This window comes from Cytobacillus sp. NCCP-133 (assembly GCF_026011715.1).
GTDB lineage: Bacteria > Bacillota > Bacilli > Bacillales > Cytobacillaceae > Cytobacillus.
This window is the reverse complement of sequence record NZ_BRVM01000001.1, coordinates 426543-484213: the sequence shown is the minus strand read 5'-3', so window position 1 is coordinate 484213 and position 57671 is coordinate 426543. Positions and strand designations below refer to the sequence as shown.

Annotated in this window: 55 protein-coding genes, 1 other RNA gene and 2 other annotated features (1 of these 58 only partly in view); of the genes, 47 read left to right on the top strand and 9 right to left on the bottom strand. The window is 42.1% G+C overall.

The window, feature by feature from the left end:
- The 13 genes from mreD to pheA form a co-directional block, all read left to right on the top strand.
- Window positions 1–206 carry the end of a rod shape-determining protein MreD gene (gene mreD, locus NCCP133_RS02525; RefSeq protein WP_264803382.1) on the top strand. It extends 310 nt beyond the left edge of the window, so only the last 206 of its 516 coding nucleotides appear in the window; its start codon lies off the left edge, out of view; the stop codon is at window positions 204–206.
- Between the two features lie 277 nt (window positions 207–483).
- Window positions 484–1161, top strand: a complete 678-nt coding sequence (minC, locus tag NCCP133_RS02520; protein WP_264803381.1) for a septum site-determining protein MinC — start codon at window positions 484–486, stop codon at window positions 1159–1161.
- A 1-nt stretch (window position 1162) separates the two neighbouring features.
- A complete protein-coding gene (gene minD, locus NCCP133_RS02515; RefSeq protein WP_264803380.1) occupies window positions 1163–1966 on the top strand; it encodes a septum site-determining protein MinD in 804 nt (267 codons plus the stop codon).
- 125 nt (window positions 1967–2091) lie between these two features.
- Window positions 2092–2868 carry a M23 family metallopeptidase gene (locus tag NCCP133_RS02510; RefSeq protein ID WP_264803379.1) on the top strand — a complete coding sequence of 259 codons (777 nt, stop codon included), beginning with the start codon at window positions 2092–2094 and terminating at the stop codon, window positions 2866–2868.
- The gene (locus NCCP133_RS02505) at window positions 2861–3727 is read left to right on the top strand and encodes a M50 family metallopeptidase (RefSeq protein ID WP_264803378.1); all 867 of its coding nucleotides are present in this window, start codon (window positions 2861–2863) and stop codon (window positions 3725–3727) included. Before NCCP133_RS02510 ends, NCCP133_RS02505 begins: the two co-directional genes overlap by 8 nt.
- A 58-nt stretch (window positions 3728–3785) precedes the next feature.
- Window positions 3786–5258 (top strand): Rne/Rng family ribonuclease, encoded by a 1473-nt coding sequence (locus tag NCCP133_RS02500; protein ID WP_264803377.1) that lies wholly within the window; start codon window positions 3786–3788, stop codon window positions 5256–5258.
- Window positions 5259–5434: 176 nt separating this feature from the next.
- Window positions 5435–5587, top strand: a sequence feature (ribosomal protein L21 leader region).
- A gap of 13 nt (window positions 5588–5600) precedes the next feature.
- Window positions 5601–5909 (top strand): 50S ribosomal protein L21, encoded by a 309-nt coding sequence (gene rplU, locus NCCP133_RS02495; RefSeq protein ID WP_264803376.1) that lies wholly within the window; start codon window positions 5601–5603, stop codon window positions 5907–5909.
- Window positions 5910–5922: 13 nt separating this feature from the next.
- Window positions 5923–6261 carry a ribosomal-processing cysteine protease Prp gene (locus NCCP133_RS02490; protein ID WP_264803375.1) on the top strand — a complete coding sequence of 113 codons (339 nt, stop codon included), beginning with the start codon at window positions 5923–5925 and terminating at the stop codon, window positions 6259–6261.
- Window positions 6262–6555, top strand: coding sequence for a 50S ribosomal protein L27 (rpmA, locus tag NCCP133_RS02485; protein ID WP_009333115.1), 294 nt, complete (start codon window positions 6262–6264; stop codon window positions 6553–6555). It begins immediately after the preceding gene.
- Between the two features lie 259 nt (window positions 6556–6814).
- Complete coding sequence (locus NCCP133_RS02480) at window positions 6815–7366, top strand: sporulation initiation phosphotransferase B (protein WP_264803374.1); 552 nt, start codon at window positions 6815–6817, stop codon at window positions 7364–7366.
- 143 nt (window positions 7367–7509) lie between these two features.
- The gene (obgE, locus tag NCCP133_RS02475) at window positions 7510–8805 is read left to right on the top strand and encodes a GTPase ObgE (protein WP_264803373.1); all 1296 of its coding nucleotides are present in this window, start codon (window positions 7510–7512) and stop codon (window positions 8803–8805) included.
- 25 nt (window positions 8806–8830) lie between these two features.
- A complete protein-coding gene (locus tag NCCP133_RS02470; RefSeq protein ID WP_264803372.1) occupies window positions 8831–9286 on the top strand; it encodes an ACT domain-containing protein in 456 nt (151 codons plus the stop codon).
- Between the two features lie 206 nt (window positions 9287–9492).
- Window positions 9493–10371 (top strand): prephenate dehydratase, encoded by an 879-nt coding sequence (gene pheA / locus NCCP133_RS02465; RefSeq protein ID WP_264803371.1) that lies wholly within the window; start codon window positions 9493–9495, stop codon window positions 10369–10371.
- A gap of 250 nt (window positions 10372–10621) precedes the next feature.
- Here pheA and NCCP133_RS02460 read toward each other — a convergent pair whose 3' ends face one another.
- Together NCCP133_RS02460 and NCCP133_RS02455 are read right to left on the bottom strand one after the other, a co-directional pair.
- On the bottom strand, window positions 10622–11167 hold the full coding sequence (locus tag NCCP133_RS02460; RefSeq protein WP_264803370.1) for a transcription repressor NadR: 546 nt from the start codon (window positions 11165–11167) through the stop codon (window positions 10622–10624).
- 65 nt (window positions 11168–11232) lie between these two features.
- On the bottom strand, window positions 11233–12450 hold the full coding sequence (locus NCCP133_RS02455; protein ID WP_264803369.1) for an IscS subfamily cysteine desulfurase: 1218 nt from the start codon (window positions 12448–12450) through the stop codon (window positions 11233–11235).
- A 61-nt stretch (window positions 12451–12511) separates the two neighbouring features.
- Here NCCP133_RS02455 and nadB point away from each other — a divergent pair, with 61 nt between their 5' ends.
- From nadB to NCCP133_RS02420, 7 genes are all read left to right on the top strand, one after another.
- A complete protein-coding gene (nadB, locus tag NCCP133_RS02450; RefSeq protein ID WP_264803368.1) occupies window positions 12512–14089 on the top strand; it encodes an L-aspartate oxidase in 1578 nt (525 codons plus the stop codon).
- Entirely contained in the window at window positions 14058–14894 is an 837-nt protein-coding gene (gene nadC, locus NCCP133_RS02445; protein ID WP_264803367.1) for a carboxylating nicotinate-nucleotide diphosphorylase, read from the top strand. The genes nadB and nadC overlap by 32 nt, the downstream gene beginning before the upstream one ends.
- Window positions 14895–14928: 34 nt before the next feature.
- Window positions 14929–16035, top strand: a complete 1107-nt coding sequence (gene nadA / locus NCCP133_RS02440) for a quinolinate synthase NadA (protein ID WP_264803366.1) — start codon at window positions 14929–14931, stop codon at window positions 16033–16035.
- Window positions 16036–16219: 184 nt separating this feature from the next.
- Window positions 16220–17914 carry a SafA/ExsA family spore coat assembly protein gene (safA, locus tag NCCP133_RS21850; protein WP_309298028.1) on the top strand — a complete coding sequence of 565 codons (1695 nt, stop codon included), beginning with the start codon at window positions 16220–16222 and terminating at the stop codon, window positions 17912–17914.
- Entirely contained in the window at window positions 17898–18884 is a 987-nt protein-coding gene (locus NCCP133_RS02430; protein ID WP_264803365.1) for a phosphotransferase, read from the top strand. Before safA ends, NCCP133_RS02430 begins: the two co-directional genes overlap by 17 nt.
- A gap of 109 nt (window positions 18885–18993) precedes the next feature.
- Complete coding sequence (locus NCCP133_RS02425) at window positions 18994–19743, top strand: YhcN/YlaJ family sporulation lipoprotein (RefSeq protein WP_264803364.1); 750 nt, start codon at window positions 18994–18996, stop codon at window positions 19741–19743.
- A gap of 179 nt (window positions 19744–19922) precedes the next feature.
- Window positions 19923–20483: a BofC C-terminal domain-containing protein gene (locus NCCP133_RS02420; RefSeq protein WP_442874228.1), complete on the top strand. Its 561-nt coding sequence runs from the start codon at window positions 19923–19925 to the stop codon at window positions 20481–20483.
- 79 nt (window positions 20484–20562) lie between these two features.
- On the opposite strand, the gene NCCP133_RS02415 is transcribed toward NCCP133_RS02420, so the two are convergent.
- A complete protein-coding gene (locus tag NCCP133_RS02415; RefSeq protein ID WP_264803363.1) occupies window positions 20563–21072 on the bottom strand; it encodes an endonuclease in 510 nt (169 codons plus the stop codon).
- 136 nt (window positions 21073–21208) lie between these two features.
- Between NCCP133_RS02415 and ruvA the strand changes: the two genes are divergently transcribed.
- The 5 genes from ruvA to yajC all read left to right on the top strand — a co-directional run bounded on the left by ruvA (window position 21209) and on the right by yajC (window position 25635).
- Window positions 21209–21823, top strand: coding sequence for a Holliday junction branch migration protein RuvA (gene ruvA, locus NCCP133_RS02410; RefSeq protein ID WP_264803362.1), 615 nt, complete (start codon window positions 21209–21211; stop codon window positions 21821–21823).
- Window positions 21824–21876: 53 nt separating this feature from the next.
- Window positions 21877–22878, top strand: a complete 1002-nt coding sequence (gene ruvB / locus NCCP133_RS02405) for a Holliday junction branch migration DNA helicase RuvB (RefSeq protein ID WP_264803361.1) — start codon at window positions 21877–21879, stop codon at window positions 22876–22878.
- Window positions 22879–22994: 116 nt separating this feature from the next.
- Window positions 22995–24023, top strand: coding sequence for a tRNA preQ1(34) S-adenosylmethionine ribosyltransferase-isomerase QueA (gene queA / locus NCCP133_RS02400; RefSeq protein ID WP_264803360.1), 1029 nt, complete (start codon window positions 22995–22997; stop codon window positions 24021–24023).
- A gap of 100 nt (window positions 24024–24123) precedes the next feature.
- On the top strand, window positions 24124–25263 hold the full coding sequence (gene tgt, locus NCCP133_RS02395; protein ID WP_264803359.1) for a tRNA guanosine(34) transglycosylase Tgt: 1140 nt from the start codon (window positions 24124–24126) through the stop codon (window positions 25261–25263).
- 87 nt (window positions 25264–25350) lie between these two features.
- Window positions 25351–25635 carry a preprotein translocase subunit YajC gene (yajC, locus tag NCCP133_RS02390; protein ID WP_264803358.1) on the top strand — a complete coding sequence of 95 codons (285 nt, stop codon included), beginning with the start codon at window positions 25351–25353 and terminating at the stop codon, window positions 25633–25635.
- Between the two features lie 204 nt (window positions 25636–25839).
- Here yajC and NCCP133_RS02385 read toward each other — a convergent pair whose 3' ends face one another.
- Complete coding sequence (locus NCCP133_RS02385) at window positions 25840–26196, bottom strand: TIGR04086 family membrane protein (protein ID WP_264803357.1); 357 nt, start codon at window positions 26194–26196, stop codon at window positions 25840–25842.
- 241 nt (window positions 26197–26437) lie between these two features.
- Here NCCP133_RS02385 and NCCP133_RS02380 point away from each other — a divergent pair, with 241 nt between their 5' ends.
- Window positions 26438–27088 carry a DUF421 domain-containing protein gene (locus NCCP133_RS02380; protein ID WP_264803356.1) on the top strand — a complete coding sequence of 217 codons (651 nt, stop codon included), beginning with the start codon at window positions 26438–26440 and terminating at the stop codon, window positions 27086–27088.
- 45 nt (window positions 27089–27133) lie between these two features.
- Here the strand turns inward: NCCP133_RS02380 and spoVB are convergent, their stop codons facing one another.
- Window positions 27134–28699, bottom strand: coding sequence for a stage V sporulation protein B (gene spoVB, locus NCCP133_RS02375; protein WP_264803355.1), 1566 nt, complete (start codon window positions 28697–28699; stop codon window positions 27134–27136).
- Window positions 28700–28835: 136 nt separating this feature from the next.
- Between spoVB and NCCP133_RS02370 the strand changes: the two genes are divergently transcribed.
- From NCCP133_RS02370 to dtd, 9 genes are all read left to right on the top strand, one after another.
- Window positions 28836–29132, top strand: coding sequence for a post-transcriptional regulator (locus tag NCCP133_RS02370; protein WP_264803354.1), 297 nt, complete (start codon window positions 28836–28838; stop codon window positions 29130–29132).
- 388 nt (window positions 29133–29520) lie between these two features.
- Window positions 29521–31785, top strand: coding sequence for a protein translocase subunit SecDF (gene secDF, locus NCCP133_RS02365; RefSeq protein ID WP_264803353.1), 2265 nt, complete (start codon window positions 29521–29523; stop codon window positions 31783–31785).
- A gap of 169 nt (window positions 31786–31954) precedes the next feature.
- The gene (locus NCCP133_RS02360) at window positions 31955–32857 is read left to right on the top strand and encodes a cation diffusion facilitator family transporter (protein WP_264803352.1); all 903 of its coding nucleotides are present in this window, start codon (window positions 31955–31957) and stop codon (window positions 32855–32857) included.
- A 23-nt stretch (window positions 32858–32880) separates the two neighbouring features.
- A complete protein-coding gene (locus NCCP133_RS02355; protein ID WP_264803351.1) occupies window positions 32881–33198 on the top strand; it encodes a LapA family protein in 318 nt (105 codons plus the stop codon).
- A gap of 192 nt (window positions 33199–33390) precedes the next feature.
- Window positions 33391–35760 carry a single-stranded-DNA-specific exonuclease RecJ gene (recJ, locus tag NCCP133_RS02350; protein ID WP_264803350.1) on the top strand — a complete coding sequence of 790 codons (2370 nt, stop codon included), beginning with the start codon at window positions 33391–33393 and terminating at the stop codon, window positions 35758–35760.
- Window positions 35751–36263: an adenine phosphoribosyltransferase gene (locus NCCP133_RS02345; protein ID WP_264803349.1), complete on the top strand. Its 513-nt coding sequence runs from the start codon at window positions 35751–35753 to the stop codon at window positions 36261–36263. The genes recJ and NCCP133_RS02345 overlap by 10 nt, the downstream gene beginning before the upstream one ends.
- A gap of 421 nt (window positions 36264–36684) precedes the next feature.
- Window positions 36685–36819, top strand: a complete 135-nt coding sequence (locus tag NCCP133_RS02340) for a hypothetical protein (protein ID WP_264803348.1) — start codon at window positions 36685–36687, stop codon at window positions 36817–36819.
- Between the two features lie 49 nt (window positions 36820–36868).
- Window positions 36869–39064 carry a RelA/SpoT family protein gene (locus NCCP133_RS02335; protein ID WP_264803347.1) on the top strand — a complete coding sequence of 732 codons (2196 nt, stop codon included), beginning with the start codon at window positions 36869–36871 and terminating at the stop codon, window positions 39062–39064.
- 14 nt (window positions 39065–39078) lie between these two features.
- Window positions 39079–39519 (top strand): D-aminoacyl-tRNA deacylase, encoded by a 441-nt coding sequence (dtd, locus tag NCCP133_RS02330; protein ID WP_264803346.1) that lies wholly within the window; start codon window positions 39079–39081, stop codon window positions 39517–39519.
- Between the two features lie 258 nt (window positions 39520–39777).
- Here dtd and NCCP133_RS02325 read toward each other — a convergent pair whose 3' ends face one another.
- Entirely contained in the window at window positions 39778–41517 is a 1740-nt protein-coding gene (locus NCCP133_RS02325; protein ID WP_264803345.1) for an SH3 domain-containing protein, read from the bottom strand.
- Between the two features lie 268 nt (window positions 41518–41785).
- Between NCCP133_RS02325 and NCCP133_RS02320 the strand changes: the two genes are divergently transcribed.
- The 4 genes from NCCP133_RS02320 (at window position 41786) to ssrS (ending at window position 46091) form a co-directional block, all read left to right on the top strand.
- Window positions 41786–41962 carry a hypothetical protein gene (locus NCCP133_RS02320; protein WP_264803344.1) on the top strand — a complete coding sequence of 59 codons (177 nt, stop codon included), beginning with the start codon at window positions 41786–41788 and terminating at the stop codon, window positions 41960–41962.
- Window positions 41963–42076: 114 nt separating this feature from the next.
- Window positions 42077–42313: a binding site (T-box leader), on the top strand.
- A gap of 314 nt (window positions 42314–42627) precedes the next feature.
- On the top strand, window positions 42628–43902 hold the full coding sequence (gene hisS, locus NCCP133_RS02315; RefSeq protein WP_264803343.1) for a histidine--tRNA ligase: 1275 nt from the start codon (window positions 42628–42630) through the stop codon (window positions 43900–43902).
- A gap of 35 nt (window positions 43903–43937) precedes the next feature.
- The gene (gene aspS, locus NCCP133_RS02310; protein ID WP_264803342.1) at window positions 43938–45731 is read left to right on the top strand and encodes an aspartate--tRNA ligase; all 1794 of its coding nucleotides are present in this window, start codon (window positions 43938–43940) and stop codon (window positions 45729–45731) included.
- Between the two features lie 173 nt (window positions 45732–45904).
- A non-coding RNA gene (ssrS, locus tag NCCP133_RS02305) (6S RNA) lies at window positions 45905–46091 on the top strand.
- An 85-nt stretch (window positions 46092–46176) separates the two neighbouring features.
- Here ssrS and NCCP133_RS02300 read toward each other — a convergent pair.
- The gene (locus tag NCCP133_RS02300; protein ID WP_264803341.1) at window positions 46177–47139 is read right to left on the bottom strand and encodes an NAD(P)H-dependent flavin oxidoreductase; all 963 of its coding nucleotides are present in this window, start codon (window positions 47137–47139) and stop codon (window positions 46177–46179) included.
- A 240-nt stretch (window positions 47140–47379) separates the two neighbouring features.
- Here NCCP133_RS02300 and NCCP133_RS02295 point away from each other — a divergent pair, with 240 nt between their 5' ends.
- Window positions 47380–48141, top strand: a complete 762-nt coding sequence (locus NCCP133_RS02295; protein WP_264803340.1) for a tRNA threonylcarbamoyladenosine dehydratase — start codon at window positions 47380–47382, stop codon at window positions 48139–48141.
- An 81-nt stretch (window positions 48142–48222) separates the two neighbouring features.
- Here the strand turns inward: NCCP133_RS02295 and NCCP133_RS02290 are convergent, their stop codons facing one another.
- Entirely contained in the window at window positions 48223–48747 is a 525-nt protein-coding gene (locus tag NCCP133_RS02290) for a hypothetical protein (protein WP_264803339.1), read from the bottom strand.
- Window positions 48748–48961: 214 nt separating this feature from the next.
- Window positions 48962–50230 (bottom strand): replication-associated recombination protein A, encoded by a 1269-nt coding sequence (locus NCCP133_RS02285; RefSeq protein WP_331490969.1) that lies wholly within the window; start codon window positions 50228–50230, stop codon window positions 48962–48964.
- A 262-nt stretch (window positions 50231–50492) separates the two neighbouring features.
- On the opposite strand from NCCP133_RS02285, the gene NCCP133_RS02280 reads away from it, so the two are divergent.
- The 7 genes from NCCP133_RS02280 (at window position 50493) to NCCP133_RS02250 (ending at window position 57494) form a co-directional block, all read left to right on the top strand.
- Window positions 50493–51182, top strand: a complete 690-nt coding sequence (locus NCCP133_RS02280) for a YczE/YyaS/YitT family protein (RefSeq protein WP_264803338.1) — start codon at window positions 50493–50495, stop codon at window positions 51180–51182.
- The gene (cymR, locus tag NCCP133_RS02275; RefSeq protein ID WP_264803337.1) at window positions 51182–51601 is read left to right on the top strand and encodes a cysteine metabolism transcriptional regulator CymR; all 420 of its coding nucleotides are present in this window, start codon (window positions 51182–51184) and stop codon (window positions 51599–51601) included. The genes NCCP133_RS02280 and cymR overlap by 1 nt, the downstream gene beginning before the upstream one ends.
- 97 nt (window positions 51602–51698) lie before the next feature.
- Window positions 51699–52841 (top strand): cysteine desulfurase family protein, encoded by a 1143-nt coding sequence (locus NCCP133_RS02270; RefSeq protein WP_264803336.1) that lies wholly within the window; start codon window positions 51699–51701, stop codon window positions 52839–52841.
- Between the two features lie 70 nt (window positions 52842–52911).
- Window positions 52912–54027 carry a tRNA 2-thiouridine(34) synthase MnmA gene (gene mnmA, locus NCCP133_RS02265; protein WP_264803335.1) on the top strand — a complete coding sequence of 372 codons (1116 nt, stop codon included), beginning with the start codon at window positions 52912–52914 and terminating at the stop codon, window positions 54025–54027.
- Window positions 54028–54162: 135 nt separating this feature from the next.
- On the top strand, window positions 54163–54828 hold the full coding sequence (locus NCCP133_RS02260; RefSeq protein WP_264803334.1) for a tetratricopeptide repeat protein: 666 nt from the start codon (window positions 54163–54165) through the stop codon (window positions 54826–54828).
- A gap of 28 nt (window positions 54829–54856) precedes the next feature.
- Entirely contained in the window at window positions 54857–57280 is a 2424-nt protein-coding gene (recD2, locus tag NCCP133_RS02255; protein WP_264803333.1) for an SF1B family DNA helicase RecD2, read from the top strand.
- 58 nt (window positions 57281–57338) lie between these two features.
- Window positions 57339–57494: a hypothetical protein gene (locus NCCP133_RS02250; RefSeq protein WP_264803332.1), complete on the top strand. Its 156-nt coding sequence runs from the start codon at window positions 57339–57341 to the stop codon at window positions 57492–57494.
- The last annotated feature ends 177 nt before the right edge of the window (window positions 57495–57671 follow it).

The window sequence follows — 57671 nt, the reverse complement described above, 5'->3', positions numbered from 1 at the left end:
CCATTATTGTGATTGTTGGTGTAGCGCTGCTGGAGGCTGGTGCGTACCAATTGAACTTTTTGATTCATCGGACTGATATGGATTTTGCTTCCTTTTTATCGGTCCGTCTGGCACCCACTCTTATCCTGAACCTGATTTTTATCATCCTGGCGGCCTTTCCATTCAAGAGGCTATTTGAAAAATATGCATTAAGCTTAAATGATTAGTGTTCTGGGTATAGAATCCAAAGTGCCTATTAAATATTTCACAAAAGAAACCGGATGATCCCGGTTTCTTTTAAATGATTATTTTTTGGGAAAAAGGAATTTGGAAGGTTTCTGTCGAATTCTATTAACCATGGGCAATTTAGAATAGGGATAATTGACATATTTTGTTTTTATCACAGTCTGAGCTGATCATCTGTTTGCCAGTTCTAAGGGCTGAATGTGAATTGAGTGCAAAAGGCACTTATGTGTTTCTTATCATTGAGGTGAACATCTTGAAATGAAAAAAAACCAAAACGTTACGATTAAAGGGACTAAAGACGGGCTGACATTACATCTCGATGATTCCTGCTCCTATAGTGAACTGAAGAAAGAACTTGACATAAAGCTTTCAGAGAGCTCGAGAGCCGGGGAGGATCGGCTTATATCGGTCAGGGTCCAAGTGGGGAATCGATATCTTACTTCAGTGCAGCAGGAAGAACTGAAGGAGCTGATTCGACAAAAGAAAAATCTGATTGTTGAGTCCATCAGTTCTAATGTGATAACGAAAGAAGAAGCTGCAAAACAAAGGGAAGAAAATGAAATTACTTCTGCTGCCAAAATGATTCGTTCCGGACAGGTTTTGGAAGTGCCTGGAGATTTGCTGCTTATCGGGGATGTAAACCCTGGTGGGACTGTATTGGCTGGCGGAAATATTTTTATCATGGGTGCCTTAAAAGGAATTGCACATGCAGGCTGCCGCGGAAATAAAAAAGCTGTTGTAGTCGCTTCCCTTATGAAGCCTTCTCAATTAAGGATCAGCGATTGCATAAACAGAGCTCCTGACAAGGATCAGCACGATGAAAAAAGAGAAATGGAATGTGCTTACATAGATGAAAATGAGCAAATTACAGTAGATAGATTGCAAGTGTTAATGCATCTGAGACCAAATATTACTAGATTGCAAGGGGGAAGCTAGGATGGGAGAAGCGATTGTCATTACGTCCGGAAAAGGCGGTGTCGGAAAAACGACTACCTCCGCAAATGTAGGCACTGCTCTTGCTCTGCATGGGAAAAGGGTTTGCCTTGTAGATACAGATATTGGCCTGCGCAACCTTGATGTTGTGATGGGGCTGGAGAACCGCATCATTTATGATCTTGTTGATGTAGTAGAAGGACGCTGCAAGATTCATCAGGCACTTGTTAAGGATAAGCGGTTTGATGACTTGCTTTACTTGCTGCCAGCCGCTCAGACAAGTGATAAATCAGCTGTAAAGCCTGATCAGATGAAAAAACTCGTCGATGAACTGAAACAGGACTATGATTATATTGTAATCGACTGTCCGGCAGGAATTGAGCAGGGCTATAAGAATGCGGTCGCTGGAGCCGATCAGGCACTTGTTGTTACGACTCCGGAGGTTTCGGCTGTCCGGGATGCTGACCGGATTATTGGTTTGCTGGAAAAAGAGGAAAATGTCGAGGCACCCAAACTGATCATTAACAGGATACGCAGCCATATGATGAAAAATGGCGATATGCTTGATGTGGATGAAATCACAGCCCATTTGTCGATAGATCTAATTGGGATAGTGGCAGATGATGATGAAGTCATCAAGGCTTCCAATCATGGTGAGCCGATTGCTTTGAATCCTAACAGCAAAGCGTCGGTGGCTTACCGGAATATTGCCCGACGTATTCTAGGCGAATCGGTGCCGCTACAGCCGCTAGAGGAAGAGAACAAAAGTGTCTTTTCAAAAATTAAAAAGTTTTTTGGTGTTAAATAAATTCGATATGAGAACCGGGGAGTTTCCCCGGTTTATTTTTTTTGACCGCCACATAGTGTCATACTCTATTTGGGCAACTCATAAACTTGTACAAATAGAGCTACTTAAGAATGGTGGGGATATTATTGAATTCAAGAGCGGATGAGATACGCAAGAGGATTGAACGGCGTAAAAAGGAAAAAGATAGAATGTCCAGGAACACGGAATCAAACATTCTATGGACGGAGGATGAGGAGCGTTATGGCTTCAATAAGCTCCCTTCCTACGAAAGTAAATTGAATGAAGGGAACTACCCTTTATTCCGCAAAGAATTATTCCTGTTCAAGATGCTTGCCTCTGCCTGCATTTTCTTGCTTGCAGCCATCCTTTTTAAAAATGAGGCGGTGAAACTAGACCCAGCAAGGGACTTTGTAAAAGCGACGATGGAAAAAGATTTTCAATTTGCTGCTGTTTCGGGCTGGTATGAAGAACAGTTTGGAAAGCCGCTGGCACTTCTTCCTTTCTCAGATGAAAAAAAAGAATCACAGAATCTATCAGAAAACAGTGATTATGCCCTTCCTGCTTCTGCTAAAATTCTTGAAGACTTTAACGATAATGGACAAAGAATTACAATTGAAACCGAAAAGGAATCAGCGGTTGAAGCAATGAGTGAAGGTCTTGTTCGCTTTGCTGGAAAGAAGGATGGGTTTGGCAATACAGTTATTATTCAGCATGGCGATAAAAGTGAATCCTGGTATGGCAATTTAGCTGATATTAATGTGAATCTATATCAATATATCGATAAAGGAACAGGGATTGGCACTGCAGGGAAAACAGAAGATGAAGAAAAAGGTTCGTTCTATTTTGCGATTAAAAAAGGCGATGACTTTATTGATCCGATTCAGGTGATGCCATTTGAGTAAACTGGCAGATTTGGTAAAAAATATATATATTCATCCCTTGCTGTGGGCTGTGATTGGGCTGGCAGTAATTACAGCCCATTTTATTGAGGTGTGCCTTTTGATGCTGATCATCTTTGTGCATGAGATGGGCCATGCAGCAGCCGCTGCTCTTTTTTCATGGAGAATTAAAAGAATCGCCCTTTTGCCTTTTGGCGGTGTTGCGGAAATGGATGAGCATGGAAACCGGCCGCTTAAGGAAGAAATTATGGTTATTATATCTGGACCGCTTCAGCATATTTGGATGATGGGAGCGGCATTCCTTTTTTTAGAATTGAACTGGTTGCCCGAACATATTTTTCAGTTATTTATACAATTCAATTTAATGATTCTGATTTTTAATCTGCTTCCTGTCTGGCCCTTGGATGGCGGTAAGCTGGTTTTTTTATGGACGTCCCTATCCCGGTCATTTCCTGAGGCACACCGGATTACTATTCTGATATCAGCTGCCGGCATTATTGGGATGATCCTTTTTACATTGCTGACTTCTCCTGTTAACCTGAATCTATGGGTGATTCTCGCTTTTTTGCTGTTTTCGCTATATCATGAATGGAAGCAGAGCAGATACGTTTTTATCCGCTTTCTCCTTGAAAGATATTATGGGAAAAACAGTGATTTTCGTACGCTAAAGCCCCTGGTTGTCAAAGAAGAAGAGTTGGTTATTCATGTTCTGGAAAGATTTCAGCGTGGATGCAAGCACCCCATCATTATCGAAAAAGATGGGAAAGAAAAAGGGATTTTGGATGAAAATGAGCTGCTGCACGCCTATTTTGCAGAGAAGGTGTTAACAGCAAAAATCGGGGATTTACTGTATGTTTATTAAAAGCAAGCACTCGAAATAGCCATAGCTTGCAATACTGCATTAAAGTGAGGAATATTATTTGGATAGGCTAGTTGTGAATTATGTATCAAGAGAACGGAGAGCTGCTTGCATAATTAATGGCAAAGTCGAGAAGCTATTCATCGATCAGCCAAAACAGCAGTCGACTGTTGGAAATATCTATTTAGGAACAGTTGCCAAAGTTATGCCTGGACTGAACGCAGCATTTGTGGAAATCGGAGAAGAACAAAGCGGGTTTCTTCATCGTGATAAATTGGCTTCATATGCAGGTTCCGGCGAAGAAAGGCAGTTTAAGGACAAACGGAGCATTTCTTCTTACGTGCACCAGGGAGAAAAGATTCTAGTTCAAGTCGAGAAGGAGGCGACGGGAACAAAGGGCCCAAGACTTTCTGGATTGATTGAGTTTCCGGGGGATTCCATTATTTATTTGCCTGAAGGCCGATATGTTGCAGTCTCAAAAAAAATTGATCATCCTGCTGCTAGAGAAAAATGGCGCCAGTTAGGCTACCTTATAAAAGAAGAGAGAGAAGGTCTGATTTTTAGAACTTCCTGTGAAAATAAGCAAGAACATGAAATAAGGGAAGAGCTCGACAAGTTAAGGCATGATTACAATAGTCTATTAAGGTCTGCTAAGGCTTTAAAAAAGCCAGGTAAGGTATTTGAAGCAGATTCCTTTGTGGAGGATATCCTGGAGGAAATGAAGAAAATGGCAGCAGGCGAAGTCATTGTAGACGATTTGAATGTAAAAAGAATGCTGCAGCAAAAAAGTTCTATTCCGATTCACTTGTATAATGGCAAGGAAAATATTTTTGCTGCCCATAAAATTGAAGCTGAAATTGAGAAAGCACTAAAGCGCATTGTCTGGATTGAAAACGGGGCTTATCTAATTTTTGATGAAGCAGAAGCTTTGACGGTTATTGATGTGAATACCGGAAAGTATACCGGCAAGCACGACCGCCGGGAGACTGTTTTGAAGACGAATGAATGGGCGGCTGAAGAAGCCGCCAGGCAAATTCGCCTAAGGGATATTGGCGGCATGATTTTAATAGACTTTATTGATATGAAAGAAGAAGGTGACCGAAAACAGATCCTTTCAAAAATGGAGTCAGCTTTGAAAAAAGATGAAAGGCGAACGAACCTGATTGGATTCACCCCTCTTGGAATTCTTCAGCTGACGCGAAAAAAAACGAAGCCTGCCATTACGGAGTCGCTTACCAAAAGATGCCAGGTATGTGAAGGTGCAGGATGGGTCTTAAGTGCTGAAACAATCGCATTCAGGATGGAAAGAGAGTTATGGGAGCTTAGGGGCCGGGAACATGAAGCCGTTTGGGTGGAGGCCAGTAAAGAGGTAGGAGAGGTCTTTTCTGGTGAAAATAGCATTCATAAAAAAAGAATAGAAGATAGCATCGGCATGAAAGTGATCTTCACTTTTAGAGAGGATTGCAAGCCGTTTTATGAAATCAGGCAGCTTGGCCAAGCAAAAGATTTAAAGGCAAAAGCAGGCAGGGGATGAACAATCTCCCGCCTCATTTGGGTGCTTGATTTTGCCACTTTGCAAAGAATGGCATTGGCTTTATAATTGTTTAAGCACGCTAATACTTTTAGGTGCCGAACAAGAGAATCATATAATTGTTTATTGACATGATGATTCATTATATGATAGTATTTTCATGTTATGTTTGTAGCGCACCCGTGCTACAACCGCACAGAACAGGTTTGAAAGCTCGAGCGGTTATGACTAGCTGCGAGTGCCATCGGCTCAAGGTCTTAAGCTTGTCGCCGATAAGCGGGCACTTTCCGCTTTTCGTTTCGGCGCCTGGGATGGCGAGTCTTAGTCTAAGAGGAGGTGCAGTTCATGTACGCGATTATTGAAACTGGCGGAAAGCAATTACGTGTAGAAGAGGGTCAAGCTATCTACATCGAAAAGCTTAACGCAGAAGCAGGCGAAACAGTTACTTTTGAAAAAGTTCTTTTCGTTGGCGGAGATAATGTAAAAGTAGGAAGCCCTGTAGTTGAAGGTGCTACTGTTACAGCTAAAGTTGAAAAACAAGGCCGTCAAAAGAAAATCACTGTATTCAAGTACAAAGCGAAGAAAAACTACCGCAAGAAGCAAGGTCATCGTCAGCCATACACTAAAGTTATGATTGAAAAAATCAACGCTTAATAAGGCGATATAGATGATTGAGGTAACGATTAATCGTAAGGACTCCGATGAAATTCATTCGTTTGAAATAAGCGGTCATGCATTTTTTGCAAATAGGGGCAAAGATATCGTCTGTGCAGGCGTATCTGCAGTAACCATCGGCGCAATCAATGCTGTTCATGCCTTAACAGGTGTGACACCAGAGATTGGCCATGATGATGGATTTCTCCGCTGTGTTCTTCCAGATCTTGAGGATGACATAAATGAGAAGGTGCAGCTTCTTCTTGAAGGCATGGTTGTTTCATTGCAGACGATTGAAGAAGACTACGGAAAGTATATAAAGATTACCTTCAAAAAACAGGAGGTGGAATAAATGCTATTAAAATTAGATCTTCAGTTGTTCGCTTCTAAAAAGGGAGTAGGTTCTACAAAGAACGGCCGTGATTCAATCTCTAAGCGTCTTGGCGCTAAGCGTGCAGACGGACAATTCGTAACTGGCGGCTCTATCCTGTACCGTCAGCGCGGTACTAAGATCTACCCAGGTGTAAACGTGGGTAAAGGCGGCGATGACACGCTATTCGCGAAAGTAGACGGTGTTGTTAAGTTCGAGCGTCTTGGACGTGACCGCAAACAAGTGAGCGTATATCCTGCAGCTCAAGAGGCGTAAGCCTACTAGAGAAAACCCTAGCCCATAAGGTTAGGGTTTTCTTTTTGACTAAAAACTTTAATAATGCACTTCTGATTTTTAAGCTGTGTTAAATCTCTTTTTTGATTGTTAATTCAATTGCTGGTTAATTTAACAGAGTCTATACAAAAAGCAATATTTTCTTATTTAGCATAAAATTGCTTACGGACATTTGTTTTTTTGATATACTTACAGCAAGCACAGTCTTCTGACACCTTAATAATCCTACAGGAGTGCATATATGGAAAAAGACTGGAATATGATTGAGGTGCTGCGTCATGCCCGGCATGACTGGCTAAATAAAATACAATTAATTAAAGGTAACCTTTCCCTTAACAAGGTTGACAGGGCAAAGGAAATTATAGACGAAATTGTGGTGGAAGCACAGCAGGAAGCAAAGCTTACGAATTTAAACCTTCCTGAGTTTGCCTCACTTTTATTCACATATAATTGGGAAAACCATTCCTTTCAACTTGAATATGAAGTGCTTGATGATGCAATGGCAGGACGATTGGATGATCGCATCCTTTCTAAGTGGACAGGCTCTTTTTTTGCCTGTTTGGATTCAGCGGCAAAGACTTACCATGAAAATCATTTATCCGTTTCAATTAGTCAGGAAAAAGAAGGGGCTCGTTTCTTTTTTGATTTTAGCGGAATAATAACAGATATGGACAGAATGGAAAAATTCTTAAACAAAGAATACGCTGACATATGCGTTGCTGTTCAGGAACTAGCTGAACAGGAGCTTGCGCTGGAGCTTTTTATGCCATTTTATTCAAATGGCAGAGAGTGATTCCGTCGTAAATAGTAATACTAATTGTGAAACTCTGCAGGTTTTGGGGTAATCCTTACATAAAGGAGTGGATCCAGTCAGTGCCGGCTGTTTGGCTGAAAGGCGGACAAAAGGGACATACTGCAGACGGGAGGAATAAAATAATGTTTGTCGATCAAGTCAAAGTTTATGTAAAAGGCGGCGACGGGGGCAATGGAATGGTTGCTTTCCGCCGTGAAAAATATGTGCCGAATGGCGGCCCTGCCGGCGGAGACGGCGGTAAAGGCGCCGATGTTGTTTTTGAAGTGAATGAGGGTTTGCGTACGTTAATGGATTTCCGTTATCAGCGCCATTTTAAAGCGCCACGCGGTGAACACGGCATGTCCAAAAACATGCATGGCAGAAATTCTAAAGATATGATTGTAAAAGTCCCGCCTGGCACAGTTGTAACGGATGCAGAAACAGGCGAAGTTATAGCAGACTTAACGGAACATGGCCAAAGAGCCGTTATTGCAAGAGGCGGACGGGGCGGCAGAGGAAACACCCGCTTTGCAACACCTGCGAATCCAGCGCCAGAATTGTCAGAGCATGGTGAGCCTGGGCAGGAAAGGGATGTCGTTCTTGAATTAAAGCTTCTTGCAGATGCAGGTTTGGTCGGTTTCCCAAGTGTAGGAAAATCTACGCTTTTATCTGTTGTATCCTCTGCAAGGCCAAAAATTGCCGAGTATCATTTTACAACCATTGTACCTAATTTGGGTATGGTCGAAACAGAAGACGGGCGTAGCTTTGTTATGGCAGATTTGCCGGGGTTAATCGAAGGTGCCCATTCAGGAGTAGGCCTTGGCCATCAATTTTTAAGGCATATTGAGCGGACAAGGGTCATAGTTCATGTTATTGATATGGCGGCAGTAGAGGGAAAAGATCCTTATGAAGATTATTTAACCATCAATAACGAACTGAAAGAATACAATCTGCGATTAACGGAAAGACCGCAAATTATTGTTGCTAATAAAATGGATATGCCCGAATCCGAAGAAAACTTTAAAAAGTTTAAAGAGCGATTAGAAGAGGATTACCCAATTTTCCCTATCTCAGCTGTTACGCGCCAGGGACTCAGGGACTTATTATTTGCAATCGCTGATAAAATCGAAGTAACACCTGAATTTCCTCTTGCACATGAAGAAGAGGGAGAAGAAACCGGAGTCCATCGCGTACTTTACAAACATGAAGCCGATCAGACAGAGTTTGTTATTACAAGGGATCCGGCTGGCGTGTTTGTCGTATCCGGAGATGCAATTGAGAAGCTCTTTAAGATGACGGATTTCTCAAGGGACGAATCTGTCCGCAGGTTTGCAAGGCAGCTGCGCGGCATGGGTGTGGATGATGCTCTTCGCGAAAAAGGAGCCAAAGACGGCGACATCGTTAAGCTTCTTGATTACGAATTCGAGTTTATTGACTAACCTTCTCGATTGACGGGGTGGAGAAATGAGAAAAGATAGATTCGATAAAAAATTTTATTTAGTTCGCGAAGATGTTTTGCCTGAAGCAATGAAAAAAACATTGGATGCGAAGGAAATGATCGAACGGGGAAAAGCGGAATCAGTTTGGGATGCTGTACAAAAAGTCGATTTAAGCCGCAGTGCTTTTTATAAATACAGGGACACTGTGTTTCCTTTTCACACCGTGGTAAAAGAACGGCTTATCACGCTATTCTTCCATTTGGAAGACAGATCGGGGACATTGTCACATCTGCTGGGTGTTGTAGCTTCTTCTGGATGCAATGTACTCACGATTCACCAGACGATTCCTCTTCAAGGGAGAGCAAATGTCACGCTCTCCTTGAATGTTACAGAAATGGGAATCGAAATGGATGAGCTTTTGGCCAGGCTCCGCAAACTGGAATTTGTAGAAAAAGTAGAGGTGCTGGGAACAGGTGCGTAAGAAATTGCGCTCCGGTATCCGGCGCTTTTTTTTGCCATTGTTTAGAAAATGGAGCAGTCTTTATTAAGGAAAAATAAAGTGTTCACACAGCGTTCCGGGGCATAATTATTTAAATATTTCCAATTGAGAATTTACATACATCTGTTAAAGTGATAAAGTATAAAGAAAAGTTTTCAAACAACTCTGAAGAAAGGAAGGAAGATACCGTGAAAATAGGATTCCTGGGCCCTAAGGCCACATTTACAGATATAGCGGCAAGGAGTTTATTTCCAAAAGAGTCAGCAGTTCCCTACCCGACAATACCTGACTGCTTTGATGCTTTAATTGATAATGAAATAGACCTGGCGGTAGTTCCTCTTGAAAATGCATTGGAAGGTTCAGTGAATATTACGCTTGATTATCTAATCCATGAGGTAGATTTGCCGATTGTCGGGGAATTAACAGCTCCTATACGCCAGCATTTCATGGTCCATCCGGATAACTTGGGAAAATGGGCTGAAACAGATGTAGTCTACAGTCATTCCCATGCTATCGCACAATGCCATAAATTTTTGCATAAAGAGCTCAAAGGAATTCCATGTGAAAGTACCACTTCTACGGCTGCAGCAGCCCAATATGTAAGAGAAAATCCTGGGAAAAGGGCAGGAGCCATCGCAAATGAATTAGCGGCGGAAGTTTATGGATTGGCCATTGCCAAACAGGATGTCCACGACTTTGATTTTAACCACACGAAATTCATTGTTCTTTCTCAAAAGAAAGTGTTAATCCATGAAGGCCGTGAAGAGTTTTCCGGGCATAAATCAACTGTAATGGTTACCTTGCCGGCTGACAGGGCAGGAGCTCTCCATCAAGTGCTTTCAGCGTTTGCCTGGAGAAAACTTAACTTGACTAAAATTGAGTCAAGGCCGATGAAGACTGGGCTGGGGAATTACTTTTTTATAATTGATGTAGACATGAAGTTGGATGATGTGCTGATTCCCGGGGCAGTAGCTGAATTGGAAGCACTTGGTTGCGGTGTTAAAATCCTGGGGAGTTATCCATATTTCCAGCTTAATCAAAAAGACAAAAAGGTACTTCAGGACTGATTGAAAAAAGGATCCGGTTCAGTTCACCGGATCCTTTTCTATGATATCAGTCCCTTTGAACTTAGAGAACTGTCTAGCTCCAGGAGTCATCGGCTATCGGGTCTAAGCCAATCCGTCCAAAAGCTTAAAAAACAACCTTTCAGCCGGTTCGTCTTATGCTTGAGTTCCCCAGGATGGAGGTCATGCAAACGGTGCCGCAGGACGTGGCATTCCTAGTCTGCATTCCGTAGGCGGACGCCTTGCGCTTTTATTACTTTTCAATATCAATCAGAAAGCCAGCTTGTCTTAATGAATCTTCGGCTTCATCCAATTTTTGTTCGGAGGGCGCCGAGATCGTATGAAGATGGATCCCATCTGTTAGTTCTGATAAGAATGCTGCATTTGTGTTTTTTATTTTCTCCATAAACTGCTTGACTTCTTTTCGTGTTGATACCATAACGGATGCAGTTAGGTCCCCATATACAGGATGCTCTATTTTAACATCCTTTATTGTAACGCCATGGTCGACAAGGAGGTACAATTCTTCTTCGGTCCTTTCAGGGGAGTGATGGCAGGCAATGGTTCGTTCCGCTGAAACCGAAGGAGACACCTGGTGAAGATACATATACCCCTGGCTAGTGGCAATAATTGGCTCGTTTTTCGCTTTAAGCAAAGTGACATCACCAACAATCACCTGCCGGCTTACATTAGTTTTGGCAGCAAGCTCACCGCCTGTAATAGGCTGGCCGCTTTCTTTCAGAAGCTGAAGCAAAAAGGACCTTCGTTCATCTCCAAGTACCTTTTTTTGTTCCTTCATGTTTGACTCTCCCTTACATACCGATAATGTTTCATTCTACCATACTACCCGAAGAACATAAAAAACTAGAGCTGCACTGGTTCGTGTGTCAATTCTGCAAGTGTTTTGCCCAAAGCTTTGGCATCCTCGGCTGATGTGTTCCACCCGAACGAAATACGGATAAACTCCTTGCCGCTTTTACCGTTGACGCCAAGCGCTTCCATTGTTTTAGAGATAGATTGCATGCCTGTACGGCAGGCGCTTCCAGTTGAAATGGCAAATCCATGCCTATTGCATTCAAGCATGATATATTGACCTTCTAGTCCTTTCATCCGCAATCCTAATGTCGAAGGGAGTTGATATTCGTGTTCAAAGTCGTAGGCATCAATAAGATCTTTTGCAGGCTCAAGTTCTTTTAAAAGGGCAGCGCGCAGCAGCAGGAAATGGCTGTGATGGACGTTCAGGTTCGCGTAGGCCTTTTGAGCAGCAACTGTCATTGCTGCAACGCCTGGAACATTGACGGTTCCTGGCCTGAATCCTTTTTCATGGGATCCTCCGGGCAGAAAAGGATCCCACCGGAGCCGTGGATGAATATAAACCGCTCCGATCCCTTTTGGACCATAAAATTTATGTCCTGAAATCGTTAAACTATCTGCACTTTGTGCTATTTTTACTAAATCTGCTTTGCCAAATGTATGGACACAATCGCTATGCAGCAAAATGCCTCTTTGTTTGCAAATGCTGCTGATTTCAAGAATGGGCTGCAATGTTCCGATTTCAGAATTGCCATGCTGAATGGAAATAAGTACGGTATCGTACCTTAAGGCTGCCTTTAATTTTTGTAAGTCTATGCGGCCATCTTCCCCAAATGGAATTTTGGTAATTTCATAACCTTTATCCTGGCTAAGCATATCTAAAACGCTATGAATAGAAGAATGTTCGGCTACCCCTGTGATGATATGTTTCCCATTTGGTTGAGAAGCTGAGAGCAATGAGTGAATCGCAAGAAAGTTTCCTTCCGTACCCCCGCTGGTAAAATAAATCCCTTCCCGCTCAGCCCCCAATATCCTTGCAATTTCTCCTCTGCAATTTTCGAGAAGCCCTTCTGCCTCGCTGCCTGTGTCATGGAGGCTTCTTGAATTTCCGAAGAATTCTGTGGAAGCTTTAATATAAGCATCTGCCGCTTCCTTATCTAGTGGACATGAAGCTGCATAGTCAAAGTATTTTATAGTCCCACCTGCTTTCAATATGAAAATGATATACCAGTAAGTAGTTTCTCTAATTCTATGAAAAACTCTTGTCATAATTCTAAATCTATGTAAATATAGGTGTCAAGACACCTGTAAAAACAGGAGGTAAATAAAAATGCATGCCGACGTTCTAATTATTGGAAGCGGAGTGGCAGCTTTGCAGTTGGCAAAGAAGCTGCGTCAAGACTTAAATGTGATAGTTCTCACAAAGTCAACTGTAAGGGACGGAAACTCATATTTGGCACAGGGCGGCATTGCTGCTGCCATTGGAGAAAATGATCATCCTTCAAAGCATTACATGGATACACTTGAAGCAGGAAGGTTCCATAATGATCTTGATGCAGTAATGGCTCTTACTAGTGAAGCGCCTTCCCTTATAAAAAGCCTCTTTGAGGATGGATGCATGTTTGATATGGATTCCAGAGGCAGTATGGCATTAGGCAGGGAAGGAGCCCATAGGGAAAATAGAATTGTCCATGGAGGCGGAGATGCAACAGGAAAAACGGTCATTGAGTTTATGCTATCAAAGACCAGCGGAAATATTAGAATCATAGAAAACATTCATGTCATTGATCTGCTGGTCAACGAGGAGGATGGCAGCTGCATAGGAGCAAAAGGAAAAGATGCTCATGGGAAAGTTCACCGATTCTATTCAGCACATGTCGTGCTGGCTAGCGGCGGCTGCGGTCAAATATATGAATATACATCCAATGCGGTAACCGCAACAGGAGATGGCATTGCTCTAGCTTACAGGGCAGGTGCGAAAATAGCAGATATGGAATTCATACAATTTCACCCTACACTACTTTACAAAGAAGGCAAAGCTTTAGGATTAATATCGGAAGCAGTAAGGGGAGAAGGCGGCCGCCTGATTACCGAAGACGGAGAACCAGTGATGGAAGGGATTCATCAGCAAGAAGATCTGGCACCAAGACATATCGTGTCACAGACAATATTTAATCTTTTAAATGAAGGAAAATCAGTCTTTTTAGATATCACGGCTATAGAAAATTTTAATTCAAGATTTCCAACTATAACAGCGATCTGCGAGCAAAGCGGAGTAGATATAAGCCTAGGCAGAATACCCGTTTCACCAGGCAGCCATTTTTTAATGGGAGGCATCCTAACGGATTTGGTTGGGAGAAGCAGCATTCCAGGATTATATGCCATAGGGGAGGCGGCATGCACAGGAATACATGGTGCAAACAGGCTTGCGAGCAACTCATTGCTTGAGGGATTATTTTTTGGCAAAAGGCTGGCGGAATGGATTAATGGACAGCCTTTACTTACGATGGCCAACCCCCTTCGAAGCCTGGAGCAAGGCGGAGAGGCACCAGTTTCCTTGCCAGCAATTGGAGAAATTAAAAGAAGAATGATGAAGAACGCCGGGATAATCAAAACAAAGGAAGGGCTGTTAAAGCAGCTTGCCTGGCTAAAAGAAATTCAAATAGAAAAATGGATTAAAGCAAGCTGGGATCATCTTTCACCAGATGAAGCAACAAGAGCTTGCATGCTTATTGCATCATATCTTGTGACTGTTTCTGCATTAAAAAGAACGGAGAGCAGAGGTGGACATTTCCGCGAGGATTTTCCCGCCGAAAAAAATGAATGGCTTCGAAAAAGAGTTATTCACTGCCTAATAACAGAAAAGGATGGTAAAAATGAACAAATTAAAGCTGAGGTTGCAACTTGAACAATTTCTTCTAGAAGATATCGGTGAACGGGATCTGACAAGCGATCTGGTTTTTGGGGAGAGCCAGACAGGAAAGGTTGTTTTCCTTGCAAAAGAAAAAGGTGTTTTTTGCGGTGAAAACATAATCAGGTTAGGATATCAGATACTGAATCAATCGGTGGATATAGATGTAAAAGTACAGGATGGTGAACCTATCGGGAAGGGCGAGGTCCTTGCTGAAGCATTCGGCCCTGTAGGCGTTCTTTTAAGAGGAGAAAGAGTTATATTGAACCTTATCCAAAGAATGAGCGGGATTGCAACAAAAACAAATGAAGCTGTCCGGGTTCTTAATAGTACTCATACAAAAATTTGCGATACGAGAAAAACAACTCCTGGACTTAGGATGCTGGAAAAATATGCAGTCCGGTGCGGGGGCGGATTTAACCACCGTTATGGTCTATATGATGCAGTTATGATTAAAGATAATCACATTTCTTTTGCAGGATCGATTTCAAAAGCTGTGGAAACTGTCCGGGCGAAAATTGGGCATATGGTCAAAACCGAAGTTGAAACAGAAACAAGAGAACAAGTAATTGAAGCAGCTGATGCAGGAGCGGATGTGATTATGTTCGATAACAGGAGTCCAGAAGAAATTAAAGAATGGATCAGCATCGTGCCTAAGGGGATTCTGACAGAAGCTTCCGGGGGAATCACACTGGAAAACCTGTCCAGATACAGTGATACCGGGGTTGATTTTATTTCACTCGGTTTTCTTACACATTCAGTAAAGGCGCTTGATATCAGTGTGAAAGTTACAGTTGAATAAAAACAAGCTTATATGGCAAAGGGGTAGGAAAGACATGAATATCTTTCAGACAGCAGAACAACAAGCCAATATACTTCCTGAAAAATACCGCAGGATGACAGTGAAAGAACTTGAGGACCGGGCAAAGGAGATAAAAGAAAAATTGGGGAATAAACTGTTTATTCCCGGACATCATTACCAAAAAGATGAAGTGATCCAGTTTGCGGATGCCACGGGTGATTCTTTAAAGCTTGCTCAGCTTTCCAAGGAGAACACAGAGGCTGAATATATTGTATTTTGCGGCGTACACTTTATGGCAGAAACGGCTGATATACTGACGGCTCCTGAACAAAAAGTTCTTCTGCCTGATATGCGTGCAGGCTGCTCCATGGCTGATATGGCAAATTTTCACCAAACCGAAAGAGCCTGGATAAAGCTGTTGGAGCTATTCGGCGAATCCATGATTCCCTTGACATATGTAAACTCTACTGCAGCCATAAAAGCTTTCGTTGGCACTTATGGGGGAGCTACCGTTACCTCTTCTAACGCCGAGAAGATGGTGACCTGGGCAATGACACAGAAACCCAGAATTTTATTCTTGCCAGATCAGCATTTAGGCAGAAATACGGCATATAAGTTAGGAATAGGGTTAGATGAGATGGCTGTTTGGAATCCTGTCACTGACCAGCTCGAATACGAAGGACTTATCGAAAATGTTAAAGTGATCCTTTGGAAAGGTCATTGTTCCGTCCATGAAAATTTTACGGTTGAGAATGTAATTGAAGTTCGTAAACAGTATCCCGAAATGAAAATCATTGTCCACCCTGAGTGCAGAAGAGAAGTTGTAGCACTTTCTGATATGGCAGGTTCAACAAATTATATAATAGAGGCAATCGAAAACTCAGATCCGGGATCTTTATGGGCAATCGGCACCGAAATGAATTTGGTCAAAAGGATCATAAATCAGCATCCGGATAAGCATATAATATCGCTAAATCCGCATATGTGCCCGTGCCTGACAATGAACCGGATCGATTTGCCGCACCTAGTTTGGTGCCTCGAAACCCTTGAACACGGAAGAAGTCATAATCGAATACAAGTAGAAGAACAAACTGCATATTTTGCGAAAATGGCATTAGATAGAATGCTCGAGCGGCCATAATGATAAAAAATCCTCCTAAGCAGGAGGGTTTTTTAATTCCTTGTTAGCCTCTGACGTAATTAGGGTTTGTAGAAATGATGAATCATATTTTTGGGGGGAAATGCATATCTTTTTGTGTAGATTGTTAGCAATTTGCCCATTTCTTCATACACTATATGGACTTACGCATAGGAGGGAATTCAGAGTGAAAATCCATATCGTACAGAAAGGGGACACTCTTTGGAAGATTGCCAAGAAGTACGGCGTGAATTTTGAAGAGCTGAAAAAGATGAATACACAGCTCAGCAACCCTGATATGATAATGCCCGGTATGAAAATTAAAGTCCCGGCAAATGGAGGCTCTATAAAAAAAGAAGCTCCAATAGGGACAAAACCGGAAGCTAAAATAAACATGGGTGCCAAAAAGGAAATGCCAAAAGCAGACCACCCTTTTGCCAAAGAGAAGCCTATTACAATGCCAGTTGTGGAAGCGCCAAAGGAGAAGCCAGTAAAAGAAGAACAAAAGCCGGCACCTCCAAAAAAGGAAATGCCAAAAGTAACAGCTCCAAAGGTTGAGATTCCAAAAGAAGTTCCTAAAGTTACTGCACCTAAAGCAGAGGCGCCGAAGGAAGTTCCCAAAAAGCCTTATACACCAAAAATGCCAAAGCCAGTTATACCTGAAATTGATATAAATAACTATTATATGATGAATATGTCCGTCCAGCAGCCAGCACCACAGCAAAAGCCACTCCCGGCTGCAGAAGTTAAACCGAAGCAAAAGCCACTGCCTATTTCTGAAACTAAACCACAGCCGCAGCTCCCGCCTAAACCAGTTAATGTTCTTCCGCAGGTAAAGCCAATCGCGGAAGAAGAAAGCCCAGAAACCCAGGATAGTGAATCACCTGTTTACACACAACAAGGAGGTCAATATCAGCCAATGTATTCTTATAATCCATGTCATCCTCAAATGCCGTTTCCGCAAGTACAGGGAGCAATGATGCCGCACCAGATGCCACATCAGATGCCACATCAGATGCCGCAAGTTCAAGGGGCCATGATGCCGCAAATGCCACATCAAATGCCAATGGCTCAAATACCGCATCAAATGCCGCAAGTTCAAGGAGCCATGATGCAAGATCATCAAATGCCGCATATGGGGATGATGGCAGGAGTTGAGAGCCCTGATTATGATGAATCCTCTCCGTTTATGCCAATGGCCCAGATGCCGCAAATGCCGACAGGAGTAATGGGAGCGGGAGATATGGGCTATCAGATGCCGCACCAAACGCCTGCAGGAGTAATGGGAGCGGAAGATATGGGTTATCAGATGCCGTATCAAATGCCGACAGGAGTAATGGGAGCACAGTATCCTGGCTATCAGATGCCGCACCAAATGCCGCAGGTACAAGGGGCTATGATGCCGCAAATGCCACATCAGATGCCGCACCAAATGCCGCAGGTGCAAGGGGCTATGATGCCGCAAATGCCACATCAGATGCCGCATCAAATGCCGCAGGTGCAAGGGGCTATGATGCCGCAAATGCCACATCAGATGCCGTACCAAATGCCGCAGGTGCAAGGGGCCATGATGCCGCAAATGCCACACCAAATGCCGCAGGTTCAGGGTGTAATGGATGAATCTCCGGGTATGGTTCAAAAGCCGCTTATGCTATCTCAGAGCCAAATGCCATTCATGCCAGGCTCAGTCATGGGTGCAGCGGATAATTGTGGATGTGGAGGGCCGCAGATGGGTCCTGGAGCTTATGGATCAGGCCTTGGATTCGGATACGGCCCAGGGCCGGAATTCGGATACGGTCCAGGATTTGGAGCTGGCCCAATGGGCGGGCAGCCATTTGGCATGCCGAGAAACTTAGAAGAAAGCAGTGAATACGACGGCTAAACACAGGGGAGACGATTTATTTAAAAATCGTCTCCTCACCTATTTGCAAGAACAGTTTTCTTTTGACATTGATGGAATAAAACCAATCCGAAAACAGGTTTATCAGGTCAGGACACACGACCGGACCTTTATTTTGAAGGGATTTTCATCTTATCACCGTTTAAAGCTTCAAGAAACTTTCACAGCTTCTTTATTAAATGAAGGCTTTGCAAACACGTATGCTTTTTATGAGTTTGCCAAAGAGCCGCCTTTGTTTTTTGACCGCACTTATTACGGCTGCCTGGAATATATACAGCCCTCTGAGGATTCTTTCTCCTATCATTTGAAAAAAGATCGTTTAGAGGGACTTGACCTGCTGAAAGCCTTTCACGATACCTCGGAAAAGCTTGTCAGCCGTTACCAAACAGTTATACCGATGTTTAAGCAAACAGAGAAATGGAGGGAAAGAGCATCTCTTTTTCTAAATAATCTTCCTGTTATAAGATATTTTGTCCAAAAGGAAATTATTAATGAATTATTGTCATGGGCGGACTGGTCCCTAAAAGGAATTGAGGAGGCTTCACATTTCCAAACTGAAAGGCAAGTTATTCTCCATGGTGATGTTGCCCATCATAACTTTTTAAGGGCGAAGAATCAGTCTTTATACCTTTTGGACTTTGACTTGATTGCTAAAGGTGCCCCCCACGCCGATTATCTCCAATATGCCAACCGTATTCTTCCTTTTATGAAATGGTCATTTGAAGATTTAGTGAAGTATCCATTAATGAAACAATATTTGGATGAAAAAGATTTCTTATATGCTCTTGCTTTTCCAACGGATATCTTTAGGGAGTGGAATAGAATCATTAGGGAAAGAACCTACCTGGATCCTGTAAAAATCCGCCCTGTTCTGGAATTAACAGCAGGACAATTTGCAGAAAGACAGCGGTTTATTCGTGCTTTGAAAAAAGCCGCAGACGAATATAAATAACTAATTGAAATTGGACGTAAATGACAGAATGAAACCCCCTCTCTGCTCACAAGCTATGAAGGAGCAAAATTGCTCAAGGCTTGTAATATTAGCGAGGGAGGTTTTTCGCTTGCACAAGAAGTTAATTGCAGTGCCGCTGGCTGCCATCATGTCGATGGGATTAACAGGCTGCGGAACAAACGATGAAACCGCAGTTCAGGATCGATACAATGAACAGGGGCAGCCGATGGGCTATTATTCAAATGAAAACCATGGAAACCGCGGAGGAAATGCTCGAGTTGAAGACGGAGCAGATAACGATGGACCGCTTACAGAAATAATGGACCATACTTTGGGCGTTGAAGGAAGGAATAATGGCTACAATCGCAACAATAACAGAAATGCACTTCGGGTCAGGAATGAAAATACCGGGAACCCTACTGTACCACTTGCTGACAGGGACCGTAATTTCTATCAAAAAGATAACCGTTTTAGCCATAGTGATGCAAATTACCATGGACATCTTGACGATAACACACGCAAAGCCAAAAGTTCGTATTACCAGGCTTACGAAGGTGAACTCGCTGAAAAAATTGGTGATGTAACTGCTTCTGTACCTAATGTAGAGGATGTCCGCTCAGTAACTTATGGCAGCAATGTGCTGATTGCTGTGGACCTTGCGGATTACAGCAAGGAAGAGAAGACAAAAGCAGCCATCCACGAAGCGGTTCAGCCCTACCTTCGCGGGAGATCAACGACAGTCGTTACGGATGAGGGTACATTCAGCAGGCTAAGAAACATTGACAATAACCTGCGGGACGGCGGGCCAAGAGAACAGATTGATTGGGATTTAAAAAATCTATTCCGTAAAGAAAGTTAATTTGGATTCTGGATAAGGGAGTAAAGCCATTGCGCTTTGCTCCTTTTCATTTAGTACCTTATTAAATTATGGCAGGATAAACAAGAAAATATTGGTCATACTAGGAATATAGAGCATATGGTGAAAATTGCGTAATGGATGCTTTTGCAGAAGTAACATTTTATTTGAGGTGATCGATTATGAGAACCATGCGGGGTTTGTTCATTATTCAAATGGCGGTCATTATGATTTTCTTTTATACAGAGGGAAGCCCCCTTGCCTGCATGGCAGGCTATTTTGCCAATGAGGGGCAACCGGAGAACAGCGATAAGCCCATTAAAGGTCCGCTTCAAATGAAGGTTATGTTGGAAAGAGTATACCTGGATGGAGAAGTGAGCCAGGAAACGATAGAGGAAACGGTTTGGACGATGGAAGATTTTTGGGCTAAATATGATCAATGGCAGCTTGTTGAAATGGATATAGATAATATGGTGTTTCGCAGGCAAATGGATGATATTTCTCCATTATTAAAAGCAAATGGCTATTTTGGAATTACAGATGACGGAACCTTAACCATATTTAATGGCCGCCCGCAAAGGACAAACATTATCCAGTCTTTTTTTCAAATTGATTTAGGAAAACTGGAAAGCACTAAATGCGAAGAACTGAAAAAAGGCATTCCAATTATGACAAAAGATCGGTATGTAGAAGTGCTTGAAACATTTAAAAGTTATTCTACAGAAGAAAAGCAGGCAAATTAATGGCAGACTGGCTTGCGCCGGCCTGCCATTAATTTGCAATAAAATGCCCGTCTTTCTTATAAAGGACGGGAAAAAAATTTTATTTTTCAATGTTTGTTATCAAGTAACCACTATCCAGCAGCTCTAGTTGATATGAGTATTTTCCTGCTTTTACGGTTGCTTCGTTAAGATCTCCGCTGACTTCAGCCTCTTCCATTGTTGTATCTAGTACGGAAGGAGAGAAGTAGGGTTCTTCATTTACGATCATTTCGCCATCTTCAGTCTTTTGATTGGTTGCGTAGTGTGTATATATTTCTTTAGCCACATCTTTGCTATAGTACTTGGCAAGGAAGGCAACTGCTGATTGCTCATCTGCAAAACTTGCATTGATCACGGGCGTTGTTTCATCTGCAGCCATTTCTTTATGAAATACTTCATTTACTTTAAGCTCACCAACACGGACAGAATTATAAAATTTTGATTTATCTTCATCTGTCATTCCAGCGTTTGCTTCAGTCTCAGGCTCTTCTGTTTTTTCTTCGGTGGATGTGCAACCCGCAACAGCGAAAAGCAAAAGGAAAAGGGTAAATAGTGCGAATAGTTTCTTCAATTCATGACCTCCAGTCAATTTATTTAAAACCTCCATCATTATATTTAAGATTTCATGAATACCGCAACTTTTTTCTTCGTGCCTTAATTATTGTATGGTACAATGAGATACAGCTATATCAGGGGAGCGAAAGGTATTGTTAGAATTTGTAAAAGGTAAATTAGAGTACATCGGACCGGAATATGTTGTTATTGAAAATAACGGGATTGGCTATCAAATATTAGCGCCTAATCCATTTAGTTATACTCCAGAGTTTGGGCAGGAAGTCAGAATTTATACATACCATTATGTAAGAGAAGATATCATGGCTTTGTACGGTTTTCATTCGAGAGAGGAAAAGACATTGTTTACAAAGCTGCTGAATGTCACAGGCATCGGACCTAAGGGAGCTCTTGCGATTTTGGCTTCAGGTGAACCCGAACAGGTGGTCCAGGCAATTGAGAAAGAGGATGAAGCATTTCTTGTTAAGTTTCCTGGCGTTGGAAAGAAAACGGCAAGGCAAATGATTCTTGACCTTAAAGGGAAACTGCCTGATATCGTACCTGACTTTTTCCCTGATTTATTCTCAGCAGATAAAATCGTTTTTGAAAAAAGTGGCGGTTCAGCTGATCTTGAAGAGGCGTTGCTTGCACTGAAAGCGCTGGGCTATTCAGATAAGGAATTGAAAAAGATCACTCCTGATCTAAAAAAGGAGAAGCTTACAACAGATCAGTACATAAAGAAGGCTCTTCAGAAGCTTTTAAATCTATAATTTCCCCTAGAACCGCCGCTGGCTAATGCTGATACGTGAAGAAGGTGATAAGTATGGAAGACCGGATCATTTCCGGTGAAGCAGATCTTCAAGATATGTCATTTGAACAAAGTCTCCGTCCGCAAACACTTAAACAGTATATCGGACAGGATAAAATAAAGGAAAACCTTGAGATTTTTATTAAAGCTGCAAGGATTCGCGAGGAAACTTTGGATCATGTCCTCCTTTATGGACCTCCAGGCTTAGGGAAAACGACGCTGGGTTCTATTATTGCAAATGAGATGGGTGTCAATATCAGAACAACTGCAGGTCCGGCTATTGAAAGACCAGGGGATTTGGCGGCCATTCTGACTGCCTTGGAACCAGGCGATGTGCTCTTTATAGATGAAATACACCGTCTGCCCCGTTCAATTGAAGAAGTTCTTTATCCGGCAATGGAGGATTTTTGCTTGGACATTGTTATAGGAAAGGGGTCTAGTGCGAGATCAGTTAGACTTGATTTGCCTCCATTTACCCTCGTCGGAGCAACTACCAGGGCAGGATCATTATCTGCTCCATTACGAGACCGCTTTGGCGTTCTCAGCAGGCTTGAATATTATTCAGAAGAGCAGTTGACAGATATTGTGGTCCGTACTGCCGAGGTTTTGGACACAAGGATTGATGGAAAAGCTGCAATCGAGGTAGCGAGACGATCAAGAGGCACACCGAGAATTGCAAACAGGCTTTTGCGCCGGGTCCGGGATTTTGCACAGGTTAAAGCAAATGGCAATGTGGATGAAGAACTTGCCAAGGAAGCCCTGGAGCTACTTCAGGTTGACCGTTTAGGGCTCGACCATATTGACCATAAATTATTAAGAGGGATTATTGAGAAGTTCCGCGGAGGACCAGTTGGCCTTGAAACAATTGCTGCAACGATTGGGGAAGAAGCACATACAATTGAAGACGTATACGAACCATATTTACTGCAGATTGGTTTTCTTCAGCGGACACCGAGAGGAAGAATCGTAACCGATTTGGTGTACCACCATTTCCAAATGGAGGTACCTGCCGATTGAGTGGGAATAGCTAAGTGGAAGCCTCTCGATCAAGAAATCTGGAAGCTGGACATAGTAAATGGCTCATGGTGATGGGCGCGAGTAGTTAAAGTATGAATAACAGATAGGGTGACATCATGAAAGTAGATTTATTTGATTTCCATTTGCCGGAGGAGTTAATTGCACAGACGCCTTTGGCTGAACGGACAAGCAGCAGGCTTATGGTCCTTGATAAAAAAAACGGCGAAATTCAGCATAGTGTTTTTAAGGATATAAAGGATCACTTGAAATCTGGGGATTGCCTTGTATTAAATGACACCCGAGTTCTTCCTGCCAGGCTGTTTGGAGAAAAATTAGGAACTGGTGCAAAAATTGAAGTGCTCCTTTTGAAACAGCTTGATGGCGATGCCTGGGAAACACTAATCAAGCCGGCAAAGAGGGTAAAAGAAGGAACAGAAATAACGTTTGGCAATGGCAGCCTGACTGCTGTATGCACGGGGACTTCTGAACATGGCGGCAGAGTTTTGGAGTTTAAATATGAAGGGATTTTTTATGAAGTTCTGGAGCAATTAGGCGAGATGCCTTTGCCTCCATATATTAAAGAACAGCTAGATGACCGGGAGCGTTACCAGACGGTTTTTGCCCGTGAAAGAGGTTCGGCGGCAGCTCCGACAGCGGGCCTTCATTTTACGGAGGAGCTCCTTGATGAAATCAAAGAAATGGGTGTGCATATTGCTTTTATTACTCTGCATGTCGGACTTGGAACATTCAGGCCAGTTAGTGTAGAAGACTTAAATGAGCATGAAATGCATGCAGAATTTTATCAGGTTACTGAAGGTACAGCTAGGCTCTTGAATGAAGTCCGGGAACAAGGAGGAAGAATTATCAGTGTAGGTACAACTTCCACCAGGACATTGGAAACAATCGCATCTGCCCATAATGGAAGGTTTGAGGAAGCCAGCGGCTGGACCGACATTTTTATTTATCCGGGCTACGAATTTAAAGCGATTGATGGTATGATTACAAACTTCCATTTGCCAAAATCGACACTGATTATGCTTGTTAGTGCTTTAGCGGGAAGGGAGAATGTATTGAATGCCTATAATAAGGCTGTAGAGGAGCGCTATCGCTTTTTCAGTTTTGGAGATGCCATGCTCATACTGTAATTAAGTAAGAAACTGCATAACGCTGAGTGCACTAGGATTGAGCTCCGCAGATGTGATCTGGTCCTCGGGGCTATGCACAAATGGAAGGAGAACACACAACTTGACTGCAATTCGCTATGAATTAATTAAGACATGCAAGCAGACTGGTGCGCGATTGGGACGTGTACATACACCCCATGGTTCTTTTGAGACACCAGTATTTATGCCTGTTGGAACTTTGGCTACGGTGAAAACAATGTCCCCTGAAGAATTGATTGAAATGGGAGCGGGCATTATTTTAAGCAATACCTATCACCTTTGGCTTCGGCCTGGCCAGGAAATTATTGAAGAAGCAGGCGGCCTGCATAAATTTATGAATTGGAATCGTGCTATCCTGACGGATTCGGGCGGATTTCAGGTATTCAGCCTAAGCGAATTCCGCAAAATTGAAGAGGAAGGCGTACACTTCCGAAATCATTTGAATGGTGACAAACTATTTTTGTCCCCCGAAAAAGCAATGGATATTCAAAATTCCCTTGGATCTGATATTATGATGGCCTTTGATGAGTGTCCCCCATATCCGGCTTCATATGAATATATGCAGAAGTCTGTTGAGAGAACTTCACGATGGGGAGAACGCTGCTTAAAAGCTCATAAGCGGCCGAATGAGCAGGGTCTTTTCGGTATTGTGCAGGGCGGAGAATATGAAGAACTTCGCAAACAAAGTGCGAAAGATTTAACTTCCCTTGATTTCCCTGGGTATGCTGTAGGAGGATTATCTGTAGGCGAACCTAAGGATGTTATGAACCGAGTGCTCGAATTTACGACGCCGCTGCTTCCATCAGATAAGCCAAGATACCTTATGGGGGTCGGCTCTCCTGACTCATTGATTGATGGTTCCATCAGAGGCATTGATATGTTTGACTGTGTTCTCCCTACCCGAATCGCGAGGAATGGAACTTTAATGACAAGCAATGGACGTTTAGTCGTGAAGAATGCGAAATATGCCAGAGACTTTGGTCCTATCGATGAGAATTGTGATTGCTACACTTGCCGGAATTACAGCCGTGCCTATATCAGGCATTTAATCCGCTGTGATGAAACGTTCGGAATCAGACTTACAACTTACCATAATCTATATTTTCTGTTAAAATTAATGGAGCAGGTCAGACAAGCGATCAGAGAAGATCGTCTCGGTGACTTTAGAGAAGAGTTCTTCGAGAGATATGGATTTAACAAGCCAAACGCGAGGAACTTTTAATAACTAAAAATGAGTGTTCAATTTTTTGGAAAAGCGCTTGATTGCTTTTTTCCTAAAGGTGGACAATGTTTGAAAGGGGGGAAAACAATGGAGCTATTAGGAACATTAGGACCATTATTGCTAATGTTTGTTTTATTCTATTTCCTATTAATTCGTCCGCAGCAAAAACGTCAAAAGTCAGTTCAGCGGATGCAAAGCGATTTGAAAAAGGGAGATAAGGTTGTAACAATCGGCGGCCTTCATGGGTTCGTGGATGCAATCGACGAAGATAAAGTAGTCATTAAATGCGGTGACGGCAGCCGTCTTACATATGATCGCGCAGCTATTCGCGAAGTAACGCAAGCAACTGGCGATGCTTTGGCTAAATCTTAATATTGAAAAAGAAGAAGGTCCATATTTGAGGCCTTCTTCTTTCTTTTAATATCAGAATTTATATCCTTTTGAACTTTGATAACTGTCTAGCTCCAGGCTCCACCCCCTCAAGGCCACAAGCCTGTCTAATTGCGGCTCCTAGGGACTCGGGGTCATAAGCCCATCCCTTTCAGAAGGAAAAAACGCCTCTTAGAGGGGCTTGTCTTATGCTGTCCTTTTTGAATTCAGGTTCACACCGAGTATACCGCCCATCATGGCAGTGAGCATGAAACATGTATGATAAATAATTTGTTCCATAGAAAATAAGCTGTCATGCCCCAAATATTGAAAAAGGAAAATGATTAACGTGTAGACTAGACCGGTCAATCCTCCAAGCAGCCAGCCCTTTTGCTTACCTTTTCCGCCGGAAACAAATCCCCCAGCAAATAGTGAAACAAATGAAACAGCTGTAATAATATACTGTAAGGATGACTCCTGAAGTGATGTGAAACGCAGCAGCAGCGAAAAAATAAGACTGCCTGCAATGGCGATGGCAAAAATCCCAATGATTCCATAGAGCACGGCACTCCCTAAATTCTTTGAATCTTCTATATTTCCCCTCTCCCTTCTGAAATATGAATTGGAATAGCCTGAAAGCCACGCAGCTTTTCAGCTTTTTCCCTAGTACAAGCATATTCAGGCAAAGGAAAATTAGAATATAAAAAATTGCGATGATTCTGCAATGGGATCTGAGAAAAATTTCATAAATAACACGCATTTGCGAAAGAATAATAAAGATTGCATCAAAAGGGGTGCTGTTTCAGTGGAAGAATATTTAATGATTATAATTAGAACTTTATTTCTATATGCAGTCATTCTTTTGATATTTAGATTGATGGGCAAAAGGGAGATTGGAGAACTTAGCATTCTGGATTTGGTGGTTTATATCATGATTGCGGAGCTTGCGGTGGTGGCAATTGAAAACCCAGATTCCCAAATCCTTAAGAACGTCTTGCCGATGCTTCTTTTAATGATCGTTCAAATTGTATTAGCTGTGTTTTCCCTTAAGAGCAAAACATTCCGGGATGTGGTGGATGGGAAACCGACTATCATTATTAACAAAGGGAAAATAGACGAAAATGCTATGCGAAAACAGCGGTATAACTTTGATGATCTTCTGCTGCAGCTGAGAGAAAAAGATATAGCCAAAATCTCTGATGTTGAATTTGCTATACTTGAATCATCCGGAACTTTATCGGTGTTTGAGAAAAAAGACAGTAAAGATGGCGGAATTACAATTCCTTTAATTATTGATGGTGCTATTCAAAAATCAAATCTTGAAAAAATCAGCAAAAGTGATTTTTGGCTTCGGCAGGAGCTTCGAAAACAAGGATATAAAGAGATACCCAAAATTTCTTTCTGCAGTTATGAAAATGGCCAGTTCTATGTAGACATGATGGATGAGAGGAAATAGAGTACAAACAAAAGGCTGCCTTGTCAAAACTAAGCAGCCTTTTTGTTATTTAAAAGCAAGTTTTGAAAGCAACCTTCCAACTACTGGAATCCGAATAAGCTCAGCCTTTTTTATTAACCCAAAGATTAATAACAGCAAGAAGTAAATCACAAAAATGGCAGCTGATATGATAATGACCCTTATGGATGTATTCATGCTTTGAGGAAGCATATGATTCAGCATCCAGAAGCCGATCCCCCCGGAAAACCCCATTGCTATAAACGTTTTAACATAATCCCACACATAAAAGGTAAAGGAAATGGTTTTTAAAACAGTTGCAAAGTGGAGCAGGGTTACAAGGACTGTGCCTACCAATATGCCCATTGCCACACCGTTTATGCCGAAAGCAGACTGGCTTGCCAGCAGAAAAATGACAGCTGTTTTAACGATTGCCCCAATCAAGCTATTGATCATCGCAGCCCTCGCTAGATTCAATGCCTGTAATGTTGCCTGAAGGGGACCTTGATAATAATAAAAAAGGAAAAATGGAGCCATTAATTTAATAAACTGTGAACCGCTTGATGATCCATACATTACTTCCATCAATTGATCGGAAAGGACATATAGGACCACTACTGCCAATCCTCCGGTAATAAAAGCAAATCGAAGTGCCTGCTGGAGCCTGTATTCAATTAGGCTCATATTGTTTTTGGAATTCGCTTCACTAATTGCAGGGACAAGGGAAGTTGACAAAGAGTAAGTAATAAAGGACGGCAGCATAAGTAGAGGCATGGCGAAACCAGTTAGTGCACCGTATTGTTTCGTCGCAGTAATCGCAGCTACACCAGCAAGAGCAAGGCTCTGAGCAACAACAATCGGCTCAAAAAACCAAGCCACCGAACCGATCATTCTGCTTCCAGTTGTCGGCAGTGCAACCGTCATTAGTTCATTGAACGTACTTTTGCCGGAATACACGTATTTAAAAAATTGTTTTCTAACTCTAAATTTCTTCTTTAATTTAAATGTAGTTAATAGATAAATGAGAGATGATAGCTCTCCAACAACAGCTGCCAGCATTGCTCCTGCAGCTGCATATTCAATCCCATACGGAAGAAAAGCTTTGGTCATAAGGGCAATCAGGCTGATTCTGACAACTTGTTCGATTACCTGGGAGTATGCAGCGGGCTTCATATTTTGTCTTCCTTGAAAATACCCCCTAATGACAGATGAAATGGCAATGATCGGAACGACAGGTGCTATGGCCATCAAGGGCCAAAGAGTACGTTTATCGGTAAATAACGTTTCTGATAGAAGTGGTGCAAGCAGTATTAAAGCAGGAGTAAAAATAACAGAAAGTGAAATAGTAGCTGCTAATGATACAACTAATATTTTCTTGATTTTTGCCGTATCTCCACGTGCTTCCGCTTCGGCAATGTTTTTAGAAATGGCTACCGGCAGGCCAAGCTGGGTAATGGTGACAACAAGAATCATGGTAGGAAAAGCCATCATATAAAGGCCGACGCCCTCTTCTCCGATAAATCGGGCAATGACAATCCGGTTGATAAACCCCAAGACCCTGGTCACCAGGCCTGCAGCCAAAAGGATCATGGTACCTTTCAGAAATTTGGACATTCAACTCCCTGCCTTCTCAAAATAGGTGATATCATATACAATTAACTATATGCAAGATACTGGACAAAGCATGACAAGCTATATGAATTTCCATTTGATTTAGCGAAAGAAATTTGGCGGGGGGGGGCGGCTGAGAATGAAGATCGGCCATGATTATGATTATTTTCGCACTAAAGTAGAACCAGCATTGGAGAGCAAACTGGATGAGTTTCGGCTGCTCGGCTATAAAAAGGTGACGGAGCAGGAGCTGTGGGGATTTCTTACAAAGAAAAAATGGAAAAAACCGAAAGAAAATGTCAGGCTATTCGAAATAGTGGAAGAGATAATGGCCGTTAAAGTCAGTGAGTACATCCATTTTGCAACCATTGAAGCATTTAAGGGCTCTGAATTCGCCTTTGATAATGAAAAAGAGAGAAGGGAACTTTTAAAATAAACGGTAAGTTTGTTGCTTTGGGCCATCAACGGGTTATTTATACCTCAAACAGCAATTTATGAAAAGAAAGGCTTTAATAAAGAACAAAGCTATGGTTATTTAATCCCATATTTTTCAAGTGTTAACAGGATCTAAGACAAATTGACAGGTTTTGCAATCTGTTTCATAATAAAACGTGGAGTTTAACGACTAGCACAGTCCAAACATATATCCATTTTTATGGAGCATTCTATGCCCTAGTGGAAAAGATGCTTTTAATTCCATAAAGTTGTAATGTGATTGTCTGTTTAAGCCCGTTTTGTAAAAAACATCATGGTTAAGTGCTGTGATAAAAAGCTTCAATTTATATGCCTGTTACGGGCGAGTGTTTAAGGAGGATTTTTACATAATGATAAAGCGCAGCCGTATCGTTGCTTTCTTCCTTATTGTTTTATTAATAGGGAGTTTGGCAGGGGCAACGACTAATAACATTTTGAAAAATATTAAGCTAGGCCTCGATTTGCAGGGCGGTTTTGAGGTGCTTTATGAAGTAAAACCGAAGGATGGCCAGAAAATTGACAAAGAAATTTTGGCCAGTACAGCAGAAGCGCTGGACAGACGTATCAACGTTTTGGGTGTGAGTGAACCAAACATTCAAATTGAAGGCGATAACCGCATCCGTGTTCAGCTTGCAGGTGTAACGGATCAGAATAAGGCACGTGAAATTCTTTCAACTGAAGCCAATCTATCTTTCAGGGATGTTAATGACCAAAAGATGATGGATGGATCGGACCTGGCAGAAGGCGGGGCAAAACAAACTTTTGACGAAAATGGGAAGCCCAGTGTTTCTCTAAAGCTTAAGAGCGCCAGTAAATTTAAAGATGTCACCCAGAAGATTGTTAATATGGGACCTCCAAATAACTTGCTTGTCATTTGGCTTGATTTTGAGGAGGGGCAAGATTCCTTCCAGGCTGAAGCCGGGAAGGAAGATCCAAAATATTTATCTGCTCCTCAAGTTAGCCAGGTATTTAACCAGGATACAGTTTCCATTGTCGGGAATTTTACACTCGAAGAAGCCCAAACATTGGCGGATTTATTAAATGCCGGATCTTTGCCGGTACAGCTTGATGAAGTTTATTCGACTTCGGTTGGGGCAAAATTCGGGGAGCAGGCAATGGACAAGACGATTCTTGCCGGCATCATTGGAATATCGATTATATTCCTTTATATGCTTGTGGTATATCGTTTCCCAGGGCTAATCGCGACAATTACTTTATCCATTTATATCTATCTTATCTTACTTGTTTTTGACTGGATGAATGGGGTATTAACACTTCCTGGGATCGCCGCACTCATTCTGGGTGTTGGTATGGCAGTTGATGCAAACATCATCACATATGAGAGAATTAAAGAAGAAATGAAAGTGGGACGTACGATAAAGTCAGCTTTCCAGGCCGGCGGCAAAAATTCCCTTTCTACAATCTTTGATGCCAATATTACAACCATTCTTGCAGCAACCGTTTTGTTCCTATATGGAACAAGCTCTGTAAAAGGCTTTGCAACCATGCTTATCATAAGTATCCTGGCCAGCTTTATCACAGCTGTTTATGGGTCACGGCTACTCCTTGGCCTTTGGGTAAACAGCAAAGCATTCAATAAGAAGCCGGGCTGGTTTGGTGTAAAGAAGAGTGAAATAAAGGATATTGCCGAGAACTATGACACACTTGACCTGCCAACAAAGTTTGATAAGTTTGATTTTGTTGCCCATCGAAAAAAATTCTTTGTTATTTCGGGAGCATTGGTTGCTGCTGGAATAATCATTCTAGCAGTTCTTCGCTTGAATCTTGGAATCGATTTTTCAAGCGGAACACGTATCGAGCTGCTTTCTAATGATTCATTATCCAAAGAAGAAGTGCAAACACAATTGTCACAGGTGGGTCTTGAAACAGATGATATTGTTATTTCCGGAAATAATAAAGAAATAGGGGTAGCTAGAATAAAAGATGTTCTTACAAAAGATGCAATTGCTGACTTGAAGTCACATTTCAAGGAAGAGTTCGATGCAGAACCAAATGTAAGCACAGTCTCTCCGACAGTAGGAAAAGAACTTGCAAAAAATGCGATCATTGCCTTAGCGATCGCGTCTGTCGGCATTATCATCTATGTAACGATTCGCTTTGAAATTTATATGGCGATTGCCGCAGTAATTGCTTTACTGCACGATGCTTTCTTTATCATTGCTGTATTTAGCTTTACTCGTTTTGAAGTGGATTTAACATTTATTGCCGCTGTGTTGACTGTGGTCGGTTATTCAATCAATGATACGATCGTAACGTTTGACCGCATGCGTGAAAATATGCAGAAGAAGAAAAAACTTAAGACTTTCGAAGATATAGCAGAGGTTGTGAACCTTAGCCTCCGGCAAACGCTGGGCCGGTCCATTAATACTGTATTGACAGTCGTGATAGCTGTAGTAGCACTAATGATTTTTGGTAGTGAATCAATCAGAAACTTCTCCTTTGCATTGCTGATCGGTTTGATTGCCGGTACGTACTCATCCATCTTCCTTGCAGCACAGCTATGGGCTGTATGGAAAGGCAAGGAGCTAAAGAAAACAGGTGTTATTATAACAGTAAAAGAAAAGCGCAAAATCAGTGATGACCCCCAAGTATAAGCTTTAAGCCCAATACCTCAGGCTAAATGCCTGGGGTTTTTCTTTTATCAATTTGGTAACTCTAAAGCTTGGGAGCAGAAGAGTAGGATTATATTAAGCAAATAAAGGTTAATGATTCCGGGAAATAGGTTAAACTAAAAATAGGACTAGGGAGGAAGGGAAGTTAACGTTGGAAAAAAATGATCGTTTTAAGAAAGCTGAATTTGCTGCCATGATTGGCATCGTAGGCAATATTATTCTTGCTGCTCTTAAATGGGGAATTGGCGTTTATTCTGGAAGTAAAGCATTGGTGGCTGATGCCGTCCATTCTGCCTCAGATGTCGCTGGTTCCTTTGCTGTTTATTTGGGATTAAGGGCCGCAAAACAGCCGCCGGATGAAGACCATCCTTATGGACATGGAAAAGCGGAAATGATTGCAGCCATCATCGTGGCAGTCTTATTATTCCTGGTGGGAATTGAAATTGGCAAATCATCCTTTGAGGCCTTTTTTTCACCCATTGAACCTCCAAAGGCAATTGCCATCGTGGCAGTGATCATTTCAATCCTTGTAAAGGAAGCGATGTTTCGCTATAAGTATAAATTGGGAAAAAGATTAAATAGTGACGCATTAATTGTAAATGCCTACGAGCACCGTTCAGACGTCTATTCTTCTATTGCAGCCTTAATAGGAATCGGCAGTGCAGTCCTTGGCGGAAAATTTGGAATTGAATGGCTGGAATATGCAGACCCGGTTGCCGGTCTTATTGTGTCGCTTATGGTTATTAAAATGGCATGGCATCTAGGAAAGGAATCCATTCACAGCACTTTGGATCACGTCCTGCATGAAGAAGACACATTAGAGATGCGCAAAACTGCGGAATCTGTAAATCAGGTTAAAAGAATTGATGAATTGCATGCTCGGGAACACGGCCATTATGTGATTGTGGATATTAAAGTTTCTGTTGACCCTGCTATGACTGTGGAAGATGGACACGGGGTTGGAAAAGAGGTAAAACGGAGATTGCTGGAACTTGAAAACGTGCAAAATGTTTTTGTCCATATCAACCCTTATAGCAAAGAAGGAGAACACTAATGAAAAAGTAAAGGGAGAGAATTATGAAGTTTCAATGGGCTTTATTACTCGGTTTTTTATTTGCCTTAGTAGTGGCTGTTTTTGCAGTGATTAATGTCGATAATGTAACAGTAAATTATTTGTTTGGGGAAAGTGAGTGGCCATTAATTCTTGTTATCTTAGGTTCCGTCCTGATGGGAGGGCTTATTGCTGGATCAGTTGGCATTGTTCGAATGTATTCGCTGCAAAGGCAAGTAAGATTGCTGAAAAAGGAAAACGACAAGTTGAATGCTGAAAAAGAAAAAGCAGAGGATAGCGAAAAGAAAGAGTTGCAGAAAGAACTAAACAGAGATATTCACTAGAGGCTTGGGCTTTCGTTAGCCCGGGTCTTTTCTGTTGGTGAATGCTGCTTCAATTGGTGTGTAGCCGTGATTTAACAGGGAGAAGATCAGATTCAGGATTTCATTTTCAAAAAATGTATGGAATAACCCGTCTTTCGGTTATTGAAACACCAGCCCCCCTCTTGTATAATTAATAAGCTGAGGGGTGAAGGTATGTTACATTCAAGAACGCGATGGATTGTTCGGCAAACGCAGGAAGAAAAAGTGCAGCAGCTTGCAAAAGAGTTGGATGTGGCACCTCTTGTAGCGTCGTTATTAATAAATCGCGGCATGGATACCGCAGAATCAGCGCGGTATTTTTTATTGGATAAAGAGCAGAAATTTCATGATCCTTTTTTGATGTCAGATATGGAGATAGCTGTCTCCCGAATAAAAGAAGCGATAGAAAAACAGGAACCAATTCTAATATTTGGTGATTATGATGCGGACGGAGTTACGAGCACTTCACTCATGATGATGGCATTAAGGGAGCTTGGGGCCAACGTCCAATTCTACATACCCAATCGTTTTACGGAAGGCTATGGGCCCAATATTCCTGCATTTACCCATGCCGCTGAGACTGGGATTCGCCTAATTATAACTGTAGATACAGGCATATCAGCAGTTAATGAAGCGAAGGCTGCAAAAGATTTGGGGATGGATCTGATTATTACAGACCATCATGAACCCGGTCCGGTGCTACCTGAGGCCTTGGCCATCGTCCATCCTAAGCATCCCGGCAGCAATTACCCGTTTCAGGAATTGGCCGGTGTTGGAGTAGCTTTTAAGCTGGCACATGCGCTGTTTGGGGAAATGCCTGCGCATCTTTTAGAAATCGCTGCTATAGGCACGATTGCTGACCTTGTTTCACTAAAAGGAGAAAACAGGCTGATTGCAAAGCGGGGAATTCAAAAACTAAAGTCAACTAAAAATATTGGCCTCACTGCTTTATTTAAAGTGGCTGGCGCAGAGCTTCCTTCCATAACAGAAGAAACAATCGGCTTTTCAATAGCCCCCCGCCTAAATGCAGTGGGAAGGCTGGAAAGCGCTGATCCTGCAGTGGATCTGCTGCTGACCGACGATTTACTTGAAGCTCAAACAATTGCCGAGGAAATTGAACTTCTTAATAAAGATAGACAGGCGATCGTAAACAATATTGCACAGCAGGCCATTTTGGAAGTTGAAAGCAAATTTCCGATCAGCGAGAATTCTGTCATTGTTGTTGGCAAAGAAGACTGGAATGCAGGAGTGATCGGCATTGTTGCCTCTAAACTTGTAGAAAAGTTCTATCGTCCAGCAATTGTTCTCAGTTATGACCTTGAAAAAGGACAAGCAAAGGGATCTGCCAGAAGCATAGAAGGATTTGATTTGTTTAAAAATCTATCTGAATGCCGAGACATTCTTCCTCATTTCGGCGGGCATCCAATGGCCGCAGGTATGACACTGGCAATTGACTCTGTTGATGAACTGAGGAGAAAGCTGAATACACTGGCAAATGAGCAGCTAACAGAGGAAGATTTTATACCTGTAACGTCTGTTGATGGCGTTTTTAGTCTTAAAGATATTAGCTTATCTTCGATAGAAGAGATGCAATTGCTTTCTCCATTCGGGATGGGAAACCCAAAGCCGAAAATTTTGATAAATGATGCAAATATTGCTGGAATGAGAAAGATTGGCTCGGAAAAAAACCATATTAAAGTTACAATTGAGGACGAGGGTTCTTCTCTGGAAGGGGTTGGATTCGGCCTCGGCCATTTATATGAACATATCTCGCCTTATTCCAAGCTATCTGTTATTGGAGAGTTATCGATTAATGAATGGAATAACATCAAAAAGCCGCAAATCTTTTTGCAGGATATGGCTGTGCGCACCTGGCAGCTTTTTGATATAAGAAGTGTAAAGAGGCTAGAAAGGCTTCAAAGTGTCATTCCCGAAGATAATACAATCTGGATTTTTTTCCGTGATGAGAATGTTTCCAAATTCAGGACATATGCCGGCCAAAAAATGGTCAAAATACATTCTATAGAGGATGCTTCATCAATAGAGGTGGATGGTTCTAATCTTGTCTTGGCAGATTTGCCTCCTACAAAAGAATTGATGGTTAAATTAATCTCAGGCAAAAGACCTGCGAGAATTTACGCGCATTTCTTTAAGGAAGATAGTGACTATTTTAGCACGCTACCGACAAGAGATCATTTTAAATGGTTTTTTGCATTGCTTGCCAAAAAAGGTTCTATCGATATAAAACGGTATGGAAATGATATTGCCAAGCATAAGGGATGGAGCAGAGAAACGGTAGACTTTATGTCACAAGTGTTTTTTGAATTGGACTTTGTTAAAATAGAAAATGGTGTTATTTCATTAAATAATACATCAAATAAACGTGACTTGGCTGATTCAAAAACCTATCAGCTTAAGCAGGCACAATACATTCTCGAAAGTGATTTGCTCTATTCATCCTTTCAGCAGCTCAAAGACTCTTTTGATGAGATCTTGCAAGGAGCTGTTAAATTTGAGGAGGCAAAGGAAGAAAAATGGACTTAAAACAGTATGTAACAATTGTTGAAGACTGGCCAAAGCCAGGGATTAAATTTAAAGATATTACAACATTAATGGATAACGGCGATGCGTATAAATATGCGACTGACCAGATTGTGGAATATGCACGTGAAAAACAGATCGATCTAGTTGTTGGGCCGGAAGCACGCGGATTCATTATTGGCTGCCCTGTAGCCTATTCTTTAGGGGTAGGATTCGCTCCTGTCCGAAAGGAAGGAAAGCTTCCTCGCGAAACGGTTAAAGTTAATTATGGTCTTGAGTACGGCAAAGATGTATTAACTATTCATAAAGATGCCATCAAACCTGGACAAAGAGTACTAATCACTGATGATCTGCTTGCAACTGGCGGAACAATTGATGCAACGATCCAGCTTGTTGAGGAGCTTGGCGGAGTGGTAGCCGGTATCGCTTTCCTAATCGAATTGACATATCTGGATGGCCGCAAAAAGCTGGATCATTACGATATCCTAACACTAATGCAATATTAATTTTATCTATACTTCAGGGAGAGCGCCGTATGAACGGGCGCTCTTTTTTCATTAGTTAGGAAATTATTAAATACGCTACAGGTTGATAAATAGTTAATAAGTTTATCTGCGTCTAGCGCTAGCATCCTGTCCACTCTACAAAAGAATTTTTGCTGCCTGCTGATTGGATTGGAATAATAAAGAGTACAAACGCATTTAAAGGGTTTCTATTTCCAATACAGGAAAAACTAAAAGAATTCCCAACAAAATACGACATTTTTTTTGCTATTCCCATAAAAATAACAGTCTATCCCTTTACATATTCACTTTTTTTTTCGATAATAGTAGCAATATTAATTTTTTTATTATCATTTCCTTTTTTATGGATTTTTTATATACGAAAGCTGTGTTAAAGCTAATTATTGTTTAAGTAGTGTGTTGCTTGAAGCTTAAGGTCCGTGACCCCAACGGGAAAAGCGAGATTTCTAAAGTACAGGATGGCCAAGAAGGCTCCCTGACTGCCAGAGGAATGCGAGTGCCTGCAGGTGAATTCAGCAGCAAGGTTAACAGAGCCTAATAAACACATTATGCATTTGCATAAAATTCAGTGAGATAAAGGTGATCCCATGGCGAACGATCAAGTTCTTACCGCCGAGCAAGTCATCGACAGGGCAAAAGAATATTTGAACGATGAGCATGCAGAGCTTGTAAAAAAGGCATACGAGTTTGGCAAGCAGGCTCACCGTGAACAATATAGAAAATCCGGTGAGCCTTACATCATCCATCCCATTCAGGTAGCAGGCATTCTGGCAGATTTGGAGATGGATCCTTCTACAGTTGCAGCCGGTTTTCTTCACGATGTTGTTGAAGATACCGATGTCTCATTAGAGGATATTAAGGAAGCCTTCAACGCAGAAGTGGCGATGCTGGTCGATGGAGTTACAAAACTAGGGAAAATTAAATATAAATCCCAGGAAGAACAGCAGGCTGAAAACCATCGGAAAATGTTCGTTGCGATGGCGCAGGATATCAGAGTCATTTTAATTAAACTTGCAGACCGCCTTCATAATATGCGGACCCTCAAGCACTTGCCTGCTGAAAAACAGCGCAGGATATCAAATGAGACTCTTGAAATTTTTGCTCCTTTGGCTCATAGGCTGGGGATTTCAAAGATAAAATGGGAGCTTGAAGATACAGCTCTAAGATACTTAAATCCGCAGCAGTATTATCGGATTGTCAATCTGATGAAAAAGAAAAGAGCGGAACGTGAAGAGTATCTGGATGATGTAATTAATGTAATGAGAGGCAGGCTGGCTGAAGTCTCGATTAAGGCGGAGATTTCCGGACGCCCCAAACATATCTATAGCATCTACCGTAAAATGGCCCTTCAAAACAAACAATTTACTGAGATTTATGATTTGCTTGCAGTAAGGATTGTTGTGAACAGCATTAAAGATTGCTACGCAGTCCTGGGGATCATCCATACCTGCTGGAAACCGATGCCTGGCCGTTTTAAAGATTATATAGCAATGCCTAAACAGAATATGTACCAATCTCTTCATACTACGGTTATTGGTCCAAAAGGTGACCCGCTCGAGGTCCAAATCCGTACGTTGGATATGCATAGAATTGCAGAGTACGGGATTGCGGCACACTGGGCCTATAAAGAAGGCAAACGAGTGAACGAGGGTTCGTCCTTCGAGGAAAAGCTAACTTGGTTCCGTGAAATTCTTGAATTTCAGGATGACGCAGCTAATGCTGAAGAGTTTATGGAATCATTGAAGATTGACCTATTTTCGGATATGGTTTTTGTATTCACGCCAAAAGGGGATGTTATTGAGCTGCCGTCAGGTTCTGTCCCTATTGATTTCGCTTACCGCATCCACTCGGAAATCGGAAATAAAACAATTGGTGCCAAGGTAAATGGCAAGATGGTAACATTGGATTATAAGCTCAAAACCGGAGATATTATCGAGATACTCACTTCAAAGCATTCTTATGGACCAAGCAAGGATTGGCTGAAGCTTGCCCAGACCTCTCAAGCCAAAAACAGGATCAGAACTTTCTTTAAAAAGCAAAGAAAAGAAGAAAATGTAGAAAAAGGGAAAGAGCTTGTAGAGAAAGAAATTCGTAATATGGACTTCGATTTGAAGGAAATCCTGACACAGGATAATGTCAAAAGGGTTGCTGAAAAATTTAACTTTGCTACGGAAGAAGATATGTATGCTGCGGTTGGCTATAACGGGGTGACAGCCCTCCAGATGGCTAATAGGCTTACAGAGAAATGGCGCAAGAAGCGCGATCTTGAACAGACCGCTGATATTACTAATGCAGTTTCCGAACTAAAGACATTCACATCAGCTAAAAAACGGGAATCCGGTGTTAGGGTTTCTGGCATTGACAATTTGCTTATTCGTCTTTCCCGCTGCTGCAACCCGGTGCCGGGTGATGAAATTGTAGGCTTTATTACGAAGGGCAGAGGAGTGTCTGTACACCGTGCAGACTGTCCAAATATGGACACTGAAGATGCTAAGGAAAGGCTCATTCCTGTTGAGTGGGAGACAGCACTTAATGATCGGAAAGAATATAACGTTGAAATTGAAATCACTGGATATGATCGCCGTGGGTTGCTAAACGAAGTATTGCAGGCTGTAAATGAAACGAAAACAAATATATCTGCGGTATCAGGACGGTCAGACCGCAATAAGGCGGCAACGATCAATATGTCAATTGCCATACACAATGTCAGCCATCTGTATAAGGTTGTTGACCGTATTAAACAAATTCCTGATATTTATGCAGTAAGAAGGATTATGAACTAGAGGGAGCAGATAGCATGCGTGTTGTAGTGCAGCGAAGCAAGGAAGCCAGCGTGACAGTTGGCGGCAAAACCATTGGGACCATCCAAAAGGGGTTTGTGTTGCTCGTTGGGGTTACTCATGAAGATAAGGGAGAGGATGCGGCTTTTTTGGCAGATAAAATTGCCAATCTTCGCGTCTTTGAAGATGAGAATGGGAAGATGAACTTGTCTCTCCTGGATCTGGAGGGAGAAATCCTTTCAGTCTCACAATTCACACTATATGGCGACTGCAGGAAAGGAAGGCGCCCCAATTTTATGGATGCAGCCAAACCAGACCATGCCATTAAAATTTATGAAGCATTTAACAGATTTTTAGAAGAAAAAGGCCTAAGGGTGGCAACAGGGGAATTTGGTGCTATGATGGAAGTCCAACTAACCAATGATGGCCCTGTCACGCTGATCATAGAAAGTAAATAAGATTCACAAAAGCTAACGGAAAGCGATTAGGATCATTGGTGTATGAAGCAAGCCCCGGCAGCCAAAATTGGCTGCCGGGGCTTTTATTAATTTTGGATGTTTTCGTTGCTTTCGAGTAAGCTAACTTAGTTTGATCTCTGGAGCGGAGAGCACTTGACTTCTGCGGGAGGCTCCCGTTCCTCCCCGAGGAAAGCAAGAGCCTCCTGCAGAAATCAACGGGCAGGCTTTTAAATAAAAAACAAAAATTTAGAAGGAGTCTTAATTTTTAAAGTAGCGTGCCAATCCCTGATAGATTCCTGCAGTAACAGATTGCTGATACTGTCCTGATGTAATCAGAATCTCTTCAGCAGGATTACTTAAGTATCCGAGTTCTAAAAGGACAGCATTCCGTTTATTTTCTCTGATTACGTGATAGTCACCGACACGATATCCGCGGTCCCTGACATTTGTCATTGCTGTTACATCTGAATGGATGGAGGCTGCCAGATTCTTTTGGAAAGAGTGATAATAGTAGGTTGTCATTCCTCTGACTGTCCGATCCGAAATACTGTCATAGTGGAGGCTAATAAAAGCATCAGCATTATGATAGTGTGATACGCCTACTCTTGACGGAAGAGGAAGATAAGAATCACTATTTCGGGTTAGAATGACATGAGCCCCAGCAGCTCTTAACTTATCGGAGAGGAGCTGTGCTGTCCTGAGTGTTAACGATTTTTCCAATGTTCCTCTGGCGCCTGTCGTCCCGTTATCTCTGCCTCCATGCCCTGGATCCAGAACAATCGTCTTATTCTTTAGATGCATCTCTGCACCGGGTTTTTCCACTTTAGGAGCGGATCCTCTCACAGATACAATCCATCCGGCCACAAAACCTGTTCCGCCGTTTGGCAGGCGAATTTCATACCAATCGCTTTTCAAGCTGATTATCTCAAAGCTGTCTCCCTGGTTTGCTCTTTGGATAACAGGGGATTGTGCGCTCGCTTTTTTTCTTATATTAGATCCGTTATGTAAAATGATTGCTGAACTTCTGTTAACAGGCTGCTGGGCAGAACCGGTATTTCTCTCTGATGTGATGTCCATAAACCAGCTTGCAACCCATCCAAATGAACCGGATTGATACTCTATCTTAGACCAATTATTAGATTCCGCAAGGATGGCAAAATATTGACCCTTCGTAACCGAACCTAAAGGTTTTCCGTTTAATGATCCCTTATTCCTGACAGTCAAGGATGTAGCGGTAACAGTTCCGGTTTTTCCGGTATTGTGCTGTTCGGAAGTGTTCCCAGCAGATTGGGGTGATTGAACCTGGACATATTGGCTGCTGATCCAGCCGCTTTTCCCTGAAAATAAAATTTCTGACCAGCTGCCGCTCTGAGCTGTAATCGTTACAGTTTCTCCAGCATTAAGCTTGCCAATTACCGTACTGTGAATTGAAGGTTTGTTTCTTACGTTAAGAGAGTTTGCTGTAATTTTCCCCTTTTGGTTTTTGGAATCTTGTTGCTTATTGTCATTCAGTTGGACATATTGACTAGAAACCCATCCTTTTCCGAAAGGTGTTTGGAGCTTTATCCAGCTCCCTTCGTATCCTTGGATTTTATAGGAAGCTCCTTTCAGCACAGTCCCCATTACGGCATAGTCTGTGCCTGGGCCTTTTCGGACTCTAAGCCCATCTGTTTTAATCACTGCCTGTGCTTTGCCTGTTTTTATTGAGTTTTCCTGACTGGACGTGCTTAAGGCCACAAGCCAGCTGGCAACCCATCCCTTTTTGCCTTGAAATTTAATTTCAATCCAATCTCCTTTTTGGGAGAGCACCTTATATTGGTCGCCTTTTGGGGCTTGTCCTAAAATTGGATAACTTAAGCCGGGACCTTGGCGAATATTTAAATTATGAGTGCTAATTGTTACTGTTATGCTGTCTGCTTTTATAGATGTTGGCGGCTGTATTAGTCCAGCCAGAATCATGAAGCAAATTGCCAGGGTCAATGTTCGTTTTCTCTGCAACAGTTCTCCTCCTTTTATTTTAACTTTCCATCAGAGAAATTTTTTTCCTTACTAAAAGAAAAACAAACCAGCCCCTGATAGTCAAGATAACTTTTGCACTAGTCCAATTTTGGTACTATATGAAGTATTTCTGCTTCCAGGACTATTTCCCTTTTTATATCGGCCTATTTAAATGCCCAATTTAGCAAAAGTTAATTTTTCAACCCATGAAACATTTCAATCATTAATGGCAAGAATAAAACAGACTACATAACAAAGGGTGAATACTATGAGATTTGGAGATAAGGGAATGTCTGCACATTCAGGGGAAAATCAGCTGTTCGGTGTTGATTTTCATGATTTTATCCAGAAAGAACAAAATTCAAATATGATTGAACTTGCATCCGAGTTTGGATTAACGCTTAGGGATGTCCGCAAACTAAAAAAGAAGCTGGAACGATCTTAAAAATAATTCGGTCTTGACATTGGTGAAAATGCTCCGTATTATAATATAAATAAAATGGAATGTGAGAATTAAAACTATAGTTGCAGCGCGTGACCAATGCGCTTCCGCTTTTCGAAAAAACCATTGATGGAGAAGAGTAGTTAAACCCCACATGAAAAGAGAGAAGATGCCGCTGGCTGAAAGCATCTTCACATGATGATTTAACGAAAGAACACTTCGTAGGTTTCTCTCTGAAAAAGGCATAGCCTTTAGTAGGAGCTGAACGTTAACAGGCGTTAACTGTAAAAGAGGAAGTCATTTATGGCTTCAACTAGGGTGGCACCACGGGAAATCCAAACTCTCGTCCCTTGTATTTATATACAAGGAGGCGGGAGTTTTTTTATTTTTGGCTGTTTTTGTAAAGTTTGTTGCTTTTCAAAAACGTTAAATTTACTGAGTTGATTGGAGCGGAGGGCACTTGACTCCTGCGGGAGGAGAGGAGGCTCCCGTTCCTCCCCGCGGAAAGCAAGTGTCCCGAAGCGGAAATCAACGGGCTGAATTCATAAGCAAAAACAACAATCTTGAGAAAAAAGCCTTATTTTTTAAGGGTGTTCAAAACATACTCTTATTTGAACGTTTCTTAAATTACATATCTTATCAATTTATTTTTTTAGGAGGAACTTTTCATGTCAATCCGAATACCGAGGGGAACTCAGGATATCCTGCCGGGAGAAGTAGAAAAATGGCAGCTGATTGAAGAGAAGGCCAGAGAGCTTTGTGAGAGATTTCAATACCATGAGATCAGAACACCTATTTTTGAACATACAGAATTATTTTTGCGCAGTGTCGGGGATACAACGGATATCGTGCAAAAGGAAATGTATACCTTTGAAGATCGGGGTGGGCGCAGCCTTACATTGCGGCCAGAAGGAACGGCTTCTGCTGTCAGATCTTTTGTAGAGCACAAAATGTATGGGTATGCGAACCAGCCGGTGAAGATTTATTACATGGGACCCATGTTCCGCTATGAACGGCCACAGGCAGGCCGTTTCCGCCAATTTGTGCAGTTTGGTGTAGAATCCATCGGAAGTGCTGACCCTGCAATTGATGCAGAAGTCATTGCTCTCGCTATGTCACTATATCAGAATATGGGACTGAAGAAGCTGAAGCTGATTGTTAATAGCCTCGGTGATAAAGACAGCAGAGCTGTACACCGGGAAGCATTAATCAATTATTTCAAGCCGCGAATCGGTGAATTTTGTAATGATTGCCAAAGCCGCCTTGAAAAAAATCCGATGCGTATCCTGGACTGCAAGCAGGATCGTGATCATGAATTGATGGAATCTGCGCCTTCAATCATTGATTACTTAAACGAGGACTCCAAGGTTTATTTTGAAAAGGTACAGAAGTACTTAACGAATCTTGGCATTGACTTTACAGTTGATCCGAATCTTGTCCGAGGGCTTGATTATTATAACCATACAGCCTTTGAAGTCATGAGTGATTCAGAGGGCTTTGGAGCGATTACGACCCTATGCGGCGGCGGCCGCTATAACGGCCTCACAGAGGAGATTGGCGGTCCGGAAGCACCTGGAATAGGATTTGCTTTAAGCATTGAGCGATTCATTGCAGCACTTGAAGCTGAAAAAGTCGATCTTCCGCTTACTAAAGAAATTGACTGCTACCTTGTATCTTTAGGTGAAGATGCCAAGGACTATACAGTAGGACTGCTTCAAAAGCTTAGAATGGCAGGATTTTCAGCAGAAAGAGATTATCTTGACCGAAAAATCAAAGCTCAGTTTAAAGCAGCAGACCGTTCCAATGCAAAGTTTGTTGCTGTCTTGGGTGAAGATGAACTGAAGAAAAATAAAATCAATGTGAAATCTATGGAATCAGGTGAACAAACTGAAGTTGATCTTGATTCTTTTATAGAGAAATTTACAGAGCTTTATCAATCATAAAACAGCGTCTTATGGACAGTATGGGAGGAATAGGAATGTTTGGGCGAACGTATTATTGTGGGGAAGTAACTGAAGATGCCATCGGAGAAAAAGTTACCTTAAAAGGATGGGTGCAGAAACGGCGTGATCTGGGCGGTTTGATTTTCATCGATTTTCGTGATCGCACTGGAATCGTACAGGTTGTGTTTAATCCGGAGGTTTCCCCGGAAGCACTTGCAGCAGCAGAAAAAGTAAGAAATGAATTTGTACTTGATATTGTAGGGAAAGTCATTTCGCGTGAAGAAGGGACTATTAATGAGAATCTAAAAACAGGGCGGATTGAAATTCAGGCTGAGAAAATCACGATCATTAATGAAGCAAAAACTCCACCTTTTGTAATCGATGATAAAACAGATGTTTCTGAAGACATCCGCCTTAAATACCGTTATCTTGATTTAAGAAGGTCTATTATGTTTGAGACTTTTAAGATGCGCCATCAGGTAACAAAATCTATGAGGGATTTCCTTGATAGCGAAGGCTTCCTTGACGTGGAGACCCCTATTTTAACTAAAAGCACTCCAGAAGGAGCGAGGGATTATTTAGTTCCAAGCCGAGTACATCCAGGAGAGTTTTATGCCCTCCCTCAATCTCCGCAAATTTTTAAGCAGCTATTAATGGTGGGAGGATTTGAACGTTATTACCAAATTGCCAGATGCTTCCGTGATGAAGACTTGCGGGCTGACCGGCAGCCTGAATTTACTCAGGTTGATATTGAGATGAGTTTTATGAACCAGGATGAAATCATCGGTTTAATGGAAAACATGATGAAAAAAATCATGAAAGAAGTCAAGGACGTGGATGTTCAAATTCCATTCCCGCGCATGTCTTATCAAGATGCAATGGACCGATTTGGTTCTGATAAGCCGGATACGCGTTTTGAAATGGAGCTGACAGACCTTTCTGAGATTGTAAAAAATTCAAGTTTCAAGGTGTTTGCTGGAGCCGTATCATCCGGCGGACAGGTAAAAGCCATTAATGTTAAAGACGCTGCTGGCAAGTATTCCCGCAAAGATATCGATGCATTGACAGAGTTTGTCTCTATTTATGGTGCGAAAGGGCTTGCCTGGCTAAAAGCAGAAGAAGATGGATTAAAAGGCCCGATTTCAAAGTTCGTAACAGAGGAAGAACAAAAGGCGTTTTATGAAGCATTATCTGTTCAACCTGGTGACTTGCTTTTATTCGTTGCTGATAAGAAGAAAGTTGTTGCAGATGCACTTGGAGCTCTAAGATTAAAGCTTGGAAAAGAATTGGATTTGATTGATCAAAGCAAATTTAATTTCCTTTGGGTTACAGATTGGCCGCTTCTTGAGTACGATGAGGAAGAAGGACGCTATTATGCGGCCCATCATCCATTTACAATGCCTGCCAGAGAGGATCTGGTGAAGCTTGATAATGAACCATCCGATGTACGGGCACAGGCATATGACCTTGTTTTAAACGGATACGAGCTGGGTGGAGGTTCATTGCGTATTTTCGAAAGAGAAGTGCAGGAGAAGATGTTCAGCATTCTGGGTTTCTCTAAAGAAGAGGCAGTGGAACAATTTGGATTCCTTCTTGAGGCATTTGAATATGGAACACCGCCACATGGAGGAATAGCGCTCGGTTTGGATAGACTTGTCATGCTATTGGCAGGCAGGACCAATCTGCGTGATACGATCGCATTTCCGAAAACAGCCAGTGCAAGCTGTATCCTGACAGATGCGCCTGGTGAAGTAAGTGAAGCACAGTTAAATGACTTGCATCTGGCTTTGAATTTGAAAAAAGTGAGTAATGGCCTAGCAGGACAGTAAAAGGGTTTATGCTGCTTAATTTTCAGAGACTCAAACTGGGAAGATGCTCCTAATTTTTATAGCTTTTCCATAAATTTTAAGACAAAAAATGGAGATGGAGTAAAGACCAGCTTAGCTGATCCATCTTGAAAAAATAAAAGCCATATGGTATGATTATTTCAAATAATAAATACAGAGTCCTGAAGTGTTCGTTGCAAAACCTGAAATTTTGACCAACATTATTCCTTCGGGAGTCCGGAGTTTTTCTGCAGCGTAAATGCCTCATGGATGAGGACTTACAAACGCAGAATACAGGACACCCACCTGCTGAGTGCGGGTTCAAAATGAGGGCAACAATGCGACGGCACAATTGGGACTCTAATACATACGTTGAAAAATCCATGCTTTTTTTGCATGGATTTTTTATATGCTATCAAGAAGCCTGCGGGGACAGCAGGCTTCTTGATCATAAAGCTTTTGCTTTTTGATATTCAGAGGCAATATTTTTTATTATCTCCTTTACAGGCAGAATTTCTCTAATTTCCGAAACTCTTGAACCGGCAAAAACGAGACCGTTTTCTACATCACCGCCAACTGACTTTAGCAGTGAATCCAATGTGCAAAAACGGTAGGAACAATTTTTTAAACAGTCGTGGCATTTTTGGATTTTTAGTTTATCTGTGCCGGCAATAAGGGCAGTGAATTTATTTTTAATGGCTCTTCCCTGCAGTCCAACTGTAGTTTTTACAAGGACCGTATCCCCTTCCTGTGCATTTACATACTTCTCTTTAAACGGAAGGGGCGCATCACACTCCTCACTCGCAACAAATCGAGTTCCCATTTGTACACCTGATGCTCCCGAATTTACAGCCTTAGCAAGGTCCATTCCTGTTAAAATCCTGCCTGCTGCGATAACAGGGATATTTACTGTTTTCACTACCTCTGGAAGGATATCAAATAATGGCTTGTCTGTCCCCAAATGTCCGCCTGCCTCATGGCCTTCTACAACCACAGCTGATGCTCCGAGTCTCTCGGAAAGTTTGGCAAGTTTTGCTGAAGACACTATTGAAATCACAGGTACTCCATATTCCTTTCCCCATGAATACATGTCGCGGGATATCCCTGCGCCGGAAATGATAAAGTCAACTTTTTCTTCCAATGCCGCCTTCATTTTTTCTGCAAAGTCGTTCATGGCAAAAAGGACATTTACACCAATATAGCCAGTCTCATTTTTTAATTGAGCCCTTGCTTTCTTTATATGTCTTCTTAATTCTTCTGTAGAAATGCCGGTTCCGGAAATAATGCCTATTCCTCCTGCATTGGCTACTGCGGATGCAAGCCCGCTAAGGGAAATGCCTACACCCATGCCTCCTTGAAGAATAGGAAACCTGGTCTTCATATGGCCGATTTGCAGCTGTGGTAGATTCATTGTTTTATCCTCATTTCAAAAGTGTATTTGTAAGACTAAGGGCATCTTATCATTATTTTTTAAAAAAAGATGTGATCTTTATTACCTGGTCATATAACTTGATAAATATTTCTGGTGATTATTAACATCATTAAACCTATAGAACTACTTGCTTTAATACGGAAGTATGATATATTCATTATCGGGTAATAGATAATGAATGCTTGTATTTTTTATAAACTTGTTATGGAGTGGATATAGATGCTTCACCAATTTTCGAGAAATGAATTGGCCATCGGCAAGGAAGGCCTTGAGAAAATGAAAAATAGTACGGTTGCAGTGCTTGGCATAGGAGGGGTTGGATCCTTTGCAGCAGAAGCTCTTGCCCGTTCAGGGGTGGGCCGGCTTGTGCTTGTCGACAAGGATGATGTTGATATTACGAATGTAAATCGTCAGGTTATTGCGCTTTTATCAACTGTTGGAAAACCGAAAGTAGATTTAATGAAAGAAAGAATAGAGGACATTAATCCTGAATGCGAAGTGATTGCACTGAAGATGTTTTATACAGAAGAAACCTATGAGCAATTTTTCGAATATGGCTTGGACTTCGTAGTGGATGCTTCAGATACGATTTCTTATAAAATTCATTTAATGAAGGAGTGCCTTAAGAGGAATATTCCGTTGATATCAAGCATGGGTGCTGCCAATAAAATGGATCCAACAAGATTCCAGATCGCAGATATTTTCAAAACGCATACGGATCCGATTGCGAAGGTCATCCGTACACGTCTGAGAAAAGAAGGGATCCGCAAAGGGGTTCCGGTTGTCTTTTCTGATGAAAGCCCGATTATCATCCGTGAAGATATCCGCAAAACAGTTGGAAAGGACGATGCAGAAATCAGAAAGGCGAAAATGCCGCCTTCTTCTAATGCATTCGTCCCTTCCGTGGCAGGATTAGTCATGGCAAGTTATGTGGTAAGACAGCTATTAAGCGATATTCAAATTACTCGTGTGAATGACTGATAAAGGCCGGCTAAAATGCCGGTCTTTTAGTTGAGTGGAGGGTCTGCGTAATCCGAGTGGTCTTAACAACACCGCAGAACCTTACTGGACAGCTCTTTTCTCCGCTCTGCCTTCTTGCTTAAGCAGATGGTCGGCTTCTTTAAGGATCCCGGCCATTTCTTCGTATTGAAGAAGTTCCTTTTCGAATGCTTTTCTCTTGTCTTCAAGCTTTTTTCTTAGCTGCCCATTTAACAGCTTTAATTGGGTGTGTTCGTTATGCAGGATTTTATTTTGTTCAAGCAGCTCGGAATTGGGCTTTGTTTTGGCAAAATTTTTTAAGAAGCTGATGACTTGGTCCAAGTTTGTAAGTGGATCTGTTTCGAGATTAGTATAGGGCTGCCTGGCTGTTGTATCGCTGGAGGAAACATTTTTATCAGCTGATGAGAATGCTTCTTTCTTTAACACTGCGTTCCATCTGTATTGGCATGCCGAAACTGTCCGTCCTAACTCGATGCTTGCTTTTTTAAATGCTGATGCTTTTGGATCGCCATTTGAAGTATATTCGAGCACTGTCTCTTTTAAAAAATGATCCTCTTTCGGCTTCCATAGGTCTTTTCTTTCCTTCATGCATTCACCACCTTGAAATGACGTTTATAGGCTTATCGTCACCCTTATGATTGAAAATATTCCATTATGAAATGGCTAAAGGGATGTTTCTGCGCAATGAAAAAGGAATGGCAATTGAAGAATCAGAGCGAGTGGATAATATTTCTTGGGAAGTTGATGATAGAATATAGGCTTATCATGCCTATTACAAAAAGGTCTGGCATCGCCAGACCTTTTAAGATTTTAAAAGCTTATCATATACGGCTGCTAAAGCCTGTTCAAATTTTCCTGTTTTTTTAGGCTCGTAATAGACTTTATTTTTAATCCTGTCAGGCAGGTACTGCTGCTTGACCCAGCCTGTATCATAATCATGAGGATATAAATAGTCAATGCCTCTTCCCAGTTCTTTGGCGCCTTTGTAGTGTGCGTCCTTAAGATGGTCAGGAATTTCCCCGCTTTTGCCGGCCCGAATGTCCGCGATGGCTGCATCCAATGCTTTATAGGCAGAATTGGATTTTGGAGATAGGCAAAGCTCTATCACAGCATTGGCGAGCGGTATTCTTGCTTCAGGGAATCCGATCCTTTCAGCACTCTCAATGGCTGCAAGTGTTCTCGCCCCTGCTTGAGGAGAAGCAAGTCCAATATCTTCATAGGCGATGACTAAAAGGCGTCTGTTAATGCTCTGCAGGTCGCCGGCTTCAATCAGTCTGCCTAAGTAGTGCAGGGCTGCGTTTACATCGCTTCCTCGTATTGACTTTTGAAAGCCCGATAAAACATCATAATGTGCATCGCCATCTTTATCATGTGTGAAGCTTTTACGCTGAATGCACTCCTCAGCGACAGACAAATCGATCCTGATTATTCCGTCTTCATCAGGCTTGGTTGATAAAACAGCAAGTTCAAGGGCATTTAGCGAGCTTCTGACATCGCCATTTGATGCTGAGGCGAGATGGGTGAGCGCTTCATCGGTAACCTTTGTATCCTTGTTTCCGAGACCTCGTTCTTTATCCTCTAATGCTTCATTCAGCGCTTTTTTTATATGTTCAGCTGATAGCGGCTTCAGCTCGAAAATCTGACAGCGGCTTCTAATTGCGGGGTTTATGGCATGATATGGGTTGCTTGTTGTAGCCCCAATTAGTGTAATGCTTCCATTTTCCAGATACGGAAGAAGGAAGTCTTGTTTTCCTTTATCAAGCCTGTGAACCTCATCAAGAAGAAGAATGACTTTTCCTGACATTTTGGCTTCAGCTGCAACAGCTTCCATGTCCTTTTTATTATTCGCAACAGCATTAAGCGTCCGGAAAGCATATTTTGTACTCCCGGCAATGGCGCTTGCAATAGAAGTTTTGCCTATTCCAGGGGGCCCATACAGAATCATGGAAGAAAGCTGTTTGGCCTGTACCATCCGATATATGATTTTTCCTTCAGAAACAAGATGCTCCTGGCCGATAATTTCCTCAATTCTTCGCGGCCTCATTCGAAATGCAAGAGGTTTGATGCTCAAAATAATCACTCCAACCTATTAAATGCTTTTGCCCTGATTCATTCTTTCTATTCTCTAGCTCCATGTATGAGAATGTTTTGTCATATTAAATAAGATACCATAACTGACCCAGGTGCAAAATGAATATGCCATTCCAAAATGGAAAAGGTATGGAAGCCCATTCCCCTTTTTCACCTAAAATATGCTATAATGTCAAAAGTCTATATTATTACTAAGGATTTATTAACATAATTATTTGTCTGTCCGGCGGGGAGCGTATGGCATGTTGTTAAAAAATACAGGCCAGATAGGCCAAAGGTTTTTGGTGTATCTAACCGGGTTGCTTGTCATGAGCCTCGGGATTGTTTTATTGATTGTGGCTGATTTAGGGGCAACACCGTGGGATGTTCTCCATGTTGGATTGTACTACCGGCTTGGCTTGACAATAGGAAGCTGGTCCATCATTGTCGGAGTTTTTATATTAGCGATTGCTGCACTAATATCCAAGGAATTCCCGCTAGTGGGAGCTTTCTTGAATATGGTGCTCATTGGATTTTTTATTGATATGTATTTGTTTTTGCCCTTTATGCAAACACCAAATACGTTTAGTGGAAAAGCAGCGATGTTTGTATGCGGTATTGTTATTTATTGCTATGGAATGGGACTGTACATCTCAGCAAAGCTTGGCACAGGGCCTCGCGACAGTCTGATGATTGCATTAACAGCAAGAACCGGCTGGAAGGTCAGGAATGTAAGAGCCTTAATGGAAATCTTTGTTTTAGTGATTGGCTGGCAGCTGGGCGGTCCGGTATTTTGGGGAACCATTATTCTTAGTTTGACAGTTGGACCAATCGTCGGAATCGCTTTGCCTCAATGCCAGGCTTTAACTGACAGGTTTTTGGCAAAGCTTAAAGGTGAGAAAGAAATTCATATGAATCAAATGCTGAAAGAAAAGAATAGAGGTGCCAGCTGATGAAAATATCTACTAAAGGCCGTTATGGTCTAACTATTATGATTGAATTAGCAAAGAAACATGGTGAGGGTCCTACTTCATTAAAATCGATTGCCCAAACAAATGATCTGTCTGAACATTATCTGGAACAGCTAATTGCACCGCTCCGAAACGCAGGGCTTGTGAAAAGTATTCGGGGTGCATATGGAGGCTACGTTTTAGGAAATGACCCAACCAAAATAACGGCAGGTGATATCATCAGGGTTCTGGAAGGACCGATCAGTCCAGTGGAAGGCATAGAAGATGAAGAACCAGCAAAAAGAGAACTATGGCTGCGTATCCGCGATGCAGTGAAGGATGTGCTTGATAACACAACTTTAGAGGATCTTGCCAGCCATACAGATACAGGTGAATCTGATGCTTATATGTTTTATATTTGAGCAGGACTAAAGACTTTAATGAAAACACTAATGAGAATAAGTCCTATTTTTATAGGAAAAATGCAAGTAGCAGGACAAATGAAGTAGGTGAAATAGATTGGAACGAATATATCTTGACCATGCAGCAACTTCTCCTATGCATCCGGAAGTCATCAGCCGGGTGGCAGAGATCATGGAAACAGAGTTTGGAAACCCGTCCAGTATCCATTTTTTTGGGCGAAGCGCCCGCTATATTATTGACGAAGCACGGGTAGCTTTAGCGAAAAGCATTGGTGCGAATGCGAATGATATTATATTTACGAGCGGCGGAACAGAAGCCGATAACCATGCGATCTTTGGCGTTGCCGAAGCATACCGGGAGAATGGAAAACATATCATTACTACTCAAATTGAACATCATGCGGTTTTGCATGCATGTGAGCAGCTTGAAAAGCAAGGTTATGAAGTAACGTATTTACCGGTTGATCAAGATGGGCGTGTTGCTGTGGAGGATGTATCGGAGGCTTTAAGAGATGATACCATTCTAGTGACAATCATGTATGGGAATAATGAGGTCGGTACAATCCAGCCGATTAAGGAAATTGGACAGCTGCTTGCTGGCCATCCTGCAAAATTCCATACGGATGCAGTCCAGGCGTATGGTCTGGAGAATATTAGTGTTGCTGAGTTGGGGATCGATTTGCTGTCTGTTTCGGCACATAAAATTAATGGCCCGAAAGGAATCGGCTTTTTGTATGCACATCCGCATGTATTGCTTTCTTCACGTCTATATGGAGGAGAACAGGAGCGAAAGCGCCGGGCAGGCACAGAAAATGTTCCTTCGATTGCTGGCTTCCAGGAAGCGGTAAAAATTTCTCAGCGGGATATGGAATCTAAACAAGAAGAGTATATAGCATTTAAAATGTTATTTATGAAAAAGCTCGAACAAGAGGAAGTTGAATTTGAAGTGAACGGATTTCTTGATTATTCCCTGCCTCATGTTCTAAACTTAAGCTTTCCAGGAACTAACGTAGAAGCTATGCTTGTTAATCTTGACTTAGCTGGTGTTGCAGCTTCAAGCGGATCAGCTTGTACAGCAGGGTCCATTGATCCTTCCCATGTGCTTGTCAGCATGTTCGGGAAAAAATCGGAGAAGCTGCAAAACTCTATTCGATTCAGCTTCGGCCTTTTCAATACAAAGCAACAGGTTGAAAAAGCTGCAGAAGAAACAGCCAAAATTGTCAAGCGGCTGGCAAAATAGATAGAATCATTAAGAAGAACTTCTATTAACTGATGCTTTTTCTCATGGTGATGAAATGAGGTGAAGATAGATGAAAAAAGACCCAAAGGATACCCGAGTGGTGGTTGGAATGTCCGGAGGAGTAGATTCCTCAGTTGCGGCCCTTCTTTTGAAGGAACAGGGCTATGATGTGATCGGCATTTTTATGAAGAACTGGGACGATACGGATGAAAACGGTGTTTGCACTGCTACAGAGGATTATAATGATGTCATTAGGGTTTGTAACCAGATAGGCATCCCTTATTATGCCGTTAATTTTGAAAAGCAATATTGGGATAAAGTGTTCACTTACTTCCTTGAGGAGTACAAGGCGGGAAGGACGCCAAATCCGGATGTTATGTGCAATAAGGAAATTAAGTTTAAGGCATTTCTAGAGCATGCTATGAGCCTTGGAGCTGATTATTTGGCTACCGGGCATTATGCCCGTGTCGAATTCAGGGATGGTGAGCATAAAATGCTGAGAGGCCTAGATGAAAATAAGGATCAGACGTATTTCCTGAACCAGTTAACACAGGAACAGCTTGAAAAAGTAATGTTTCCGATTGGGGATATTGAGAAATCAAAAGTACGAGAGCTTGCAAAAGAAGCCGGCCTGGCGACAGCAACAAAGAAAGATAGTACCGGCATTTGCTTTATCGGCGAACGCAACTTTAAGGAGTTCCTGGGGAATTACTTGCCTGCACAGCCGGGCAATATGGAGACGATGGACGGCGAAGTTGTCGGCAAGCATGATGGCTTGATGTATTATACAATCGGCCAGCGGCATGGCCTTGGAATTGGCGGTGCAGGTGAACCATGGTTTGCCATTGGAAAAGATTTGAAGCGGAATGTCCTTTATGTTGGACAGGGCTTTCATAATGAAAAGCTATATTCTGATTCCATTATTGCTGTTAGCACCAGCTGGGTATCAAAGGCTGAAATGCCGCAAACGTTTGAATGCACGGCGAAATTTAGATACCGCCAAGCTGACAGCAAGGTGAAAGTTAAAATTCATCATGACGGTAAAGTTCGAGTGGTGTTTGATGAGCCGGTCCGTGCTGTCACTCCTGGACAGGCAGTAGTCTTTTATAATGGAGACGAGTGCCTTGGCGGTGGAACTATTGATGAAATATTTAAGGATGGAAAACGTTTGGAGTACGTTGGATAAGCAAATTTTCCTGGGATGAAAAACCCCGATTCTATTAAAAAGAGTCGGGGCTTTATTTTGCAACCGACCGGAAATACCTATCTAAAAGCGCTGTCCGAAATATGCTATACTTTCATTTGAATGGAGTGATTAAGAATGGATAAAAACCAAATGGGTATTCAATATATGCAAGAAGGAAAATGGGAAGAAGCAGCGAAGGTTTTTATGGAAGCAATTGAAGATAATCCTGCTGATCCGGTTTCTTACATTAATTTTGGCAATGTGCTTTCTGCTGCTGGAGAGAATGAAAAAGCGCTGAAATTTTATGAAAAAGCCATCGGTCTGGATGAAAATGCAGGGGCAGCTTATTATAGCGCAGGGAACTTATATTATGAATTGCAGAAATTTGATGAGGCAAAGAACATGTTTGAAACAGCCATGAAAAAAGGGCTGGAAACTGCAGATAACTTTTTTATGCTTGGCATGACGCTAACCGCGCTTGATCAGGGAAAACTGGCTCTGCCTTATTTGCAGCGCAGCGCAGAGCTGAATGAAAAAGATGCAGAAGCTCATTTCCAGTACGGCCTATGCCTGGCTCAGCTAAATTACATTGATGAAGCGATTTTGCAGATGAAAAAGACCATAGAAATAGAGCCTGAGCATGCAGATGCTTTTTATAACCTGGGTGTAGCCTACGGCTTTAAGGAACAGGAAGAAGAGGCTCTAGCAAACTTTAATAAAGCACTTGAAATTCAGCCAGATCATCTATTGGCGGGATACGGGAAAAAACTCATTGAAAAAGGCGATGCCGAATCAAAGTAAGGTTGATTGTTTAGGGGAGGGGAAAGCAATGGAAAAACAGGACTCCATGGATCTATTTGCCGAACAGGGAAAATTTATAAAAGGCAGGCATCTTGTCACGATTTTTCATAATGAGCAAAATTTATATACCGTTTTGCGCATTCGTGTGGATGAAACGAACGATTCATATGATGAAAAAGAAGCGGTTATTACGGGCTACCTTCCAAAGATGCATGAGCATGAAACCTATATTTTTTATGGGGAATTTAAGGAACATCCCAAATTCGGCGTCCAATTTCATGCAAGCTTTTACCGTAAAGACCTTCCCCAAACGAAACAAGGAGTAGCCAATTATTTATCAAGTGAACTATTTAAAGGAATTGGCAAGAAAACAGCAGAACAAATCGTTGAGAAGCTTGGCGAAAATGCCATTTCCCGAATTCTGAACCAGCCTTCCCTCCTTGACCAGGTACAAAAGCTTTCACCTGAAAAAGCGAAAATGCTCTATGAAACCCTTATGGAGCATCAGGGCCTTGAGCAGGCAATGATTGCTTTGAATCAATATGGATTTGGCCCGCAGCTTTCCATGCGGATTTATCAGGTGTATAAAGAGTCAACCATAGAAGTGATACAAACCAATCCTTATAAGCTTGTCGAGGATATCGAAGGCGTCGGGTTTGGCCGGGCAGATGAACTCGGCTTCCAGCTAGGCATTACAGGGAGCCATCCTGACCGGATTAAAGCAGCCTGCCTTTATATACTTGAAATGGAAGGTATGCAAGCGGGGCATGTTTATGTTGAAGCAAAAGTCCTGCTGCAAAGCGTCAAAAAGCTGCTGGAAGAAAATAAGCAAGACCCGATTGAATTTAAAGAGATTTCAAATGAGCTGATTAAACTTGAAGAAGAAGGAAAAATAATGGCGGAAGGCCAGAAAATATATCTGCCTTCCCTTTACTTTTCTGAAAAGGGGCTCGTCACAAACATTAAGCGCATCCTTAACCAAACAGAGTTTGATGAACAGTTTCCTGAGTCCGAATTTCTTTTGGCACTTGGCAACTTGGAAGAACGCCTTGGCGTCCAATATGCACCGACTCAAAAAGAGGCCATTCAAACAGCACTTATGTCACCAATGCTGATTCTTACAGGTGGCCCGGGGACAGGGAAAACAACGGTCATAAAAGGAATAGTGGAGCTTTATGGTGAGCTGCACGGCTGTTCGCTTGAGCCGAACGATTACAAAAAGGAAGAGCCATTCCCCTTCCTTCTTGCTGCTCCAACGGGAAGAGCTGCCAAGCGGATGGCTGAATCAACTGGACTGCCTGCTGTAACGATTCACCGCCTGCTTGGCTGGAATGGGATAGAAGGGTTCGACCGCCACGAAGAAAGTCCTCTTGAAGGGAAGATACTGATAGTGGATGAGACTTCTATGGTTGATGTATGGCTCGCAAATCAGCTGTTCAAGGCGCTGCCTGAAAATATGCAGGTAATCCTGGTTGGCGATGAGGATCAGCTTCCTTCTGTTGGGCCAGGGCAGGTGCTCAAAGATCTTTTGCGATCAGAACGCATTCCGACAGTCCGATTAACAGACATTTACCGGCAGGCGGAAGGGTCATCGATTATTGAACTCGCACATGAAATGAAGAGGGGCAAACTGCCAGTAAATATTTCAGTTCAGCAGGCTGACCGTTCTTTTATTAAATGCCACCCGGGACAAATTGGCGAAGTAGTAGAGAAAGTGGTATTGAATGCCAAAAGAAAAGGATATTCAGCAAGGGAAATTCAAGTGCTTGCCCCGATGTATAGAGGTCCTGCCGGCATTGATAAGCTTAATGAAATATTGCAGGAAATCCTAAACCCCACGGATGGCACCAGAAAAGAGCTGGTTTTTGGCGATGTTAGGTACCGGATTGGCGATAAAGTTCTTCAGCTTGTCAACCAGCCTGAGAATAATGTCTTTAATGGGGATATGGGTGAAATCGTTTCAATCTTTTATGCAAAGGAAAATACAGAAAAACAGGATATGATTGTCGTTTCCTTTGACGGCGCTGAAGCAACTTACACCAGGCAAGACCTGAATCAAATCACGCATGCCTACTGCTGCTCTGTACATAAATCACAGGGAAGTGAATTCCCGATTGTTATTTTGCCGGTTGTGAAAAGCTATTATCGGATGCTAAGAAGGAATCTTCTTTATACCGCCATTACCCGCAGCAAGCAATTCTTAATTCTATGCGGAGAAGAAGAAGCATTAAAAATAGGTGTTGAAAGAGCTGATGAACAGGCGCGCCTCACAACTCTTTCTGACAAGCTTAGGGAAGCGATTCCTGCAGATAACAGTACTCAAGAGGCTAAAGCAGCTGAATCTTCATTGCCTGAAACACGATCACTTGAAGAAAGGCTGCTCCAAGCTGACCCAATGGTTGGGATGGAAAATATAACACCGTATGATTTTATGGAAAAAGAGTATAGCTAAAAAGAACAGTCAAATATAGACTGTTCTTTTTTATTCTTTTTAAACAAGGGGTGTATAAATGGGCAAATGGAATGGAGAAGCAGCACCCAATAATAATATAGCTTCAGAAGAACTAACGGCATCCGAACTTGTATACAATGAACGTCAGGTGAATGATGGCAAGAATCTTGATGAAGCAGCTGCTGAAGAAGCAAAAAAAGGGTCCAGGAAATAGAAGGGCACTGCAGTCCTGTTGATTTATATACCTTTCATGAAAAGGAGGAATGATAAATGTGGAAAAGAAAACAAGAAGTTCGCTTCTAAATCTCCATGGCATAAAAAGGCGTAAACAGCCAAAACAGCAGGATTTTGAGTTTTCCGAAGAACTATCTGATGGAGGGGAGAGGACCGA

Bases quoted from the DNA above. Each gene is read 5' to 3' on its own strand.
- NCCP133_RS02345 (WP_264803349.1), top strand. From the start codon at position 35,751: ATGGACTTAAAACAGTATGTAACAATTGTTGAAGACTGGCCAAAGCCA.
- recJ (WP_264803350.1), top strand. From the start codon at position 33,391: ATGTTACATTCAAGAACGCGATGGATTGTTCGGCAAACGCAGGAAGAA.
- NCCP133_RS02260 (WP_264803334.1), top strand. From the start codon at position 54,163: ATGGATAAAAACCAAATGGGTATTCAATATATGCAAGAAGGAAAATGG.
- obgE (WP_264803373.1), top strand. From the start codon at position 7,510: ATGTTTGTCGATCAAGTCAAAGTTTATGTAAAAGGCGGCGACGGGGGC.
- NCCP133_RS02455 (WP_264803369.1), bottom strand. From the start codon at position 12,450: ATGACAAGAGTTTTTCATAGAATTAGAGAAACTACTTACTGGTATATC.
- hisS (WP_264803343.1), top strand. From the start codon at position 42,628: ATGTCAATCCGAATACCGAGGGGAACTCAGGATATCCTGCCGGGAGAA.
- recD2 (WP_264803333.1), top strand. From the start codon at position 54,857: ATGGAAAAACAGGACTCCATGGATCTATTTGCCGAACAGGGAAAATTT.
- NCCP133_RS02335 (WP_264803347.1), top strand. From the start codon at position 36,869: ATGGCGAACGATCAAGTTCTTACCGCCGAGCAAGTCATCGACAGGGCA.
- nadA (WP_264803366.1), top strand. From the start codon at position 14,929: ATGAATATCTTTCAGACAGCAGAACAACAAGCCAATATACTTCCTGAA.
- NCCP133_RS02280 (WP_264803338.1), top strand. From the start codon at position 50,493: ATGTTGTTAAAAAATACAGGCCAGATAGGCCAAAGGTTTTTGGTGTAT.
- NCCP133_RS02460 (WP_264803370.1), bottom strand. From the start codon at position 11,167: ATGAAGGAACAAAAAAAGGTACTTGGAGATGAACGAAGGTCCTTTTTG.
- NCCP133_RS02300 (WP_264803341.1), bottom strand. From the start codon at position 47,139: ATGAATCTACCACAGCTGCAAATCGGCCATATGAAGACCAGGTTTCCT.
- NCCP133_RS02250 (WP_264803332.1), top strand. From the start codon at position 57,339: ATGGGCAAATGGAATGGAGAAGCAGCACCCAATAATAATATAGCTTCA.
- minC (WP_264803381.1), top strand. From the start codon at position 484: ATGAAAAAAAACCAAAACGTTACGATTAAAGGGACTAAAGACGGGCTG.
- NCCP133_RS02320 (WP_264803344.1), top strand. From the start codon at position 41,786: ATGAGATTTGGAGATAAGGGAATGTCTGCACATTCAGGGGAAAATCAG.
- spoVB (WP_264803355.1), bottom strand. From the start codon at position 28,699: ATGTCCAAATTTCTGAAAGGTACCATGATCCTTTTGGCTGCAGGCCTG.
- cymR (WP_264803337.1), top strand. From the start codon at position 51,182: ATGAAAATATCTACTAAAGGCCGTTATGGTCTAACTATTATGATTGAA.
- NCCP133_RS02290 (WP_264803339.1), bottom strand. From the start codon at position 48,747: ATGAAGGAAAGAAAAGACCTATGGAAGCCGAAAGAGGATCATTTTTTA.
- mnmA (WP_264803335.1), top strand. From the start codon at position 52,912: ATGAAAAAAGACCCAAAGGATACCCGAGTGGTGGTTGGAATGTCCGGA.
- aspS (WP_264803342.1), top strand. From the start codon at position 43,938: ATGTTTGGGCGAACGTATTATTGTGGGGAAGTAACTGAAGATGCCATC.
- NCCP133_RS02295 (WP_264803340.1), top strand. From the start codon at position 47,380: ATGCTTCACCAATTTTCGAGAAATGAATTGGCCATCGGCAAGGAAGGC.
- yajC (WP_264803358.1), top strand. From the start codon at position 25,351: ATGGAGCTATTAGGAACATTAGGACCATTATTGCTAATGTTTGTTTTA.
- NCCP133_RS02355 (WP_264803351.1), top strand. From the start codon at position 32,881: ATGAAGTTTCAATGGGCTTTATTACTCGGTTTTTTATTTGCCTTAGTA.
- queA (WP_264803360.1), top strand. From the start codon at position 22,995: ATGAAAGTAGATTTATTTGATTTCCATTTGCCGGAGGAGTTAATTGCA.
- NCCP133_RS02490 (WP_264803375.1), top strand. From the start codon at position 5,923: ATGATTGAGGTAACGATTAATCGTAAGGACTCCGATGAAATTCATTCG.
- NCCP133_RS02480 (WP_264803374.1), top strand. From the start codon at position 6,815: ATGGAAAAAGACTGGAATATGATTGAGGTGCTGCGTCATGCCCGGCAT.
- NCCP133_RS02420 (WP_442874228.1), top strand. From the start codon at position 19,923: ATGAGAACCATGCGGGGTTTGTTCATTATTCAAATGGCGGTCATTATG.
- rplU (WP_264803376.1), top strand. From the start codon at position 5,601: ATGTACGCGATTATTGAAACTGGCGGAAAGCAATTACGTGTAGAAGAG.
- NCCP133_RS02470 (WP_264803372.1), top strand. From the start codon at position 8,831: ATGAGAAAAGATAGATTCGATAAAAAATTTTATTTAGTTCGCGAAGAT.
- secDF (WP_264803353.1), top strand. From the start codon at position 29,521: ATGATAAAGCGCAGCCGTATCGTTGCTTTCTTCCTTATTGTTTTATTA.
- nadB (WP_264803368.1), top strand. From the start codon at position 12,512: ATGCATGCCGACGTTCTAATTATTGGAAGCGGAGTGGCAGCTTTGCAG.
- NCCP133_RS02370 (WP_264803354.1), top strand. From the start codon at position 28,836: ATGAAGATCGGCCATGATTATGATTATTTTCGCACTAAAGTAGAACCA.
- rpmA (WP_009333115.1), top strand. From the start codon at position 6,262: ATGCTATTAAAATTAGATCTTCAGTTGTTCGCTTCTAAAAAGGGAGTA.
- dtd (WP_264803346.1), top strand. From the start codon at position 39,079: ATGCGTGTTGTAGTGCAGCGAAGCAAGGAAGCCAGCGTGACAGTTGGC.
- minD (WP_264803380.1), top strand. From the start codon at position 1,163: ATGGGAGAAGCGATTGTCATTACGTCCGGAAAAGGCGGTGTCGGAAAA.
- ruvB (WP_264803361.1), top strand. From the start codon at position 21,877: ATGGAAGACCGGATCATTTCCGGTGAAGCAGATCTTCAAGATATGTCA.
- nadC (WP_264803367.1), top strand. From the start codon at position 14,058: ATGAACAAATTAAAGCTGAGGTTGCAACTTGAACAATTTCTTCTAGAA.